A 57,671-nucleotide genomic window follows, 5' to 3' on the forward strand; every position below is an offset into this window, starting at 1 on the left:
TTGTCCGTCCAGCCCAGCTCCGCATCAGCTGCCCCGCGCTTCTTCCAGGCAGCCCGCAGGCGGCGGCGGACGTCCTCCACCAGGGCCGCCCGCATCTCGCGCCGCAGCGCCCAGACATCGGCGTCGCTGACGTTGTAGGCGAGGTCCCACCGGCCGTTCGCCTCAGCTTCGCTGCCAAACTGGTCGCGGGCAAGCTTCGAGATGCGGCTGTCCACCCACGTGGGCACGTGCACGCCGTTCGTTACGGACGTGATGGGCACCTCGGAGTGGTCGAATCCCGGCCACAGGGCGGAAAACATCCCGCGGGAAACTTCCCCGTGCAACTTTGCGACGCCGTTGGCCCGCTGCGCGAGGCGCAGGCCCATGATGGCCATGTTGAACACGGACGGGTTCCCGTCAGCGTAGTTCTCGCGGCCGAGTTCCAGAATCCTGTCCGTGGGAACGGCGGGCGCCAGGCCGGCCTGGAAGAAGTGGTGGATCTGGGCTATCTCGAACCTGTCGATGCCGGCAGGGACCGGGGTGTGCGTGGTGAAAACAGTGGATGCCCGCCCCGCCGCAAGGGCCTCGTCAAACGTCAGCGCCTGGTCCCCGGCCATGAGTTCCTGGATTCGTTCGACGCCAAGGAAACCGGCGTGGCCCTCGTTGGTGTGGAACACCTCCGGGGCCGTGGTGCCGGTGAGCTGCTGGAAGGCGCGCAGGGCCTTGACCCCGCCCATGCCCAGCAGCAGCTCCTGCTGCAGGCGGTGGTCTCCGCCGCCACCGTAGAGGCGGTCGGTGATGCTGCGGGCAGCGTCGTCGTTGCCGGGGACATTGGAGTCCAGGAGGAGCAGGGGAACGCGTCCGACGTCGGCCCGCCAGATGTGTGCCAGCAGGCGCCGGCCGTTGGGCAGGGGAAGCGAGATCTGAAGGGGGCGTCCGATGCCGTCCGACGAAGGCTCGCGAAGCAGCGTGAGCGGCAGGCCGTCCGGGTCCAGTACCGGGTACGTCTCCTGTTGCCAGGCATCCCTGGACAGGGACTGCTTGAAGTAGCCGGCCTGGTAGAGAAGGCCAACACCGATCAGCGGCACTCCAAGGTCCGAGGCGGCCTTCAGGTGGTCGCCGGCCAGGATTCCCAGGCCGCCTGAATACTGGGGGAGCACTTCGGTGATGCCGAATTCGGGTGAGAAGTAGGCGATCGATGCAGGGGCATCCGGGCCAAGGCCCTGGTACCAGCGCGGCTCCTCGAGGTACCGGTCAAGGTCCTCCTCAGCGGCCCGCACACGTTCCACAACCGCGCGGTTCGCGGCAAGTTGCTGGAATTCTTCGCGGCTTACCATCCCAAGGAAACCCACCGGGTCCTGGCCGCTTTCTTCCCAAAGGCGGGGATTGAGCCCCGCGAAAAGTTCCCGCGTGGGGCGGTGCCAGGACCAGCGCAAGTTGCTCGCCAGGCGGGCCAGTGGCCGGATCGGTTCGGGGAGGACGGTACGGACGGTAAATCTGCGGATTGCCTTCACCTGCGTCACACTAACCGACAACATGCGCGGCCGGAACCAGCCCCGGGTTTCTTTTGGGTAAATGACAGTTGGCCGGGAAGAAATGACGGGGGACGCGCAGAAATTGGTGCGCAGGCTTAGCAATCTTGCTCTTTTCTCGCTAACGTCGAGCCTGTGACGACTAACTCAGGAACCAGCGCCGTATCAATGAAAATGTCGACCCGCCCCATCACTGATGGGCTGCGGTTCGGACGATTCCCGATTACCGCCGTGCAGCCCGTCGTGGAGGATGGCAAGTTTCCGGCCAAGGCCCTGCCCGGCGAAGGAATCGTGGTGGGCGCCACGGCTTTCCGCGAAGGGCATGACCAACTGGGTGTCAGTGCAGTGCTCTTCGACCCCGAAGGCAACGAGCGCCAGAGGGTCAGGCTCGCACCGCCGCGCGGGGAGCGCGGCATGGGAACGGACCGCTGGGAAGGCGTGCTCACGCCGTCGGAAGAGGGGAACTGGTCCTTTGCCATCGAGGCCTGGCACGACCGCTACGCCACGTGGCACCACAACGCCGAGGTGAAGGTGGCCGCCGAAATCGACGTGGAGCTGATGCTGGCGGAAGGATCCGCGCTGCTCGGCGAAGCTTCCGAAGACGACTCCCGCAGCGACTGGGACCGGGGCGTGCTCCGTGCCGCCGCCGGCAGGCTCGCCGACACGTCCCTCAGCACGGAAGAACGCCTCGGGGCCGGCTTCGGCCACGACGTAGCGGGGGTTGTGGCGCACCAGCCTATCCGCGAACTGGTGACCGTCTCCGAAAGGTTCCCGCTGAACGTTGAACGTGATCGTGCCGGGCGCGGCGCCTGGTACGAGTTCTTCCCCCGCTCCGAGGGGGCGGTCAAGGACCACACCACAGGCACCTGGACCTCCGGCAACTTCCGCACCGCTGCCAGGCGGCTGGATGCCGTCGCCGCCATGGGCTTCGATGTCCTCTACATGCCGCCCATCCACCCCATCGGCGTGCAGCACCGCAAGGGCCCTAACAACACCTTGATCGCCGGCCCCAACGATCCCGGCTCGCCCTGGGCAATCGGCGCGGCCGAAGGCGGCCACGATGCCATCCATCCGGACCTCGGCACCTTCGAGGACTTCGACGCCTTCGTGGCGCGGGCAAACGAACTGGGCCTGGAAGTTGCCCTGGACCTCGCGCTCCAGGCGGCCCCGGACCATCCCTGGGTACAGTCGCACCCGGAGTGGTTCACCACCCGCGTGGACGGCAGCATTGCGTATGCCGAGAATCCGCCAAAGAAGTACCAGGACATTTATCCGCTCAATTTCGATAATGATCCCGAGGGCCTTTCGAACGAAATTCTGCGGATTGTGCTGCTGTGGGTGAGCCACGGAGTAAAGATTTTCCGCGTGGATAACCCGCACACCAAGCCGGTGTGGTTCTGGGAATGGCTTATTGCGCAGGTAAACAAAGAGGTTCCCGGCGTGGTATTCCTGGCCGAAGCATTCACGCGTCCAGCCATGATGCATGCGCTTGGCCGCGCGGGGTTCCAGCAGTCCTACACCTACTTCACCTGGCGGAACACCAAGAAGGAAATCGAGTCTTACTTCACCGAGGTGAGCCACGAGTCAGCGGCCTTCTTCCGCCCCAACTTCTTCGTCAACACCCCGGACATCCTCACCGAATACCTGCAGTTCGGCGGGCCGGCGGCGTTCAGGATCAGGGCCGCACTGGCCGCGACTGCCAGTCCGTTGTGGGGGGTCTACGCAGGCTACGAGTTGTTTGAGCACGTGGCCAGGCCCGGTGCGGAGGAGTACATCGACAACGAAAAGTTCGAGTACAAAGAACGCGACTGGGACGCTGCGGCGCAGTCCGGACGGACCCTCGCCCCGTACATCACCAGGCTCAACGAGATCAGGCACGCCCACCCCGCGCTGCAGGACCTGCAGAACCTGACGGTCCACCACAGCACGGACGACGCCACGGTGGTCTACTCCAAGCACAAGACCCTTCCGGACGGAACCAAGGACACGCTCATCGTGGTGGTCAACGTAGATCCGCACGGGACCAGGGAATCCACGGTCTCGCTGGACCTGGCGGCCCTCGAACTCGACGCCCGGGACCTGACGCATAACGGAGGCTTCCACGTGGATGACCTCATCTCCGGTGAAAGCTGGGAGTGGGGCGAGTACAACTACGTCCGGCTTGACCCGCACGTGGAGCCCGCGCACATCCTGCGCGTGAGGAGAATGCATCAGTGAATTTCAATCCGCAAAGTTCCGGCCAGCATTTCACTCCCAAGAGCACGTTCGAGCTAAATGCCCCGGGCCTTCAGCATGATCCGCTGTGGTACCGGAAGGCCGTGTTCTACGAAGTACTGGTAAGGGCCTTTGCGGATGCCAACGGTGACGGCTCCGGCGACTTCTCCGGCCTCATTGACAGGCTCGACTACCTGCAGTGGCTGGGCGTGGACTGCCTGTGGCTGCCGCCGTTTTTCCAGTCACCGCTGCGCGACGGCGGCTATGACATCTCCGACTACAACTCGGTCCTGGACGAGTTTGGAACCATCAGTGACTTCAAGCGGCTGGTTGCCGAAGCCCACGCCAGGGGCGTCCGGGTCATCATCGACCTGCCCCTGAACCACACGTCGGACCAGCACCCGTGGTTCCAGGAGTCGCGCAAGGACCCGGACGGCCCCTACGGGGACTTCTACGTCTGGAGCGACACCGACGAGAAGTACCAGGACGCGCGCATCATCTTCGTGGATACCGAGGAGTCCAACTGGACCTTCGATCCCATCCGCCGCCAGTTCTTCTGGCACCGGTTCTTCAGCCACCAGCCCGACCTGAACTTCGAAAACCCGAAGGTCATCGAGGCATTGTTCGATGTGGTCAGGTTCTGGCTCGACCAGGGGATCGACGGTTTCCGGGCTGACGCCATCCCCTACCTGTACGAAGAGGAGGGGACCAACTGCGAGAACCTTCCGGCCACCCACGAGTTCCTCCGGAAGCTCCGCACCATGGTGGATGAGAGCTATCCCGGGCGGGTCATCATCGCCGAGGCCAACCAGCCGCCGAACGAAGTGGTGGAATACTTCGGGACGGAGGAAGAGCCCGAATGCCACATGGCCTTCCACTTCCCGATCATGCCTCGGCTGTATTACGCGCTCAGGGACCAGAGGGCCGCCCCGATCATCGAGACCATGCAGGACACCCCCGAAATACCGGACGGGGCTCAGTGGGGCACCTTCCTGCGGAACCATGACGAACTGACCCTGGAAATGGTCACCGCGGACGAGCGGGCGGCCATGCTGGGCTGGTACGCGCCGGACCCCCGCATGCGTGCCAATATCGGCATCCGCCGCAGGCTCGCGCCCCTGCTGGACAACTCCCGCGCGGAGATCGAGCTGATCAACGCCCTGCTGCTTTCGCTGCCCGGCAGCCCTTTCCTGTATTACGGGGACGAGATCGGCATGGGTGACAACATCTGGCTTGAAGACCGCGACGCCGTGCGCACCCCGATGCAGTGGAACCCGGACCGGAATGCCGGGTTCTCCAACGCGGATCCGGGCAAGCTCTACCTGCCGCCCATCCAGTCCCTGGTCTACAACTACGGCATGGCCAATGTGGAGGCTGAGGCGGCCCATTCCGGTTCGCTGCTGCGCTGGACCCGGCAGATCCTGAGTGTCCGCAAGAACCATCCCGCATTCGGCCTCGGCGGGTTCAAGCACGTCGATGCCGACCACGACGCCGTGCTGGCCTACCTCCGCGAACTGCCGGACGGCAACTCGGCGGGAGCCGTCGCGGAGACCATCCTGTGCACCTTCAACCTCTCGCAGCATCCAGTCGCGGCCCAGTTGAAGATCCCGCAGTTCGCCGGACGGGGGCTGCGCGATGTCTTTGGCGGCCAGCCGTTCCCCGGCATCAACGAGGACGGAAACCTGACCCTGACCCTTGGCAGCCACGACTTCTTCTGGTTGCGGATCCGATCGGCTGCATCCAACCCGTCGTCCCCGTACACGCAGGCAATGCCGATCCTCTCGATTGAGAACTGAGATATGAACCAGCCAATACTCACCCCCGCCCTCACTGCCCTCCTCCAGGAATGGCTGCCACGGCAGCGCTGGTTTCCGGTCAAGACGCCCGACTTTGAGATGTCCCAGGCCGGCAGCCTGGGGCTCGAGGACCCCTCGGGCCACGCCGGGCTGGCCGTGTTCCTCCTGAGCGTCACCACGCAGACGCCCGACGGCGGCAGGCGGACTGCCGTTGTCCAGGTTCCCTTGAGTTTCCGGCAGGCGCCGGCTGCCGGGATGGAGCGTGCCCTTGTGGGGCAGGCAGCAGGAATGGATCCATCCAGGACCTGGGTCTATGACGCCGTCCACGATCCCGACTTCGTGGGCAGTTTGCTTGAGCTCATCCGGAACCGGGAAAAGGCGCCCAACGGAACCGCCGCCGGCTTCCGCGCCGACGGTGAGCGGCGGCTGCCTACCAGCCGCGGCGTAGTGAAGGTGCTGTCAGGCGAGCAGTCCAACAGTTCAGTCATTGTGGACGACGGCGAGTCCGCCGCCATCCTGAAAGTGTTCCGGGTGCTGTCCGACGGCACCAATCCGGAAGTTGAAGTGGGCGCTGCGCTGACCGCCGCCGGCACGTTGGAAGTTCCCGCCACCCTGGGCTGGGTGCGCGGCGAATGGCTCGCCCAGGCGGCAAACGGATCGGCAGCCAACGGCACTGGTCCGCGGTATGTCCAGGGCGAACTGGCCGTGGCGCACGAGTTCCTGGCGGGTGGCCGGGACGCATGGCTGCTGGCCGTTGACGCCGCCAGGTCCGGCACTGACTTCACGGCAGAAGCCCGCGCGCTCGGTGCGGCCACGGCCACCGTCCACCAGCGGCTGGCCGAAGCGCTGGGTCAGTCAGAAGAGCACCAGCCCGGCCAGGTCATCGCTCCCGCTGTAGCCCAGCGCGTCCGCCAGGCATGGGCGGAAGCCGGAAGCGCCGTCGGCCCTTATGACGACGCCCTGACCGCACTCCTCGACCAGCTGGACCACGCCCCGGCCGGCCCGCTGCAGCGGATCCACGGGGACCTCCACCTCGGCCAGATCCTCCAGGTCCCTGGGCCGGCGGGAGGCCCTGCGCGTTGGGCGATCCTCGACTTCGAAGGCGAACCGCTGCGGCCCGTCGCAGAACGCAACGTCCCCGACGTTCCGCTGAGAGACGTCGTCGGCATGCTGCGGTCCTTCGACTACGCGGCCGGAGCAGCCCAGCGCGAACAGGAAGGGGCCCAGGTCCCCGCCAACTGGGTTGACGACTGCGCGGAGGCCTTCCTGGCAGGGTACGCGGCTGTCACGCCCGGGCTTGTGGACAGGGAGTCGCCCCTCTTTGTGGCATTGTGGCTGGACAAGGCACTGTACGAAGTAGTTTATGAATTGCGTAACAGGCCCGACTGGTTGGCGATCCCCGTGAACGCCTCCCGGCGGCTCCTGGGCGGTAACGGCGCCGGCAATCACGCCGGGGCAGCATCGGAAGGTAACGAAATGACAGGCTCAGCACGAACTGACCGGCCGGGGGTGCCGCTGCACGTAGACGAAGGCACCCTGGGCAAGATCGCGAACGGTGAACACCACGCACCCCACTCTGTCCTGGGCGCGCACCTGGACGATTACGGCCACGTCACCATCCGTACGGTGAAGCACCTCGCGGAAGCAGTGACGGTGATAACCCCGGCGGGCGAAGTTCCGATGGAACATGAAGCCCACGGCGTGTGGGTGGCAGTCCTTGAACCGCTGCAGCAGGGGCATGTTCCCGACTACCGCCTGTCGGTCACCTACCCCGGCGCCGAACCGGTCACCATGGACGAGCCCTACCGGTACCTGCCCACTGTGGGTGAAGTGGACCTGCACCTCATCGGTGAGGGCCGGCACGAAAAGCTGTGGGAGGTGCTCGGCGCACACGTCCAGCACTACAAGTCCGCACTGGGGGACGTGGACGGTGTTTCGTTTGCCGTGTGGGCACCCAACGCCCAGGCCGTGCGCGTCAAGGGCGACTTCAACGCCTGGGACGGACGCGAGAACTCCCTGCGTTCGTTGGGCTCCTCAGGGGTATGGGAACTCTTTGTTCCGGGCGTTTTGGCAGGGGCGTGCTACAAGTTCGAAATCAGGACCAAGGCCGGCCACTGGGTGGAGAAGGCAGATCCCCTGGCCTTCGGTACAGAGGTGCCCCCGCTGACCGCTTCCCGGGTGGTTGAGCCTTCGTACGCCTTCAAGGACGACGAATGGATGGAGGCACGCGCCCAGCGGGATCCCCACAACTCGGCGATGAGCGTTTACGAGGTGCACCTCGGTTCCTGGCGGCTGGGACTCGGCTACCGGGAACTCGCCAAGGAACTGGTGGACTACGTTAAATGGCTCGGCTTCACGCACGTGGAGTTCATGCCCGTGGCTGAGCACCCCTTCGGCGGATCCTGGGGCTACCAGGTCACCTCGTACTTCGCGCCCACCTCCCGGTTCGGCCACCCCGACGAGTTCCGCTACCTGGTGGACACCCTTCACCAGGCGGGTATCGGCGTACTGCTGGACTGGGTCCCGGCCCACTTCCCCAAGGACTCCTGGGCACTCGCGCAGTTCGACGGCGAGCCCCTGTACGAGCACGCAGACCCGAACCTGGGGGAGCACCCTGACTGGGGCACCCTGATCTTCGACTTCGGCCGGACCGAAGTCCGGAACTTCCTGGTGGCCAACGCCCTGTACTGGCTGGACGAGTTCCACATCGACGGCCTGCGCGTGGACGCCGTGGCTTCCATGCTCTACCTCGACTACTCGCGGCAGGACGGGCAGTGGCAGCCCAACAGATTCGGCGGCAGGGAAAACCTGGAAGCCATTTCCTTCCTCCAGGAAGTCAACGCCACGGTGTACAAGACGCACCCCGGCGCCGTGATGATCGCCGAAGAGTCCACCGCGTTTCCGGGGGTCACCGCTCCCACCAGCCATGGCGGCCTCGGCTTCGGCCTGAAGTGGAACATGGGATGGATGCACGATTCGCTCAAGTACATTTCCGAGGAGCCGATCAACCGCAAATGGCACCACGGCACGGTCACGTTTTCCATGGTGTACGCCTTTACGGAGAACTTCCTGCTTCCCATCAGCCACGATGAGGTAGTCCACGGCAAGGGCTCCATGCTCCGCAAGATGCCCGGCGACCGCTGGCAGCAGCTCGCAAACCTGCGCGCTTTCCTGGCCTACCAGTGGGCCCACCCGGGCAAGCAGCTGATCTTCATGGGCACGGAGTTTGGCCAGGAAGCAGAATGGTCCGAACAGCATGGGCTCGACTGGTGGCTTGCCGACATCCCCGCACACAACGGCGTGCAACTGCTCACCAAGGACCTCAACGAGGTCTACAGTTCCACGCCGGCGCTGTACACCAGGGACAACGAGCCTGGGGGCTTCCAGTGGATCAACGGGGGAGACGCGGACCGGAACGTCCTGTCCTTCATCCGTTGGGACAAGGAGAACAACCCGCTGGTCTGCGCCATCAACTTCTCCGGAATGCCGCACGTCGGTTACACCCTGGGGGTGCCGGAGGCCGGAGCCTGGACCGAAGTGCTGAATACGGATGCCACCACTTACGGCGGATCCGGTGTCCTCAACTCCGGTGAATTGAAGGCAACGGACCAGGGGCAGGACGGTCAGCCGGCAACGCTGAGCGTCACCCTGCCGCCGCTGGGGGCCGCCTACTTCAAGCCGGGAGCTCCGGCGGGCAGCTAGGACCTGGTCCTCGAATGGCCGGAAGGCCCGGAACCCGCGTGGTTCCGGGCCTTTTCCGGTCTCCAGGGCAGGCCGCGGGAGGCGGCCTGCGGCCCGGTTGGCCATCTGGAAAAAGTGGTGGTAGAGTTTATTTCCGCGCTGCTCCACGGAGTCAGACGGAAAACCGACACTCAAGCCTTTGGCTAAAGAGAGTCGCGGACGCCGGTTTGACAAGTGAGAGGCCAGCGGGTAAGTTTGAAAAGTTGCTCCGGAGCGATCCACGGTGGTTTTTTGCTGGTGGTGGTGCCGGGTGTGTCTGTTGTTTGAGAACTCAATAGTGTGCCAAGTTTGTTGATACCAATTGTTTTAGTGATTGGTTGAATTGACCGGGCTGTCCGCCCCTGTGGGTGGTCTGGTTTTTACAGCTGGTTTCAAATTTTGTGCAGCCTTTTTGTTCCGTTTTCCCGGGGCTTGGGGTTGTGTCTGTTTTACTTCAACGGAGAGTTTGATCCTGGCTCAGGATGAACGCTGGCGGCGTGCTTAACACATGCAAGTCGAACGATGATCCCAGCTTGCTGGGGGATTAGTGGCGAACGGGTGAGTAACACGTGAGTAACCTGCCCTTAACTCTGGGATAAGCCTGGGAAACTGGGTCTAATACCGGATATGACTCCTCATCGCATGGTGGGGGGTGGAAAGCTTTTTGTGGTTTTGGATGGACTCGCGGCCTATCAGCTTGTTGGTGAGGTAATGGCTTACCAAGGCGACGACGGGTAGCCGGCCTGAGAGGGTGACCGGCCACACTGGGACTGAGACACGGCCCAGACTCCTACGGGAGGCAGCAGTGGGGAATATTGCACAATGGGCGCAAGCCTGATGCAGCGACGCCGCGTGAGGGATGACGGCCTTCGGGTTGTAAACCTCTTTCAGTAGGGAAGAAGCGAAAGTGACGGTACCTGCAGAAGAAGCGCCGGCTAACTACGTGCCAGCAGCCGCGGTAATACGTAGGGCGCAAGCGTTATCCGGAATTATTGGGCGTAAAGAGCTCGTAGGCGGTTTGTCGCGTCTGCCGTGAAAGTCCGGGGCTCAACTCCGGATCTGCGGTGGGTACGGGCAGACTAGAGTGATGTAGGGGAGACTGGAATTCCTGGTGTAGCGGTGAAATGCGCAGATATCAGGAGGAACACCGATGGCGAAGGCAGGTCTCTGGGCATTAACTGACGCTGAGGAGCGAAAGCATGGGGAGCGAACAGGATTAGATACCCTGGTAGTCCATGCCGTAAACGTTGGGCACTAGGTGTGGGGGACATTCCACGTTTTCCGCGCCGTAGCTAACGCATTAAGTGCCCCGCCTGGGGAGTACGGCCGCAAGGCTAAAACTCAAAGGAATTGACGGGGGCCCGCACAAGCGGCGGAGCATGCGGATTAATTCGATGCAACGCGAAGAACCTTACCAAGGCTTGACATGAACCGGAAACGCCTGGAGACAGGTGCCCCGCTTGCGGTCGGTTTACAGGTGGTGCATGGTTGTCGTCAGCTCGTGTCGTGAGATGTTGGGTTAAGTCCCGCAACGAGCGCAACCCTCGTTCTATGTTGCCAGCACGTGATGGTGGGGACTCATAGGAGACTGCCGGGGTCAACTCGGAGGAAGGTGGGGACGACGTCAAATCATCATGCCCCTTATGTCTTGGGCTTCACGCATGCTACAATGGCCGGTACAAAGGGTTGCGATACTGTGAGGTGGAGCTAATCCCAAAAAGCCGGTCTCAGTTCGGATTGGGGTCTGCAACTCGACCCCATGAAGTCGGAGTCGCTAGTAATCGCAGATCAGCAACGCTGCGGTGAATACGTTCCCGGGCCTTGTACACACCGCCCGTCAAGTCACGAAAGTTGGTAACACCCGAAGCCGGTGGCCTAACCCCTTGTGGGAGGGAGCTGTCGAAGGTGGGACTGGCGATTGGGACTAAGTCGTAACAAGGTAGCCGTACCGGAAGGTGCGGCTGGATCACCTCCTTTCTAAGGAGCACCTACAGATTGTTCGTGCCGTGTATGCGGTGCGGGGGTTTGTCAGGAGTACAGCCCGTTGCGCAGACGCTAGTTCTGCGGCGGGTGCTCAAGGGTGGAATATCAACGAATAGCGGCTGCCGGTTCTTTCCGGTGCTTAGTACGGTTCCTCTTTGCGGGGGTTCCTGGAAGGGTGCTGGTGGGTGCGGGTGGTTTAGTGTTTGGCACACTGTTGGGTCCTGAGGCAACAGGGCCGTGGTCTTGCCCTTTTTTTGGGGTGGGGTTGCGGGTTTGTGTGTTTCTGGTTTCCTGGCTGCACCGGTCATGCATGTTGTGTGTGTGGGGTGTGTGGTTTGGGGTTGTTGTTTGAGAACTACATAGTGGACGCGAGCATCTTTTATAAGAAGCAATTTCCAAGAATATGAACCTGGATCTGTTGTGCTGTCTTTCGGGATGGTGCAGTGGTTTTCGTGGTTCTCTCGAAAATTAGCGTTTTTGATCTTTTGTGGTCAAGTTTTTAAGAGCACACGGTGGATGCCTTGGCATTAGGAGCCGAAGAAGGACGTAGGAATCTGCGATAAGCCTGGGGGAGTCGATAACCGGACTGTGATCCCAGGGTGTCCGAATGGGGAAACCCCGCCGAGCGCGCGAGTGACTCGGTGACCCGCATCTGAACACATAGGGTGCGTGGAGGGAACGCGGGGAAGTGAAACATCTCAGTACCCGCAGGAAGAGAAAACAATAGTGATTCCGTTAGTAGTGGCGAGCGAACGCGGATCAGGCTAAACCGTTCCATGTGTGATAGCCGGCGGGCGTTGCATGGTCGGGGTTGTGGGACTTTCCATACCAGTTCTGCCGGGCTGGTGGGGTGTGATGTGCAGGCATAGGTGAACGGTTTTGAAAGGCCGGCCAGAGAGGGTGTTAGCCCCGTAACCGTAATGTTGTGTACCGCCTGTGAGAGTATCCCAAGTAGTACGGGGCCCGAGAAATCCCGTGCGAATCTGTCAGGACCACCTGATAAGCCTAAATACTCCCTAATGACCGATAGCGGACCAGTACCGTGAGGGAAAGGTGAAAAGTACCCCGGGAGGGGAGTGAAACAGTACCTGAAACCGTGTGCTTACAATCCGTCGGAGCAGCCTTGTAGCTGTGACGGCGTGCCTTTTGAAGAATGAGCCTGCGAGTTAGTGTTACGTCGCGAGGTTAACCCGTGTGGGGCAGCCGTAGCGAAAGCGAGTCTGAATAGGGCGTTGCAGTGGCGTGATCTAGACCCGAAGCGAAGTGATCTACCCATGGCCAGGTTGAAGCGACGGTAAGACGTCGTGGAGGACCGAACCCACTTCAGTTGAAAATGGAGGGGATGAGCTGTGGGTAGGGGTGAAAGGCCAATCAAACTTCGTGATAGCTGGTTCTCCCCGAAATGCATTTAGGTGCAGCGTTGCGTGTTTCTTGCTGGAGGTAGAGCTACTGGATGGCTAATGGGCCCTACAAGGTTACTGACGTCAGCCAAACTCCGAATGCCGGTAAGTGAGAGCGCAGCAGTGAGACTGTGGGGGATAAGCTTCATAGTCGAGAGGGAAACAGCCCAGACCACCAACTAAGGCCCCTAAGCGTGTGCTAAGTGGGAAAGGATGTGGAGTTGCGAAGACAACCAGGAGGTTGGCTTAGAAGCAGCCATCCTTAAAAGAGTGCGTAATAGCTCACTGGTCAAGTGATTCCGCGCCGACAATGTAGCGGGGCTCAAGTACACCGCCGAAGTTGTGGCATTCAAATATTAGCTAAGCCCTTGTGGTTCAGGCGTTTGGATGGGTAGGGGAGCGTCGTGTGGGCGGTGAAGTCGCGGTGTAAACCAGCGGTGGAGCCTACACGAGTGAGAATGCAGGCATGAGTAGCGAAAGACGGGTGAGAAACCCGTCCGCCGAATGATCAAGGGTTCCAGGGTCAAGCTAATCTGCCCTGGGTAAGTCGGGACCTAAGGCGAGGCCGACAGGCGTAGTCGATGGACAACGGGTTGATATTCCCGTACCGGCGAAAAACCGCCCATGCTGAACAGGGGATACTAACTGCCCGAGACCTGCCTGACACCCCTTGTGGGTGAAGGGTTTTGGTGGAGCGCAGGACCTGATCCTGGGAGGCAAGCGTATTAACAGGTGTGACGCAGGAAGGTAGCCGAGCCGGGCGATGGTTGTCCCGGTCTAAGGATGTAGGGCGAACGGTAGGCAAATCCGCTGTTCATGATGCCTGAGATCTGATGGGACCCCCGTTTGGGGGGATTCGGTGATCCTATGCTGCCGAGAAAAGCATCGACGCGAGGTTTTAGCCGCCCGTACCCCAAACCGACACAGGTGATCAGGTAGAGAATACTAAGGCGATCGAGAGAATTATGGTTAAGGAACTCGGCAAAATGCCCCCGTAACTTCGGGAGAAGGGGGGCCCCAACCTTGAACACCACTTGCTGGTGGGAGGGGATCGGGGCCGCAGAGACCAGGGGGAAGCGACTGTTTACTAAAAACACAGGTCCGTGCGAAGTCGCAAGACGATGTATACGGACTGACTCCTGCCCGGTGCTGGAAGGTTAAGAGGACCGGTTAGCCGCAAGGCGAAGCTGAGAATTTAAGCCCCAGTAAACGGCGGTGGTAACTATAACCATCCTAAGGTAGCGAAATTCCTTGTCGGGTAAGTTCCGACCTGCACGAATGGAGTAACGACTTCCCCGCTGTCTCAACCATAAACTCGGCGAAATTGCAGTACGAGTAAAGATGCTCGTTACGCGCAGCAGGACGGAAAGACCCCGAGACCTTTACTATAGTTTGGTATTGGTGTTCGGAGTGGCTTGTGTAGGATAGGTGGGAGACGTTGAAGCCCGGACGCCAGTTCGGGTGGAGTCATCGTTGAAATACCACTCTGGTCACTTTGGACATCTAACTTCGGCCCGTAATCCGGGTCAGGGACAGTGCCTGATGGGTAGTTTAACTGGGGCGGTTGCCTCCTAAAAAGTAACGGAGGCGCCCAAAGGTTCCCTCAGCCTGGTTGGCAATCAGGTGTCGAGTGTAAGTGCACAAGGGAGCTTGACTGTGAGAGAGACATCTCGAGCAGGGACGAAAGTCGGGACTAGTGATCCGGCGGTACATTGTGGAATGGCCGTCGCTCAACGGATAAAAGGTACCTCGGGGATAACAGGCTGATCTTGCCCAAGAGTCCATATCGACGGCATGGTTTGGCACCTCGATGTCGGCTCGTCGCATCCTGGGGCTGGAGTAGGTCCCAAGGGTTGGGCTGTTCGCCCATTAAAGCGGTACGCGAGCTGGGTTTAGAACGTCGTGAGACAGTTCGGTCCCTATCCGCTGCGCGCGCAGGAAATTTGAGAAGGGCTGTCCTTAGTACGAGAGGACCGGGACGGACGAACCTCTGGTGTGTCAGTTGTACTGCCAAGTGCACCGCTGATTAGCTACGTTCGGATGGGATAACCGCTGAAAGCATCTAAGCGGGAAGCTCGCTTCAAGATGAGATTTCCATACACCTCGTGTGTGAGAGGCCCCCAGCCAGACCACTGGGTTGATAGGCCGGATGTGGAAGCGAGGACTAACGACTCGTGAAGCTGACCGGTACTAATAGGCCGATAACTTACACCACACACCACACCCGTGAAACCGGTTCAAAAGCGGTTCCACACCAGGGTTGGTAAAAAGAAAAATCAAGACTGCTTGCGTCCACTATGTGGTTCCCAAACAACAAACCAAACGTTGTCGGGGAACACCAACTGAATAACAACACCACCCTGCCCCCGAACACGGGCAGGACAGCATGTTGTAACCACAACACTTCCCACCCCCGGGTCACACCCGGGCGGACGGGTAACAAGGTTACGGCGGTCATAGCGTGGGGGAAACGCCCGGTCCCATTCCGAACCCGGAAGCTAAGACCCACAGCGCCGATGGTACTGCACCCGGGAGGGTGTGGGAGAGTAGGTCACCGCCGGACATACATTGAAGCAGGGCCCTGACAACAACGTCAGGGCCCTGCTGCTTTAACCACCGGCTACAACCACCAACACCCCACCCACGCACCGCTGGGCGGCGGCGTGGGAGGCCGGCCAGACGGTAAAGTTGGGCACCATGAACAGCCTCTTCAGCCACGCGCAGGAACCTTCCGGGAACGACGACGAAGCGGCCCCTGAGCCACTGGCCCCCGTGGTGAACACGGTGATAGTTCCGGGAAGCGTTGCCCACGCCTTCGCGGGCTTTACGGACCACACCCACTTGTGGTGGCCCCTGGAATCGCACGGCGTGTACGGTGCGGGCTCCTACGTGGAATTCGAGGAGAACCTCATCCTGGAGACGGCGGACGACGGCCGGACCACCATCTGGGGAACCCTTGATGACTGGCAGCCGCCATTGTCATTCCACGCCACGTGGCATCCCGGCACCACAGCGCTGTGGTCCACCGAACTCCTCGTCGCCTTCCGTGCCGTCGCGGACGGCACCGAGGTCCGGGTGTTCCATGAGGGATGGGAAGGGGCCGAGGACCCGGCCGGCACCAGGGCGAAGTACGCAAGCGACTGGCCCGGGATCCTTGCCCGGTACGCTCGTTTCATGGGTGCTCCAGGCACACCGGCCTCCTAGGACCGGGCACCGCCCTGCACGCCTAGACTGGGGGAACACGTGCGATGACGGATGGAGGCTTCGTGGGAAGCATAGTTGACGAGCTGGAAGCCATCCTTGCGCCCGGTCAGATAGAGGTGGGCGAGACCGCCCTCCGCACGTACGCCGTGGACCAGGCCCCCGTCATCGACTTCCAGCTGCCGTTGGCGGTTGTCTTTCCGGAGACGGTGGCAGATGTCCAGGCCGTCGTTCGCGCCTGCGCCGGCAGCAGCGTCGCCCTCGTGGCCCGCGGCGCAGGGACGGGTGTCTCCGGCGGTGCCCACGCCACGGAAAACTGCATCATTCTTTCCCTTGAGCGCATGGACCGCATCCTTGCCCTTGATCCTGATGACGAAACGGCAGTGGTGGAGCCCGGTGTGGTGAACGCCGTCCTTAACGAGGCTGCTGCCCAGCATGGGCTCATGTATGCGCCGGATCCAGCCAGCTTCCGCAGCTCCACCATCGGCGGGAACGTTGCCACGAATGCCGGCGGGCTGCGGTGTGCAAAGTACGGAGTAACCAGGGACTCGGTTCTCGCGCTGGACGTGGTGCTGGCTGACGGGTCGCTTATCCATACCGGCCACCAGACGTTCAAGGGCGTGGCCGGCTACGACCTCACCAGCCTGTTCGTGGGATCGGAAGGCACGCTCGGAATCGTCGTCGGCATCACGGTCCGCCTGAAGTACCTGCCCCAGGAGGTACACACGGTTGCGGCGTTCTATCCGGACTTCCGGCAGGCTGCCGCTGGCGTACTGGCGGTCGGCAAGGCACGCGTGCAGCCCGCCATCATGGAACTGCTTGACGGCGGCACGCTGGCCCAGCTCGATGACATCCATGGCTCTGACCTCACCGCCCGGGGCCGGTCTCTGCTCCTGATCCAGACGGACGGGTTCGGGGCAGCGGCGGAGGCCCAGGTAGTGCGGGAGGTCCTCTTGGCCGGGGGTGCAGCCGTCACCACCGAGGCCAGCGCGGAGGCGGAGCGGTTGGTGGAGCTTCGCCGGCACAGCAGGGGAGTGGAGGTCGACGACGAATACCGCGTGGGCGAGGACGTCGCCGTTCCCCGTTCCCGGCTGGTGGATTACGTTGCTGCCCTGGAAGCGATGGCCGTGGACCACGCAGTACACCTCAAGGTGGTGGCGCATGCCGGCGACGGAAACCTGCACCCCACCTTCTGGATCGACCGTGCGGGCAACAATCCGGACGCCGGTGCCATGGACAGGCTGCAACGGGTCCTGGACGAGTCCATCACGGCCGCGCTTGCAATGGGCGGAACCATTACGGGCGAGCACGGAGTGGGCCAGTACAAGCTGCGCTGGCTGGGCCAGGAACAGGCCGAGCCGGTCCGGGAACTCCAGCGCCGGATCAAGGACCTGTTCGATCCTGCGGGCATCCTCAACCCCGGGAAGGCTATCTAGGGTTTGGCGTGCGGGTCAGTCGTCCGAGTCCGGGTACTCGTCGATTGACTCGTCTTCGCCGTAGCGCGACTCCTCGGTTTCCACTTCGAGGATCTTCAACAGTTCCGTGTCCGGATTCAGCATGATGGCGGCCTCATCCCGGCGGTGCCGCAGGATTGAGTCGATGTAGGACTGCACAGCCTCCGCCAGCGGGATATGCCGTTCCTGCTTTTCGGACATGTACCAGCGGTGTTCCAGGACTTCGTGCACCACTTCGGCGGGTTCGAGCTTGCCGGAAAGGTCCCGTGGAATGGACCTGACGATCGGCTCGAAGATCTGGCTGACCCAGAGGTGGGCGCTGTATTCCTCGTCCATGTCCGGGTTGTTGTCAGCGCGGAAGGAGTCCATGTCATTGAGGAGCCGGCGGGCCTGGTTCTCCTGGGCGTCGATGCCCGTAAGCCTCAGCAACCGCCGCTGGTGGTGCCCCGCGTCCACCACCTTGGGCTGCAGTTGGATGGTGGTGCCGTTCTGGGTGGTCTTGATGGCGTATTCCTCGACGTCGAAGCCGAGTTCGTTGAGCCTGCGGATCCGGGCGCTGACCCGCCAGCGCTCACCCAGTTCGAAGGACTCCTTTTCGGTAAGCTCCTGCCACAGGCGGCGGTAGCTGTCCATGATCAGCTCGCTGGTTGCCACCGGGTCCACTTTTTCCTCGATCAGCCCGCCGTCGAGAAGGTCCATCAGCTCGCCCGCAATGTTGACCCGGGCGATCTCGAGGTCATATTCGCGCTGGCCCGTGGACAGGTCCGGGTAGAGCTCGCCGGTCTCCGCGTCCACCAGGTAGGCGGCAAATGCCCCGGCGTCGCGCCTGAAGAGCGTATTGGAAAGGGACACGTCGCCCCAGTAGAAGCCGATGAGGTGGAGCCTCACCAGCAGCAGGGCCTGGGCGTCGATAAGGCGCGTCAGCGTGTCCTTGCGGAGCATTTGGGAGAACAGGGCGCGGTACGGCATGGAAAACTTCAGGTGCCGGGTGACCAGCACCGGGTTCAGCGGACGCCCGTCCAGGGTGGTGCGGCCGGTAATCACCGCCACCGGTTCAACGCAGGGGACATCCAGCCGGGCCAGCTTGCGGAGCATGTGGTACTCGTGCCGGGCCACGTGCTCCGACGTTTCCTTGATGGCGATGACGGAGCCGCCAAGATGGGCGAAGCGCACGATGTGGCGGGAGATGCCGCGCGGCAGCGCCGCCAGGTTCTCTGCGGGCCAGTCTTCCAGGGCAATGTGCCACGGCAGGTCCAGGAGCTCGGGGTCCGCGGCCGCCGCCGTGATGTTCAGCGAGCTGGAGACCGAGGCTGCCTTGCCGTCGTCAGCGCTAGCGGCCACAAACCGCGGCAGCTTCCCGATCTGCCCATAGTCGGTGGGTTCATCGTGCCACTGGGCGCTGTATTCCTCGGTCATGGCTCAATTCTTCCGTACATCGGGGCGGCCCGCTAAATTCTCCCGGGCCTCAGTTAAAAGGCCGACGGCGGCCCGCACCATTGCGTAAAGGTGCGGGCCGCCGTCGGTTTGGCTTTTGCTGGGAATCAGTCGCCGAGGCGCAGGCCGGTCTTGGTGTCGAACAGGTGCACGTGGCCCGACTGCGGACGGACGTAGATGACCTCGCCCTTCATCGGGGGGCGGCGGCCGTCGACACGTGCCACGATGTCGTGGTCCTTGCCGTCAAGCGTGGTGTGGCCGTAAACGTAGGCGTCGGCGCCGAGTTCTTCGACGACGTCCACCTCAACCTTCAGGCCTTCACCCTGCGGCGCGGTTTCCAGGTCTTCCGGCCGGCTTCCAAGGGTAACGGTGGAGCCGTGCGCTTCCTCGAGGACGTCGCGCGGCACGGGGTAGACGGTGCCGCCGAACTGCACGCCGCCATCGACCACGGGCAGTTCCAGCAGGTTCATGGCAGGGGAGCCGATGAAGCCGGCAACGAAGACGTTCTTGGGACGGTCGTACAGGTTGCGCGGGGTGTCAACCTGCTGCAGCAGGCCATCCTTCAGCACGGCAACGCGGTCGCCCATGGTCATGGCCTCGACCTGGTCGTGCGTCACGTAGACGGTGGTGACGCCGAGGCGGCGGGTCAGGGATGCGATCTGCGTACGGGTCTGCACGCGGAGCTTGGCGTCGAGGTTGGACAGCGGCTCATCCATGAGGAAGACCTGGGGGTTACGCACAATGGCTCGGCCCATGGCGACGCGCTGGCGCTGACCGCCGGAGAGGGCCTTCGGCTTGCGGTCCAGGTACTGCTCAAGGTCAAGGAGCTTGGCGGCTTCGCGGACACGCTCGGCACGCTCTTCCTTGGAAACGCCTGCGATCTTCAGGGCGAAGCCCATGTTGTCGGCCACAGTCATGTGCGGGTACAGCGCGTAGTTCTGGAAAACCATCGCGATGTCGCGGTCCTTCGGGGGAACGTCGGTGACGTCGCGGTCACCGATCAGGATCCGGCCGGCGTTGACGTCCTCAAGGCCTGCGAGCATGCGCAGGGAGGTGGACTTGCCGCAACCGGAGGGTCCAACGAGGACCAGGAATTCGCCATCGGCGATGTCGATGTTGAGCTTATCGACCGCGGGCTTATCTGTGCCCGGGTACAGACGCGTAGCGTTATCAAAAGTAACTGTAGCCACAGTTATCAATCCCTTCACCGGCAGGTACGTGCCGGACGATCCGTTGTGAATGGTTCATGTTTGTTCAGTTTTGTGCTGCTGACGCTCCCAGGCCGAGGCCGAGGAGCGCCGAGTGACGCCGCACGGTTCTTGTGCGCCACATCACATGCAAGAGTATGTCAGATGTTTCGACAATGGTTGCAAATGTTACGGAAGTCACACGTGAGCTTGCGCATGCCCTGGGGCACCTACCCCTGCGCAGCTGCGGGATCCTCCTCTGCTACGGCGATGCTCCGCTCTTGGAGGAGCACCTCCAGCAGTTCGGCAATATGCACCGGAGCCTCTACGCGGTATTCGGCCTGGGTGAAGTCAAGGCCCACCTTGACGCCCACGTCCCCCGGTGCCAGGCGCGCCAGGGCGTCTTCGTCCGTGGTGTCGTCGCCGGCGAACAGGACACCGGTAGCGCCGGTGACCTGCCGCAGGAAGGTGACGCCCTCGCCCTTGGATGCGTTGACCACTGAGGTCTCAAGGACCCGCTTACCGTCCTTGAGGAACACCCCTTTCCGGTCCTGCAGCAGTGAGCGGGCAGCGGCCACGGCGTCCTCGGCGACGTCATCGGCGGCGAGGCGGGTGTGGAGGACCACCCCTGCCGGCTTGTCCTCGAGCGTGGTGCCCGGAGCTTCCCTGGCGATGTCTTCCAGGACGGTGCGCACCTCGGCGAGGAGGGCCTTTTGCCCTTCATCGAGCGTGAGCCCGGTGGATCCCGGACCCAGCCATGCCTCGGCGCCGTGGCTGCCGATGAGGAGCGTGTCCACCGGAGGGGAGGCGACGGCGCGCAGGCTGGCGAGGGCGCGGCCGGAGATGAGTGCCGTCGTCGTCCGTGGAAGCACGGCGAGCCCGGCGAAGGCGGCCGCCGAGCGGGGCAGCGGCCGGGCGTCGTCGGCGCGGCCGACGATGGGCGCCATTGTGCCGTCGAAGTCCATGGCCACGAGCAGGTGCTCGGTCCCGGCGATCCGACGGATGGCTTCCCGGAGCTCAGGGGACAGCGAAAGCCGGTCCTTGGCGTGGCGGGCATCATGAGTCATCGCGGACCACCTTTTCGTTGAGCGCGCGCAGGAAGTCGGCGGACCAGTGGTCCACGTCATGCTCGAGGATCTGCTTGCGCATGGCCCGCATCCGCCGCGACGCGTCCCGCGGCTCCAAGTCCACGGCACGCATGATGGCGCCTTTGAGGCCGTCAATGTCATGTGGATTAATCAGCAGTGCCTGCTTGAGCTGGTCGGCTGCGCCGGCGAACTCGCTGAGGACCAGGGCGCCGTCGTTGTTGGTGCGCGCCGTCACGTATTCCTTGGCCACAAGGTTCATGCCGTCGCGGAGGGCCGTCACCAGCATGACGTCGGCGGCGAGGTACAGCGCCACCATCTCCTCCACCGGATAGCTGTGGTGCAGGTAGCGTACGGCCGTGTTCTCGATGGTGTCGTACGTGCCGTTGATATGGCCCACGGTGCCCTCCACCTCCTCGCGCAGGAGGCGGTACTGCTCAACGCGTTCGCGGCTGGGACTGGCCACCTGGATCAGGGTGGCGTCGCCAACGGAAAGCTTGCCGTCAGCCAGGAGCTCCTCAAAGGCCTTCAGCCGGTGCCGGATGCCTTTGGTGTAGTCCAGGCGGTCGACGCCCAGCAGGATGGTCTTGGGGTTCCCGAGGTCCTGCCGGATCTGGCGGGCCCGTTCAATGATGTCCGGGTTGGAGGCCAGCTCGGTGATCTGCCGGACGTCGATGGAGATGGGAAACGCCTGTGCCCGGGCAATGTGCGTCACGTCGCCGTCCTGGCCCTTTACATGGACCTGCTGCTGCTTAACGCTGGCGCCGAGGAAGCGGCGTGCGGAGCGCATGAAGTTTCCGGCATCGCTGGGCCGCTGGAAGCCCACCAGGTCGGCGCCGAGGAGCCCGTCAATGATGGCCTGGCGCCACGGCAGCTGGGCAAAGATCTCCGGCGGCGGGAACGGGATGTGGTTGAAGAACCCGATCCGGAGGTCCGGCCGCGCTTCACGCAGCAGGCGCGGCACCAGCTGGAGCTGGTAGTCCTGCACCCACACGGTGGCGCCGTGATCCGCATGGCGCACCACGGCGTCGGCGAATCTTCTGTTGACCTTGCGGTAGGCGTCCCACCACGTGCGGTGGAACTCCGGCGGGGCGATGACATCGTGGTACAGCGGCCAGAGGGTGGCGTTCGAAAACCCCTCGTAATACAGCTCCACCTCGTCGGTGCTGAGCTGGACCGGGACCAGGTCCATGCCGCCGTGGCTAAAGGGTTTGACCGTCTCGTCGGGGGCGCCGTGCCACCCTACCCAGGCGCCGTCGGTCTTGGTCATCATGGGGGCCAGTGCTGTCACCAGCCCGCCCGGGGACCGGCGCCAGCCGGAGCCGTCGTCCCCGCTTTCACCGGGTGCGCAACGGTCCACTGGCAGCCTGTTCGACACCACCATGAAGTCGTATTTCGTCGCTCCGCCGTGGCCGGATCCGGCAGCGCCGGACGTAGATGTTGCGGAAGGTTTTTCCTGGACGGGTGTTTGCATTGCGGCCCCCTGGGGTTGCTTGTGCCTCTCAGCCCACCCTAACGGGACGGAATCTTCCGTGCTATTCGTCCGTTGGTCAACCCGGCGATTAGTTGAAAGCGCAAGCTCCCAGCTTTCTCCCCTAAAATGTAGGAGTTGCCACGAAGTGGTCCCCCCACGTCAACCGACCCAAGGAACACATGAGCCCCGCAAACGAAGTACGTAAGTCCAAGGCTGAGCGAACCGCGGAGGCGCGGGAAAAGGCCCGCCAGATCCGTGAAGCGCAGCTGAAGAAGGACAAGCGCAACAAGCTGCTCATAGGCTGGGGCATCGTGGCCGCCGTCGTCGCCATCCTGGCTGTCGTTGCGCTGGTGGTGACCACCAGCATCAGGCAGAACACGCCCATCGCCGACCAAGGGCCCGTACCGGCCCATGCCAACGTCAACGGCGGCGTGACCCTGCTGGCCAACTCCGAAGTGAAGAAGGCGGACCCGGCCACGGTGGACATGGCTAATCTTCCGGCCAAGCCTGAAACGCAGCCCAACCCCGTGGTGGCGCCGGGGGCAGAGGCCGAAGCGGGACAGCCCGTCAAGGTTATTGCGTACATCGACTTCATCTGCCCGGCCTGCCTGCGGTTCGAACAAACCTACAACGAGGCCCTGACCAGCCTCCGCAATGAAGGCAAGATCAGCATGGAGTACCGGCCGCTGGGCTTCCTGGACCGCCAGTCCAGCACCAACTACTCCTCACGTTCGGCTAACGCCGCCGCGTGCGTTGCAGACAAGGCCCCCGAGAAGTACGCGGACTATGTCAACATCCTCTTCGACAACCAGCCCGCCGAAGGCGGAGCAGGCCTGTCAGATGACAAGCTGAAGTCCCTGGCCAGCGACGTAGGCGCCGACATTAACAGCTGCGTGGACGACAAGACTTTCCGTCCTTACGTCAAATACTCCACCGAACTTGCCGCAAACACCGGCATCACGGGTACGCCCACCATCTTCATCGACGGCAAGAAGTGGGACGGCGCTTCGGACCTGAACGCCGAGATCCAGGCGGCAATCGACGCCAAGGCCTAAAAGCCCCACGGCAACGTCGGCGGCCCGTTCCGGATTCTTCCCGGAACGGGCCGCCATACTTTAAGGCCGGTTCGTGCCTAGGCGCCGGCGTTTTTACCACCGGCGCCACTTGGGCTAACCTTATCTAGCGCCGTTCAGGCGCGAGCCCGCAGGGGCGCGCCTCCTTAGCTCAGTTGGCCAGAGCACCGCTCTTGTAAAGCGGGGGTCGTCGGTTCGAATCCGACAGGGGGCTCTAAGAACCCCTCTATTCCGGCGATTTTGCCCGTTATAGAGGGGTTTTTCATGCCTGAAGACGACGCACAACACGCTTACAACACGCTTTCAATAAAATTGGTCATCGCCCGTCGGGCCTTGGGGCGCATAGAAGACCCCATGACAACGAGAATGAAGGCCTTGGGACCGGTCACGGACCAAGGCAACGCAGAGCAGCTCATGACCACCGGGGAGGTGGCCGTCTGGCTACAGGTGGCTCCCAAAACCCTCCGCAACTGGCGATCCGCTGGCATCGGGCCGGTGGCCCTGAAGCTTCACGGCGCTGTTCGCTACCAGCGTGCCGCAGTTGAGGCATGGGTTGCCGATACCTCGAAAGCAGCAGGCTGATGGGGCGGTCAAGCCTCCCGCTGGGGGCATGGGGGACAATCAGTGCGAAGAAGGACGCAGCGTCTGGGAAGTGGCGGGCAAGTTGCAGGTTCCGCGGATATGACGGTGTGACAAGGGCCTACAGCAAATTCGGTTCCACAAAGGACAAGGCCAAAAACGCACTGCTGACGTCTATGATTCAACGCCAGCAGGAGAAATGGCGCTTGGCTGAAAATCCTTCGCTGAAGGACGTGGCAGAAAAGTGGCTCTTGAGCATCGAAGTTCCGGAAGTAGTAGTCGACGAGAACGGGAACATGGTCTCGGTCGAGAACACCGAGGCAATTCGCCGACAGACATGGGACCAGTACGAGAGCATCGTCCACAACCTGATCGCACCGGATCTCGGTGCGCTGAAGGTCAAGGAAATCACTACGTCGACGTGCGACCGCTTCCTCCGGTCACTGGTGAAGAATGGAAAAGGGCATACGAATGCCCGGCTGGCGAAAACGGTGCTCAAGCAGATCATGTCCTACGCAGTCCGGCACGACCTTTATGTCTGGGGCAACCCAGTGGTTGAAGTAGATCGCCTCAGGAAGCCACGCAAGAAGCCCGTAGGGCTCAGTGAGTCGACCGTCATGGAAGTCCGTGAAGCTGTGCGGAATTGGGGGTTGGAACCCGGGCGCTTCGGTCCGCGGCCAAGTAGCGTTCTTGCAGATGTCGTGGATGTGCTGCTTGGCACGGGGGCCCGCATCGGCGAAGTACTTGCGATCCGGTTCGAAGACATCGATCTGTCAGGCGACGTGGGAAAAATCGCCATAACTGGCACGTTGGTGGAACCGCGGCGCGGCCCTAAGTACCGGCAAGACCTCCTGAAGAACCCCGGCAGCGAACGAATCATTCCGGTGCCTGGGTTCGTCGTTGACGTGCTCGTACGTAGAATCGCGGAATCTCCGGCCAAAAATGCAGCTGGTGCGCTGTTCTGGTCAAGGCGCGGAACCTACATGCAGGCCTCCAGCGTGAGGAGGCAACTGCGCGCCGCCCTGGATGCTGCTGGGATCGAGAATGCCCAGCTGATTACGCCGCACGCGTTCAGGCGTACAGTGGCGACCCTCCTCGCCAGGGAAGTGGAGGACAAAGCCGCGGCCTCTATGCTGGGTCACGCGGACTTGACGATGACGCATGCTGCGTACATTGAGCGGCTCAAAGAGGTTGATGATTACACGGCGGTCCTCGGTGGTCTCGCACCGAAGCCCCGTTCTTAGCGGCACCGGTACTGTCTCTCCAACCCCCGTGAATAAGACTTGCGAGGGCTAACCCCGGATTGAGTCACCCGGTCTGGCGGCTCATTCTGGGGTCTTTCGGCGGCTGTTGGGAGCGCGACTTCGCGGAGCGGTGACGGCGCGCCCGGGGGACAAGCACATTCAAGTTCCGCAAGGTACCGGCATCGAGCCTAGGGTGCAGGCAGGACGCGGATCTCAGTGATGCTGCTCGCAGCCCATTCCGGGGGCGCCGTGCCGTCACTGCGCCGCCGGACGCGCACCGCCCGAGCAAATTGGCCAGGCCTGGCGTCATCGGGAAGCTGGCTGCCGACTATGCCGGTGAGCCAATGTCCGTCGATAGACACTGCGACTAGGCCCGAGCTGGAGCGTTCAATGCTGACGATCGTCCCCTCAATTGCGTCCGGGGGATCCCAGGCGGCCACGGCTTTCCAATGTGGTTCGCAAGTCATCCGCTTCGTGCAGAACCGGCATACGTCTGGCTGCGGTCGCGCCAGGGCTCGCCCCATAGACTGCGCCGTGAGGATGTCCCCTAGGAGATTGGTGATCGCAGAGGGGCTGACCTCGATCTCTGCGGGGCCCTGCTGCAGGTTGAAGACGATCACGTGCTTCGGAGGCACACCGAAGGTGACTTGGAAGAGATGAGCGTAGAACGTCATCTGGTGCTTGATCGCCGGGGAGGGCTCCGCGGAGGCGTCGCGACCGGTCTTGAGGTCAATGATGAGTCCCTCGGCACCGCCAGCTGCGACGTCGAGGATGCCGAATAGATGGTTGCCTTCGTCAGTCAGCAGCAATTCAGTGCGAATACCAGGCTCTGCTTCCGCGAGGATGGCGCTGAGCTCCCTCCCCCGTGACTTCAGCCGTGCCCGCGTGATGACGGCCTGCGGCATGCGGGAAATGTCGATCCCGTGACTTGCAACAATCTCATCGAAGCGCCCCTGCAGCCGCATGCCCGGATCCTCACGCGTCCATTCTCCGTTCTCAATCCATTGCTGAAGTGCCAGGTGAGCAACGGAGCCAGCATTGCCAAGAACCTGCGCCGACGGTCTAGCGGGCTCGTTGGCGGGCACCGCCGAGAGAGGGCAGCTCAACAGACGCCAGGCGGCTGTGGATGACCACCATTGCGGCAACTCGTCTGCCCCTTTCACGTGCCTACTAGGTCGGAGTCAGAGATGAGCTTGAGTACCCGGCGGGGGTCCCGGTCGAGCGTGAAGGAGTCGACGAAGACAACTCCGTCCAGACCCTCTTCGGATGCTTCGATCTCAGCCATCGCCTCGGCAAGGCGGGGAGCGATGAGGGTTTCCTCGGACGCTTCGAATGGATGACGGGCGACCACAGCGAACGATCCTTCACTGGGGCTGTCGAAGCGTGCAGCGGAGACGGTGCTGCTGATGGGCGCCGCATTGTAGGCCCGCGCCCAGCTCTCGATAGCAGCAGCCTCCGCCGCAGTATCGATGCTCAAGGGCTTGCCTTGAAGAAGCCCAAACAGGTCTCTGGCAAGCCGCCAGTCGAGCAGTGCGTGATATGCCATGTTGCCGTAGTCACGCAAGCAGCGGTAGCAGGAGGAGCTGCAGGCAGCTGCGTGGGATGGATCCTCCAATTCCGTGAGGTAGTCGGCGGTCGAGTCGAGGAACTCGGGCAGGAAACCCGATGAGCCGAGGTGGGTGCTGAACCCGGCTCCGTTCTCGAGGGTGTCGGCCAGGAAGGCAAAGGTGGCCGGAGCCCCGCTCGTCGTGCCGGAGTAGATGCCTGCGGCGAGTTCAAGGGGCTGGATGTCGAGCGCCGCAGAAGCGACGGTGCGCAGCAGGAAGGCGAATGAGTACCACCCGGCGCGGCGGCTGTCAGAGACTTCCTGAGCGCCGTATGGCTGGCGGACGCCTGAGACGAGATTGAGACGGAGTCCCGAACTGGGAATCGTGGGAGCGGCGGCCCCGGCGAAGAGGAAGTCGGTGTGCTGTACGGCGCCGAGGGCAACGCTGATCGGGTCTCCGGCGGCGGAGGAGGGATGGAGTAGCCCAGCTTCGATGGCGCGCGTGGAGACATAGCCGCCCCACTCCGGGGCTCCAGGAGCTGCCCCGCGGAGGCTGAAGCACTGGCCGCCGTTGTCGTTGATGACATAGCGGGAGCCGGGGCCGGCGAGGAAGATGGCTTGGCCGGGAGTCTGTGGGGTGAGGGCATCCATGTCGGTCATGGCTCTTGCGGCCATGGCGCGGGGGCTCCAGGAGAAGTTGCCATCGAAATCAGTTCCACGCGCGCTGCGGAACCCGAGCGGTTCGCGCATCGGGACAGTGGTGTAGAAGCTGGGCCCGGCCCCGCATCTGGGACAGGTATTCGTTGGTTGCCCTCCGGCCTCCTGCTCGCCGAGATACGAGCAGGCACGGCAGATCGACAGCGGTGACTCCGGCCCAAGTGGATCGGGTAGCGGCTGAGGACGAGTGCCCACGGGCTTGAATGCGGTGATCCCGACGACCGGGTAGACGATGCCATCGCGGACCACTTCGCTCATCGGGGCGAATTGGCTTACGGCCATGCTCAAGTCGCGGTCGATGACTCCGGTCGGCGGCCACGGATAGGAACGCCTCGGTCGGCTGAGGTGGAGATAGCGCACTGAGGTGGGAAACCCGAACATGGGGAGGAGGCCGCATTCGGCGAGCAACTGGCTGAGGTCCTCGTGTTTCTGGGTAGCCGCTGCCGCGTCGATCTCGGCCACGAATGTTGAGGCACATCTTGACGCTTCATCGTCGGCGGTGTCGTGGAAAACCGTGCTCCGCGTAAGGGAGCGAGCCGCATCCCGGATTCTGTCTGGGTGTTCCTGGAGCCACTGTTCGAAACGGGGCCGGAGCACCGTCAGCCAGTCCGCGGTCTTCCCGAACGCGCCATGCACGTTGACACTGGGGTCTTCCCCGTCGGTGACGGAAATGATGTCAACGGATGCCTGGCGCAGGATTTCGCTGCGCAGCGAGCGAGCCAAGATTTCTGGCCGGTTCAAGGCAAGATACGGCTTGGGGGTGGGTTCGTTGGTGATGCGATCAGGTCGTTCGAAATAGTACTCGTCGTGGCTGCGGCCGCGGCATACAGTTAGGGCGATCGCAACGGGCGAGTTGCGGCGCCCGGCGCGGCCCACGCGCTGCTGGTAGTTGAACCGAGTAGGGGGCATGTTACCTAGGACGACGGCGGAGAGGGCACCGATGTCCACTCCGGCTTCCATCGTCGTCGTGACGGAGAGAAGGTCGACGGCGTCAGTTAGCTCGTTTTCACCGGAGCCGAGGAATACATTCTGAAACCGTGCTTGACGGGACTGCGCATCGATTCGGTCGGTCTGCCCGGTTAGCTCTGCGGTGTTGATCCGGAACATGCCGTCGCCCCGGGTGGCCTTCCAAGCGTAGTAGTCCTGATCAGCGTCGATCGGGACGGCGGTATCGGGCAAAGGGGCTGAACATTTCGTGCAGTAGCCATTGCCGGTGGTCAAGTGACGGCGGCTGCATTTGGCGCAGGCCCAAGCGCGTCCCTCACCCGTCCGCAGCACTACCGCAGAGGGATCGATCAGATAATCCACGAGAGCCGTGCCCGCCCTCGTGCGCACCTCGTCGTGGACGCTATCGGGACTGACTCCCTCCGCGGCAGCCACGGCCGTCCAGAACTTACGAAGTGTGGGCGTCGGGTTTGGGCGCGGTGTGCGGAGGCGGAAGAATCGGCGCTGGTCGGCGAGGATGCGCAGTGCCGCACGTGCCTGCCCAGTGGCGTGATCGGTCGGCCCGTCAGCGGGGGCAGTGTCGGAGGCTAGAGTCAGCCAACCGAGTCCGAGGGACTCGAAGTCGCGGCCTCCTCCTGAGAACAGCCCTTGCAGCAGTTCCTCTTCGAGAGAGCTGCTGATGTCGTTAAGCAATGCTGTCTGAGGATCAGTAAGGCCGGCCTTGGGCGACGGTGGGCTGACTTGCCAGTTGTAGAGCTGTGACCATGGAATTGCGGGATCTTCGGAAGTCTCCCGGAGGCGGGCATGGGGCCCGCCCGGGTTCATCCCAAGCTTGAGAAGATCGGAAGACACTTCGGCGGCAAGTTCTCGCAACGATGGAGGCGCTGCGAGCCTCCCTTTCAGGCGTTCGGCGTCGGCTGGGCCGGTTCCGGGCTTGCCGTCCCACACCTCGCGGAGCTCGGCGAGTGCGGCGGCATCGCGCTGCTTCAGTCTGTCGAGAGCGGCGAAGGATTCCGGGGATTTCTCATTCTGGAGCACGTGGGCTTCGGCCAATTTGACGTCCTGAGCGGTGCCGCCTGAGGCCGAGAGCCGAGCGTAGAGCAGCTGGCGAAGCAGATCCTGGTAGTGCCGGAGGCCGAGGCCTGCCGAGAGCTTCGCGGCGTCTTGGCGGCTGTCGGTAAAGACTATGAGCTTGCGCTCTGCTTCTCCGAGGTCGTTGGCGAGCTCGGTGGTGAGTACCTGGTTGATCTTTTCGAAACCGGTGCGCATCTGCCGGATCGGTGAACGTTGTGTGGCCGGATCGGTTGGCTTGAGGCGCCCGTTGCGGCCAAACTGGATCTCCCAGTCGTCGCCACAGTTGGGGCACTGCGTCGGGAAGGGGCTGACGGTATCGACCGGACGCTGCAGTTCGCCGGTGGTCTTGTTCCGGGCGATACGGGCGTGGAAGCTCCATCCGGTGAACCCTTCAGCAACGTTGCTGAGTTCGCCGGAGGCGGGGTTAAGCTTGCTCTGCCGGAAGGCGTAAGCGACGGCGTTGCTGTCGCGGTTCCAGAATGGTGAGTCGAGGTTCGTCAGCTTGGATTCAGGGCGAGGCCAGTAGACAAGGTAGTTGTCGGCGGTGCGTTGAAGACTGACTTGGTCAGGCAGCTTTGCGAGCTCCGGGACGTCGGCAAGCAGCATGGTCCTCACCGCGGGCTTCTGGAGTTCGCCTTCGGGAGCAAAGCCACCGAGCATGACGTCACCGCAGTTCTGGCAGTACAGCAGCTCGAGTACGCGCCCACCACATTCGCACCGGGTTGCGGGCTCGGCATACAGCTTTCCAATGGTCCGGTCTGGCTGCGGGTCGGAGACCGCAGGGCAGCCGGGGTCGCAGCACGCCCACATGCCGACGACGTTGCGGAAGAATAGGTGGGCGCGGAACTTTGGGTCGCCGGGCAGCGGGTCTTTGGCGAGGCCGGCGAGGACTTTTGAGATCGCCCGTTCCGAGACGTCTTCCGTCGTGCCCGGAAAGACATCTTGGGCGATCTGGTTGAGCGTCTTAGCCGCGCCGGTTCCATCGCCGTGAAGGACCCCTCGGAGAGCGTCGACGACACCACCCGTTCGACCATGGTCAGCTGCGGTTGTCGCATCTGCGGCAGCCAGGGCTACCGGGTCGACCGGGGGCGGGGTCTGGTAGGTGGATGGCGTGATGCTGGAGCCCCCGATGAACGTGAACGTTCCCGGATTGACGTCGAAGAACTGGTGCAGATAGTCACTGTCGCGTCCGGGGTCGAGTGAGGCGGATGCGGCGAGGACGCGGAACTGCTCGGGGCGTGCATCCAAGCCCAGACGGTGCTTGAGGGTACGCAAGAGGTAGGCCACTTCCGTGCCGGCGGTTCCGCGATATGTGTGAAGTTCGTCGACCACGAGAGTGAACACGTTGGCTGGGTCTTCGAGCCATTGGCGGGTGGAATCGAAGAAGTGCCCGTCCCGCTCGCGCAGGAGCATCACGTTGAGCATGGAGTAGTTCGTGATTAGGATGTCCGGCGGGTAGTCGAGCATGTCCCATCGTGAGCGCATCTCCGCGCCATCCAGGCGCGGCACGAAGTAGCGGAGGTCGTCGTCGGCCTTCTGCGCTGCGATTTCCCGCGCCCGGGCCCCGCGCCGACTGGTCTCGCGCAGGTAGCGGCGTAGTTCTCCGAGCGCAAGGTTGTTGCCTCGGGTTCCGGTGACCGGTGTGGCGCCCGTGTAGCGGCCAAAATAGAAGCGGTGCCCGTTGCGGTTCTCATCAAGCCATGCACGGATACTGTCGTTGTCGAGGGCGCGGCGCAGGCGGATGAGCTGATCGTCGACGAGCGCGTTCATTGGGTAAAGGACGAGGGCTCGGACGGCGGCTTTGCGCCCCGTTTCGGCGTCCCGTTGGGCAACGAATGGGTTGCTGTCGCCGGCCCACCAGTCACCCGGGACGGCGCCCTGTCCCGTCCAAGAACGAGATTCGTTGAGCAGCGACGAGAGGACGGGCAGGAGGAACGATTCGGTCTTGCCTGACCCGGTACCGGCGGTGATGACCATATGCCCTCCCTGCTGCACACCCGCGGCGAGGGCTTCCTCTTGATGCCGGTACAACGAGGGGACACCCTGGAGCAGGCCGATACCGGCGAACTCGGCGAGATCGGGGTCCGCTCCTGCTGCTGCGACAGATGCGGCGAGGGTGTGGCCGGCGCTTTCGTATTCGGGCCGAAGTTCGATCAACGGTTCGCGGTAGACGCCGCCGTCGCGGTTGAGCAGGGCTCGACGTTCCTCCTGGAGGCGCGCGTCCGCGAGACCGAAGGGCGTGTCGTAGTAGCGGAAGTAGGCGTCGCGCAGGTGCTCGAACGTCTGAATTGCGTCAAGGTGCGTGCTTGCGTTTCTCATTGTGCCGTTCTTCCTGTTCAGTTGCTGATCTGGAGGGTCTGTCCCAGGGAAGATGCGACGCGCTCGGCGATCTCGCGGGGGACGTTGTCGTAGAGTGCGGCTTCGGCCGAGCTGTCGAATCGCGGTATGAAGCCGCTGCAGAGGACGAGCACCCTCGAGTGAAGTGCAGGGAGGGGGACACCCTGATCGAGGACGAGGGTTCCCGCTCTGCTGCAGTCGGGGTAGTCCGGCTGCCAATGGATGACCGTGCGGCCTCGTCGAGCAAGCTCGGCGAAGATGCCGTGCGAGAGCTCGGCGGCGTACCAGGAGCCCTCACGGCGTAGCGTGTACCGCCAGCGGCCGTGGACCTGCTCGCGATAGAGGCCGTCGGGCAGTGCGAGGTCCTTGGGGGACGCTGGTGACCAACGCTGGGGACTGAAGCTGACGAGCTGCTCAAACAGAGAATCGTAGGCCGGCGGTGCGCTGGGGCCTATGGGAAGGGACTGCTGCAGCTTCCCGGCTATGCCGGCCGCCGCGCAGCCGACATAGCTGACACCGATGTCGTCAGCGGCGTCTTCGAGGTCCTGGGCCTGCTTGTAGGGGATCATTATCGTTGCCGGCGGCGGGATTGTTCGACCACGGTTGGGCCGTCGTGCCCGCTCGACATAAAGTCCCGCATTTTCGATAGCACGCACCAGCCGCGGCCTACGTGCACCTACAAGGACAGCAATGCCGTCGGCAAGCGGAAGTCTAGTGAGCACTGGCGGAGCAACGGACCATTTGCCTTGCCTCCAGTCCACTTCGCAGTGCCCCAAAGATGCGATGTCTCGCAGCCATTTCCCGCCGACATTGTCAGACACAGTGAGGTCTTCGGTACGGGCGAGCCAAAGTGCGCGTGTGCTGAAGTCAGCGATCGTGCCGCTGCCGGTTTCGCTGATCCAGGATAGGAGGAGGTCGCCTATCATGCCGCATCCCCTGCAATCTGCAGCCGCATCTTCCAGAGCCGGGCCCCGTTCGCGTCAGCGCACGCCCGCTTCCAGGCGTCCAAAAGGTCGATCTCGACTTCGTAATGTTTCGGGCTTGCGGGGCCAATCTCCGTCAGGCGCCAGAGACGGCCACGGCGCTGGGCGAGCCACCGAGCGGTTGAGGCTGCGCCAATTTCAAAGACTGGCGAGTAGAACTCGATGTCAATGCTGGAGAGGAAGCGGGGCGGTGGAGGTTCCGCCACCTTCTCTCCGTGCCCGTCCTCGTGCAGGAGCCAGGACTCGTCCCTACCGCGGAGCCCGAGCACTGTGCCCGTGGCAGTAATCCCGGGGACAAGTGCGCCCATCACTGCGGCGTCAGCCTGGTTCGATTCGCTCATCTGTCCGCTGCTGGTCCAGCCGAGAACCCCGGTACCAGCAGGCGGAGCGGGATCAGGGCCCTCGCTGACTGTGGTGAACACAAGCTCCTGCCCGTCGGCTTGCACAACATGACGGCCCGTTTCGTCGACGAAGCGACGAATCGGCAGTGGAAAACCGTTGGCAGGGACTCTATCCCTCCTCCCGTCGAGACTGACAGTTGCGATGCGATGTTCCCTGCCGAACGGCAGGAGGAGGTCCGGCGCGCCGCCGGAGAGGTAGTGGTGGGCCGAGATCGACGAGGCGACAGGCAAGCCATGGACTAGCTTGGCACGCGGAACCACTTCGGAGACGGCACCTATGGTGCGGAGGCCGGGCAAGCGTGAGAGCACATCCCTGAGCGCCTGCCCATCAAAGAAGCGCACTCTTTGGAAAAGCTCGTAGCCTTCGATAAGGAAGGATCGCCGCTGCGGGACCCGGCGCCAGCCCTCCGCGGCAGCTTCTTCCAGCAGACGCCGGAAATCAACGGCATGCTGAGAGATGACAGCGATGACATGCTCCTCGTAGGGCACCATGCCGGGAACCGATGACCAGGCGCCGGTCTGGGGGTCGGGAGAGAAGAATACGACCCCTGAGGGCGGGAACACGGCCGCGAATTCCCCGCCCCGAAGCTGGAACCCGGAGTGGACGCGGGAAAAGGTCACGGCGGGAGCGCTATGATCCGCGTAGTACTCACGGCCCTCGACCGCGCTGAGGCTAACCCCTTGGGACTCCCCCTGCCCCGCAAGGACAAGCGTCCTGGGTCCTCCCTTCGGCACAGGGAATAGCCAACGAGTCTGCCACGTGTCTAAATCGATGCCGAGTTTGACCGCGATACTCTGCTTCCCCTCGCTTGTCACCACGCTGCCGTCCCAGGCCCGGGCGTGGGCAGCGACGACCGACCCCAACAAGGAACGCATCTGGGAGTCTGCCAGAGCGCCCATGAACGCTTCGCTAAGCCGGTTCCGCCCGTCCTCTGCCCAGATGTCCAGCGCACGCAGCAGGGTCTCCGGGGCGGGCGAGTCGCCTGGAGAAACATCGAGCGCTTGAAAAAGGCGCGTCAACGATGCGCGATCACTCAGACGGACAAGAGCTTGCGAGAGGGGGTAACCGATTCGTGATGGGTGGGGAACTTCCGGGATCGTTGAGGTGCCGACGGCGCCTTGCTGCCCCTCGATCCAGTGATGTAGGCCAACCCACATATCGACGACTTGGAGGAAGGCCCCGCGTTCTTCGAGGTCTCTCCGCAGCGCTTCAAGTTCGGAATCCGTGCCATCCGGGAGGATGGTCTGGGCGAGGCGAAGGTAGTAGTTCGTCGACCTCGCCGCCTTGTCTGAGCGCATCCTCGTGGCTGCCAAGACGGAGATAACAATCACCGGAAGCACAGGCGGCGGCTCGACCTTTGGCCCACGTTGCCATCGCCGGTACGCGATGAGCAGAGGGTTAAACATCGATCGGCCAGCCGTCAGGCGGAGGCGGCTTCGGACGGCCGCGGAGAGGTTGCGGGCGCTGTCCTCGCCGGGGTTCAAGCGTCCAAGTTCGCTGTCGTCTACGAAAAATACCGTCGGGCCGAGATGCTGATGCAGGAACACGTCTGCGAGCAATTTCTGCCACTGCTCGTACGTTTCCGTGCTCGAGGCGACGGGACGGGCGGTAGCGCCTTCCACCTGCAGGTCAGAAGCACCAGGACCAGGCGATTCGTCGGTCGTGACCCCCATGGTCCAGCCCCCCATACTCGACAGTCCGATCACATCACACTGCATTTGCGAACAGCCCCAAGGAACATGCAGCCAGCTAGCAGTGTCATCCGTCCGAGAGGAGAAAATAACTTCTCTTGCTGAAGGTGACAGATGTCTGAAGAATACTGCCTGCTTTGGCGTAGGCCCAGCAGAAGAGGCACACGCGCGACACGAAGGAGACCAGCCAGGACGGCATACCGGAACCAGAACGAAGGATGTTTCGCATCAGAATGGCCGTCCCGCCGCTCTCGTCGCTTTACACTGGAGCCGACGTCCGGTTCGACTGCCTCTGCCTCCGCCGTTTCCTCGCGGATCTGCCGTTGGTATCAACGAGCGCTGCTTCCTGGACTGTGGACCGAGGAATCTCAATACTTCGGTTCAGCGACCCATATCGGCTTGGCCGGAGTCATTGCACACGCCGTAGCCCCGTCATAAGTGGCGACGAGCAACATCGGATCGACGCACGGGTTCCCGCTTCCGTGCTCTGCTACGGAGGAGGATTGTAAGTCCGGGCTTCAAAAGCGGGTTGCCCGTTGCACCGCGTACTGTGTTTCGAGTGAGCCTATTCGACCTGCCCTCTAGCGTCGCTGATCCTGCTGTTGTTGCGGTCGTGACTGAGCTTAGGCGACTCGACCCAGACGGATCGAGGATGGCGAAGGTGTTCCGATCAACCTTCGATCAGCTTTATGACGGCCAGCACACTGGCCGCTACAGCGTCGAGCAGCTATTCAAGACCGAGAAGACGCACTTCGGAACGCTCATCGAGATCAATTTGCAGCGCGAGTTCAAAATCCCAGATGGGTGCGTGTTGGACTTCACGATCGCCGGGTTTGAAGTTGACTGCAAGTACTCCCATACCGGGGCATGGATGCTCCCGATCGAGAGCTTCGAGCAAATAGTCCTGGTCACACAGGCCGATGACCGGAAGTCCGTGTGGAGCGCGGGGGTCGTGCGGGCAACTCAGGAAAACCGGCGAACCAGCGAAAACCGTGACAAGAAAACGGGGTTGAACGTGCTGGGCCGCTCTCAAATCACGTGGGTGTTCAAGGACGCGCAAATGCAGCCGAACGCCTTACTCCAGCTCCCGCCATCGGCGGTGTCCGAAATTATGGCCGGACGAAGTGGGCAGGTTCGCGTGAACGAGCTCTTCCGACAGGCTACGAATAGACGTCTGTCCCGCAACATCATCGCCACCGTCGCCCAACAAGACGACTACATGAAGCGAGTGCGCTACAACGGCGGTTCCCGCAGTGCCCTTCGCCCAGAGGGATACCTGATTCTGGGGGGCGATTACTTCATCCAGCGCAACATAGCGGCTGCACTCGGCGCAGTTGTTCCCGAACCCGGGGAACTCGTCAGCGTACGTGTCACGCCAGCGGCCCCGGAGGAAGGTGTCGGCATCGACGGCGAATGGTGGCGTCTCGCGGCCCAGGACGAGGAAATCGACCTTCCTGCCCCGGTACTGCCTAGGTAATCGAAACTGACCTGGGCACGGCGGGTTGCAGCGCAACTTCCGGCTCGCACTCGGTGCCAACCAGAGCCGACGAGCCGCGCGTCCCAAAATCGTCGGTGGCTCCTGTCAGAATATAGGGGTGAACGAAGCGAAAACGAGTGATTCTGATTTAACCGCAGTAGAGATTTGCGCCGGAGCTGGTGGCCAGAGTCTCGGACTGCACCTCGCAGGCTTTCGGCATACATTGGCTGTCGAGCTCGATCGCGACGCAGCCGCTACACTTGAGCGCAATCTATCCCGACTTGCGACTGCAGACGGCCAACCTCAGCCGCTCATTGCCATCGGCGACGTCGCGGACGAGTCGGTCTGGAAGCCCGAAGACCACCGAGGCGTTTCGCTGCTCGCAGGCGGCGTTCCTTGCCCACCGTTCTCCCTCGCCGGCAAGCAGCTGGGGTCGTCCGACGAGCGTGATCTCTTCGCGTGGGCCGTTGAGGCAGCCGGCCGCATGCAGCCCGACGCTGTGCTGCTCGAGAACGTGCGCGGGCTGTCGATGCCGCGCTTCGCGGGCTACCGTCAGGCAGTACTGGATCGCTTCACCGAGCTCGGCTACCGCGCCGACTGGCGGCTGCTAGAGGCCAAGGACTTCGGTGTCCCTCAGCTTCGCCCGCGATTCATCCTCGTGGCCCTGCGCGATGAGTTCGCGCCGTACTTCGCTTGGCCCGAACCGACGCCCGCCGTACAGACGGTTGGCTCCGCCGTCTATGACCTTATGGCTGCCAACGGATGGCCCGGTGCCGAAGCTTGGGCACGAAACGCGCACCGCGTGGCTCCCACCATCGTCGGTGGCTCCAAGAAGCACGGCGGACCCGACCTAGGCCCGACGCGTGCGAAGCGGGAATGGCTTTCCCTGGGCGTCGACGGCCTGGGCATCGCGGATGCTGCGCCGGGCCCTGATGTGCCCGTCAACTTCATGCCGAAGCTGACGAACGAGATGGTCGCGCGCATCCAAGGCTGGTCTGGACCCGGGTACGAATGGGACTTCCGTGACGGCAAGGGCCGGAAGACAGCTACCTACCGACAGATCGGCAATGCATTTCCGCCGCCAGTGGCCCGCGCTATCGGACTCGCGATCGCCTCCGCGCTCCGCAAGGATGGTCAGCCACTTGGAAACCATGGCGCTGGTAGTCAGTACCGCGACGAGGTGTACCGGGCGCTTCGCGACCAGACCGGGTTCATCTCACTCGCAGGACTGCGCAAGACCCTTGGAGGGACTTTCACCGAGGACGAGATCGAGCGCAGGATTGCATTCATCCGTCGGGACTTCGAGATCGAAGAGCGACGTCGCGGTGAGACCATGACATTCCGACTGGGTCAGTGGCGGGCCTTTCGGGGGCAGGTGGATCACGCGCGCCACGCTGCATTTGCCACCGAGCGACTTCGCTCGAAGATCAGTTAGCGCCTAGGTCCATGGCGAAAAACTTCAAACTCCCTACGGGCTGGTACTTCTCGACGATTACCGACCTTGTCGATAACGTGCTGCCCCCGCTGCTTGGCAAATTGACAGTGGACAACGCCTGGGCATACGTCTATGCCATCACTATGTGGTCTGAGAATGTGGACGGAACGGAGTACTTCCACATCATCGAGTCTGACAAGCTCAATACAAAAAATGGCCGGATGCTCGCTGCGCGGGCGGCAGATTATCTGGCAACCCACCTTGTACCAGGAGAGACCCGAGACCCCCTTACCATCGTCGACCAAATTGGCAAGGCTCGTGCCGAAGTGAGAGCGAATCAGGGCTTCGGACCTCCAAAAACGAAGCGAGACCCAAACGTCACCGGTGCCGCCTTCGAAACTGCGCTCCAGGTGTTGGTAGAAAAGCTTTGCGGTGTCATCCCGTCTCGCACGCCGCCTTTGCGCACTCTTCAGGGCTTCGAACTGGCCCCGGAGGGATACCACTCGCGCCCGGATCTCGTACTCTTTGGGCCTCGTGACTTCAGACTCCTAATTTCCACCAAGTGGACGCTCCGCAAGGAGCGGGTCGGCACGTACCTGCATGAGTCTTATTTCTACAGAAAGCGTCGCCCAGACCTGCAGATTGCATTCGTAGTCAATGAGTTCCAGCCAAACATCCTGCGGCACCTCAGCACTGACCCGCTGGTTGACCGGGTTTACCACGTAAACAAGCGAATGCTCTTGGACTTACGCTCGCCATTCGCGCAACTTCCGCCGGGCACTAGCATCCCCGTTGAAACGCTCACCGGCAGCAATCCGGACGCAAAGGCGTACCGACAATGGATCAGCATGGAGGATCGGATTTTTGACCTGACGGACATGTTTGCCGACATTAGGATGCTAAGGAACAAACCCGATCTGGTGATCGACCCTGAGCAGTTGGACGGCGGAGTTGGGGAAGATGACGACGAGGTCGGCATCTGACCTTAGCTGTTCCGCTGAGCCCGGGAGCGGCGCAACCCGCAGCTAGATGTTGGGCGGCTTCAGCCGCCCCTATTGAATGTCCGCAGCGACAGAGTCGAAGGAAATAGTTCATGGGCGAGCAGGAACAACCGCTCGGGTGGTTTTACGCCGTCGAGACGCGGGACGCCGTGGCACAAACCCGAGATGGATGGCCCTACTTTGAGGCGCACCCAAGAGGCGCTGACCTGAAGGGAACGCAATTATTCGAGATCCGTTTCGGAGACGGCGAATGGATGCTGGCTGTTGAAGCTGACCTATTGCCGCGTGGTTTAGCGGACGCCTAGTTGCTAGAGTCCCGACAAAGGAGTTTTTCCGCGGGCGTTTTGGTGCCAAGATCTGAGGCGCGGTGTGGTGACTTCTTCGCCAGATTGAGTGTTTCACCACGTAGTGTAAATCTCTGGCTTCCAGCAGGCGGCGGAGCCGCGTGTGCTGTCCACAGACAGCGTCCCGATGGCCTAGCGGCCGGTGATCCGGCCTCCAGGGGCGGTCGATCATGTCCGCGGCTAGCACTAATCGTTGGCATCACCAGCTCCACCGGAGCTTCAAAGGAACCCAGCCGGTGGTGTGTGCAGTACAGGCGCAGCCCAGAACGCACGGCTACGATGCGCACTTCAGCCTAGAAGAGAGACTACCTATGCCAGCGCCGACGGCGACAGGGTTTGCGGGATTCTCCGACCGCTGCGGTTGCTTTGAGGGTTGGCGCTGCGGGACGTTCTCTCGTGCTCTGTCCATGGGAGATCCGATCAGAGCGGTGTGGTCCCCGGTACGAAGCCAGTGCGGGGACGCACTAAGCAGCGGTGCGTTGTTAATGACCGCCGTGGCCTCGAAGGTCCGCCATGCGGTGAACGGGTAGTCTCCCAGCAGGTCCCGCCGTGCCCATCGATCGAACCCGGAGGATCCGTTCACGGCGTAAGAGGCGGTCAAGTTGAGAAATTCCTCAGACAGGAGATGCTGCCCCGGGAACCAGTCCTCCCAGTGAGCGAGCCCGATTCTCGCGGCGGGGGAGTCCTGCCCGGTGCCGGGGAATTCCTGGAGTACGCGCTTGAGGCGTCGTTTGATCTCGTGGACGGGGTCGGCGGCGGTGTGCCGTGGACGGTCTGGGTGCGGGGCGGCGATCAGAAGCACCGTTAGGCCCGAGGTCTCGAGGGGGCGTTGGATGATGAGTTGGGCCCAGCGGCGTACCTTTTGTTCGAAGCTGTCCGATGCGGTGGTGACGAGTTCGTAGGCAATGCGGAGGCCGTCTTTGCGGATGAGCGTTCCATCCGCGGGCCGTCTGTCTCCTGGTATGGCTGCCTTGCCCAGTCCTGTGCCCGCAAGCAGGTCCGGGGTGGAGAACTTTTCTCCAAGGACCGCTCCGATCGGGAGGTGCTCTGCGGCGCGTAGGCCAAGCTCGGCGGCGAGGATGTTGTGCCGACCGGGGCGGCCGGCCGAGGACCAGGGCAGGCCGCCGGTGACTGTGGCCCATTCCGGCCATGTGAGTGTCGGGGCGATGTGCTGTTCGAAGACGTTAGTGTTGGAGGGCCTGTAGACGGTGAGGCGGTTGAGGTTGAAACCGGTGATCGGGTGCGAGTAGGTGCCTTGGTCGATGAGCCCTAGAGCGAATGATGCTGCACTGGTGGAGTAGTTCGGGTCGAGGAAGTGCGTGGAGCCAGTGAATGCCGCGAGTTGCTGGGCGCTGACCGTTCGCCAGGAGTCGATGACTCCCCACGCGGCGAGACGGTGGGCCCGGCCTCGGTTGCTGCGAAGGAGCCGCAAAGCGTTGTCCTTCTCGGTAAGCAGTCGGCGGTTGATTCTTACGGCTCTCGTGGCGGACACTTCTCGGGCAATCGCTTCAGTGAACCATACAGGTGCTGAGCCGGGTGCCCACAGCCTGTCCCAATAGGGATCATGCCGGTCGTGGGTGGCAAGCCCGTCGCTGGCCCGGGACGCGGCTTCGGATGCGTGCAGTACATGGGCCGTGGTATTTGCGCGGCCACGCTTTCGTCGCGCCTGCACGGCTTTCCCGGGGGAGCTGATCGTGGCATGTTTGTGTGCGGTCATACGAGAGAACATGCGCAGATTTTTGATTCACGGCCGTCACCACAGCGTTCTAATTCGGGGAATCCGGGAACGTGCGATCGGCTCCTAGAATCGGCATTTCCCCGGATGCGGTGTTCCGCTTACCTGGGGCATCATCTCTTCATCTGAGGCCACATGTTGCAAAGGCAAGATGGTTAGACGCACTGTGACCGGTTTGTGCGCTAGCTGGTGTGTTCTAGCGGGGCTTATAAAGGTAGTGCTGGCGGCGTTCGTAGAGTGCGCGGGCTGAAGACGACTCAGTCACCTGACCCATGGGGTCTTGCGCCAAGGGGGTACCCGCGATGCGGGTCGACAATACGCTGACCTTCAGAACTGCTGAGCCGCCGGGCGCCGTGCTCTTACTCGTCTGGCAGGTCTATTCCGCCCGAGTCCCAGCCGCACCCGGCGCCGTCGTCGCCGTTGCGTCGCCCGGCACCAAACGGGTACGACCTTGCAGCTGTATCTTCATTTCCGCCTTGAGGGCTGCACCGCTGTCGCATCTCTACACATCGCGAGTGGTCGATCTGTAGGCGGTTCGGCAAGGGGGGAGGGCGAAGCCCGACCTCCTTTTATACCTCGCTGTCCTAGGAGATCGCAGAAGACCCGCCACCAAATGGCGACGATGTGGATGCGCTATCGCGCTGCGGCCGGTATTGCCCGCTGTCTATAGGCGCCTGAGCACCATTGAATTAGTTCGGTCTTCGTCGCCCTTACAGAAGGTGCCGTCCTGCCGGTGAGGGAATCTGACCGCCGTCAGGACCCGGGCCGCATAGAAAAGCCTGTTCGGTCCTCGCTTGGGTGGGGCCGGAGAGGGTTCGTCGGCAGTGGCGTCCCAAAGATTACCTACAGTCAGGACATTTTGTGAACGCATTATTAACCACAGAGGCCGTGGAGCCGGTAGACGCCGGTCCCGGCGTCATGGAGCGAATGAGGGTGGCAGTCGGCGTCTCCTGCCCTCCTGGTATTTCCCCGGTTACGCCAACAAACGTCAGCACCTTTTCACCCTCGGTGAAGTGGACGGAAGCGGACTACGCCACGTTCATCACGGGCTCACAGGCCCGCAGACTGGCAGCGGCCGGCGTTGCACCACTGGTCGCACAGGCACGCGGGTACCTCGTCATCGACGACTCCAACCACCGGGAGCTGTACCGGCAGATGGGTCTACAGGGACGAAGCAGGCTCGGCCTTCAGCTGACTTCCGCCATCGCCCAAAGGGGCGGTGAAGGATTGATGATTCCTCGGTTCACACCGTCGGCCATCCAGTGGGCGAATCGGGACGGTGCAACTCCGGCTCCTTCGTACCACGAGGTCCTCCCATCACTCCCGTGGCCGGATGCGAGCGGTAAGCGCATTGCGTCAGTGACTATTCCGAATTTTTCCGGACAGCTGGACCTCCACCCTGCCATCCCCACAGACTGGATCGACTCCGACGGGACCATCCTGATCTGCAACGACGCGGCCGAAGCCGACGCGGTCCTGAGCGCCTACCTGCTCCACGCGGGCACCGCCCGGGCCGAGCTCACCGCCGTGGAGCCGCTCGTGGAGGGTGGTCCGACGGATCCAACCGCGGACCTTCACGCCCTCCTTGCGCGCATTTCGGAAAAGGATCGAATTCTGGTGCTCGCTGCATCTGGGTTCGGCCAAATGCCGTGGAGCGTTACGGACCTGAACGAGATCAGGATCAAGCGCCGGGACATCTTGCTCGCAGTGCCAACGGAGACTGAATCCTCCGAATTCGTGCACCGCAACATCGAAAAGTTCGCCGAGGCGCTGAAGAATAAAAAAGCAGCCTCTGTGCTGTACCTCGCGCCGAAGAGGCAGAACGATGCCGACGACGAAGCCGAACGAATCAGCGTGGCAGACCTCCTGGCTGCCAAGGCGTGGCCCGCACTTATCGACGCTTTGCAGAACACACTGCCTGCAGGCTCGGTAGTGGACGCTGCGGTATTCAAGGGTGCCGTTCGCGTGTCCCCCGACGGGCATACCATCGAGGAATGCATCGCCGTAAACGGCGGCCCCAGCGGGACCAACAGCTCCTTGCAGTGGGCCACGGTCGTGCGCCTGGGTGGACGAATCAAGACGATGGAAACGCGTCGCCAACCCACTGATAAGGAACTGCGCACAGGCACTTTCGATGCTACTGCGAGGAGCCATGACGGCGCGGACTCGATGGTAGAAATCGAGGTTTCTTGGAAGCGTGACGGGAAAGAGGGCAGCGGCGTCATCACCGGACCTAGCACGATCCTTCACCACCAGCCGCAGGACTGGATCATGGCGAACGCCAAGATACCTAACAACGTACTGCTCCACCCCAACTGGCCTCCGCGCAAGAAGCAAGGAGAACAGTTTCTTGAGGCCATCAAGACGAACCGGCCGGAGGAAACCAAGAAGCGGACGCGTTGGCAGCAGATGGGCTGGGTTCCGGTAGACGGATCCGCTCCTGTGTTCATCGTCGGCGACCAGGTCATCGGGGAAACCGTCGAAGGGACGACAGCGGCAGGTGTGGACAGTCAGGACATCCCGGTCGCTGACTTGTTTGGCGTGGGCGTCAGTCCGCTAGGTGACGACTTGAAGGACGAGGCGGTGCGGGAATCGGCCCGCCAGGACCTTCGCGACATCATGAGCACCTACATCACTGCCGGCGCCTGGAAGGACCGCTCCACCGCGGCGCTGGTCCTCGCCGGCGCCCTGCGGCCGACGATCCCCTTGCGGCCCCGTGCAACCATCTTCCTGTGGGGTCCCAAGGGCAGAGGAAAGACCTGGACTGCCAAGGCGATGATGTATTTCTGGGCGAAGGGCCGGTCCACCTGGCTGGACCAGCTCCCAGGCTCGGCCAAGGACACGATCGCGTACATCGAAACCTGCGTCTCCCGCACCCCGATCTGGGTTGTCGATGACCTGGCCCCATCACCGGTCAAGAGGCAGGCGGAGGCGGAAGACGGTAAGCTCGCGGACCTGACACGCTCGATCTTCAACAACTCGACGAAGGGCCGCATGAACGCGGACATGAGCACGCGCAAGGTCAACAAGCCGGTCGCCCAGCTGATCATCACAGCGGAGAACGAGCTGACCACCCCCTCCGCGAAAGAACGCCTTATCCCCGCCTACCTTGGTTACGGCAGCTTGGCCGGTTCAAGGGTCCCCACCGACGCGATCAACGAACTCGCCAAACGCGGCGTACCGGCACGCTTTACCGGACACTTCATCCGTTTCATCCGCCAGACCGCCATCACCACTCCGGGCGGCTGGGAGGCGTTCTTCGAGGGGCTTGAAGACAGGCGTGCAGACGTCCAGAAGTCCATCGAAGCCATCATGAAGTCGACGGGCAAAGTCACGGGGTCCCTGGAACGTACCTCCTCGCTTGCCGCGGACGTGCTCCTGACGTTCGAGGTCCTGCAGCTTTTCGCAGAGGAGCTGGACATGGGTAAGGAGTTGCGAGACCTCTTCGACTTGGAGACCGGCATGGGCCGGGACATCATCACCGTCGTCGCATCAGCCCAGGCGGAAAACACGAAGGCTTCCCCAGGAGCCGCTCTGGTGCGCGCGCTGTCCGCCCTGCTCGCTTCCGGAGGCGCCCATGTGATCAACGCGCAGAATCCCTCGGCGCCCCCCCTCGAGGGCACCGAAGATTCCGACGCGCTGGCAAACCACCGGCTTGGCTGGTCAGCCGGACCGGGCGCGGACGGGAAACTCAGCCCCAACGGACCCTCCATCGGGACGGTCGTGACCAAGGACGGCCAGAAGATCATCGTCTTTGAGGTCGAGACGGCCTTCGCAAAAGCCCAAGCAGCCTACCCCGCCCTGATCCAACACGGCCAGGGCACTGGCTCGGCGTGGGCCTCTATCTGGGACGAAAAGCTGAGCCCGGCGTCCATCACCCGACCGACGAACAGCCGTGGCGCCGTATCCAACACCGTACGCCTGACGTCCGGTTCCGGTAGCAGCCGCGTGCGGCCGTCGGGAGTTCCCATCACCGTCGATACCATCCTCGTCGGCGGCAACGACGGGGAGTGAAGCTCCCTTGGTTCTAGAAGCCCCGCTGCACCTCGTGCGGCGGGGCTTCCTTTTGCCCTGACTCCCGTTCATGCATGCTTCTGCATGTACTGATGATGAGCATCTGTACTTACGCGAGTAAGGCCAGAAACTGTGAAGGCGATGACCACGTCCGCCCGTGCTGTGTCCAAGCGAGGGTGGACACAAAAAAGCCCTAGAACAAGCGGAAGCAAGGCCCGTCCTCGATTCTGACCGACCTGACCGACCAGACGAGTACCCCTATAGGGAAGAGATACAACTATGCATGCTCTGTGGCTCGGGGCGTAGGAAAAGAACAAGAACAGGGAGACCCTATAGAGAGAGATTAATGGTTGGTTTGGTCGGTTATGTCTATATAAGGGGCCTACTTCCCAGCAGTGGCGCGGATTTTGATGACCATCCCCGGTTGGCCATGATTTGGCCATGTCTGGTCATTTTGACCGAAGGCCACAATATGTCGGCAGGTTGCTTGCCAAAGTCCTTGTTGGTGAGAGGACGCTTGTCGGCCTCACACATCAGTGCCATGAACACGCCACCGACGTCTCATAGCATCCGCAGAGAGTCCCTGCCAGGACAACCCAAGCCGCTCCCGAAACGGTCCCTAGCCGAGGGACGGCTTACCTGCAGGCTGCCGGAGTACAGATAATGGACTTGCAACCTGAGTATTCGATCGACGAGATCGCGGAAGCTTCGGAGGCCGTGAAGCACGCTCCCGGCGGCGTTAACGAGGATCTACTAGTCGATGGACTCTACCTGGGCGCCTTTGCTGCGGGGTTGGAAGCCAGGCTCCTGCCTGAAGCCATGCAGTGGACTGCGGAACAACAAAATGCGATTCTCATGTTTCGGTCAACCGGCCGTTCGTTCCGGGAAGTCATGGGATTGGCCGCTGGGAAGATGCTTCGGGCCCGCTGGCTGGACCGTTACTTTCATGGTGTGTGCCCTCTTGATGCTGACCCCCGCAACGCCAACATCGCGCTCATAGGCCCTCTCGAAGAACTGGCCATGAGCGCCGTCATCGACGTCCGTTTCGTGGTGCAGGTCATCCGGGAGACGATACCAAGCGGACGGCACGATTTGCTGGAAAAACTAGCTGCGACGAGTCGAGACGAACAGCTCCGGACACGATTGGAAGACTAAATGCAAGATGTGACGAGTGTGAAAGACCTTGCCGTAGTCGTTCCGGCGAAATCGAAAGTTATTGGCCAAGCGACTGCCGGTAGTCCCAGGGGCGCTTCGCAGTCCGGCGAAAACACCCGGCGGAACCTAGCCGAGTCGACCCGGGTTTTTGCCGGTTCGCTCCTCGGCTATTGCCGGGTGTCCCGCACGGATCAGGATCTTCGCCGACAAATCGACGTACTGGAAGAAGCGGGCTGCGAGCGGATTTTTAGGGATCACGGGGTCTCGGGAAGTTTGACAGCTCGTCCCGGTCTCGATGAGCTGCTCGCTTATGCTCGACCCGGTGACACGATAGTAGTCCAGGCGCTGGACCGCCTCGGGAGGAATACACGGCATTTGCTCACACTCGTGGACCACCTCCACGAACGCCAGGTATCGCTTCGTATCCTCACGTTGGGTGTGGATACGGCGACGCCGGCCGGACAGCTCGTCATGACCGTGATGTCAGGACTGGCGGCTATGGAAAAAGCTGTTCTAGTAGAAAGAGTGCAGTCGGGGCTCGAATCGGCGCGGAAGCGAGGCCGCGTAGGAGGCCGCCCTCCCGCGTTGTCTGACGAACGAAAGCACGAGGTCGTCCGAATGAGAGCCAGCGGCCGAACTGTCGCCGAGATTGCGAGGCTAATGGTCACAAGCGAACGGACCGTTCGTCGCGTCCTCGGTGGGGCGACGGCTGAAAGCGACCGATGACGGAAAGTTGGCATGAGGACCTCCGACGATTTCGGCTGCGACGTCTGACGACGACCGGAAATTGACTGGAGCTTCACAAGCCTTTATTCAAAGAGGCCACACTTCGAGTCGGCGCACAGATCGCCGAGGAGCAGCACGGTCAGCACCATTGGCCCTAGGTCCCCGGGCTACGCGCAGTCGTCGCAGACGCCCGTAGCCGGCAGCTGGATCCCGTGCACGGCACATACTGGCTTCGGCCTGGGCGCCGTTTGCTTCGGCGGGTTCACGCGGACCTCGTACTTGGGTGTCAAACGCGGTTCGGCGTCGGCTGGCACGTCGGCGCCACACCTCCTGTAGCATTCCAAGCGTTCGGCCGCGGCAATCCGTTCGCGTTCCAGCGCAGTCTCCGGCACTTCGCGCCCTGAGGCCCGTAGCACTGCGTCGAATCCGGAGCCGACCGTACCGTCAGTTGCGCTGACCACCAAGGATGACAATGCCGGTAGCTCCTTCTCCAGACAAGTGTGGATGACTCGGTTCAGCAGCCTTGAGCTGAAGTTCGGAACGAGCATTCGCGTGCTGGTCCCCGTCTCGTCAAAAACCCTGGTGGCGAGCTCTTTGTACGAGATGAAGTTCCCATACGTGCCGGCTACTTCCTGCAGCACTCGCACTGCCGCCTGAGCCCATTTTTCGATGTCCTGCTGGAACGGGGTCTCCCCGAGGTCAGCCATGGTGCCGGTCAAAAGTTGTTCCCCTCATCGACGTCCTGCAGTGTCGTTGCAAAACCTAACTGTTCGGTCTCAAATCTCGCTGAGACCTAAATCCGCGAACTTGTGCCTATTTGCACCACCAGTCACAGCGGTAGGACCGACACACAAGGAATGTGTCCTGTCCGCCGTTTTGCGACCGCTTACTTCGAGTCGGCACCGGTAGTGCCGGGGATGACAAGCTGCCGTCGCCCGTGAGGTATTAGTTTGTCAGCTCCACTCGTGAGCGTATCTCCCCGACTGTGAAATGTCGCGCTACAAGCCTGATAGTTCCGGGATGTCCGGAAGTGCCTTCTGCTCTTCCTCAGAGAGCATTCTCACGAGCACCTTCCCGTCATCGACGCTCCACACGTCGTACAGACCGTCCGGCCCCTCGTCGGCTCGCTTATAGAACGAGCCGGAGAACGCGTGGGCAAGGTAGCCCAGATCGACCAGCCCCTCCTGCAAGGTGATCCTCCAAGGCATGAGCATCACAGTCGTCTCTGCGTCGTCCGAAACCTGGGGATCATGCTCGGTCGCAACATATCCCGTGCTAAGGGTCAGTGTCTGCCCTTTGAGCAGGGCTCCCGTACGAAGAATCTGTTCGATGAGGCCTTCCTCGATGTCTGTAAGGTTCGGAAAGTGGAGCCGATGTGGAGTGTGCTCCTGGATGAGGCTGAGCGCCTCGGCCACGTCGTACCACACGTCCGCACTAGTGCCACCCCTTTCCAACAGCGAATTTCGAACGTCCGGAATGGGACCGAAGCGGGGCGCGGCGGCCAAAGTATTTGGAGCTTTCATCTTGTTATAGAAGCGCAGCGGTGGAAGGACGTCGACGGCAAGCTTGCCATCCGGAGCGTGGACCGTTGTGGCCATCTTCGAGGTCTGCTCATCCACATCGAGCCTCAGAATGACATCTAGAACGCCATGGACATCAGTCAAACGCGACTCCATGCCCCGTGGACCCTGGTCTGTCGGAATACCTGTTGTGGTGTATTGCCGGTGGATTACCAGTGAATCAATCTGTTGGTCTTCCGCGTCGAACAGCACCAGGCGCAGTTCACGTTCCCCTTCCGAGATGTTGGAGTTCGGAAACACCGCTACGGCTGCGTTCTCAAATTCTCCCCCAAGTCCTCCGGGCAACGCAGATGAACCACTAACGCTCCCGGCGGACAGCTCTATCGGGCTGCCGAACTTCATGAAGTCCTGAATGGCGGTGGCTTCGTCGGACCCAGGCTTTGCAGTTGTGACGAAGTTGATCTTCAGCGGATTCAGTTCAAACGCCACTTGGTTCTTGACGTAGACGTCCACCTGCACGCTCAGGCGGCCATCGCCCATTAGGGTCGACAACACTACCCCGGGCCTGATGTTCTTCAGCGCCTCGCGTACGTCCTCCCTGTCGGGAGTTTTGAGCTGGGGCTCCACATGGATTCCATAGAAGTAGAACGGGTCTTCGCGGTTGAGGACCTCCACCGTTTCCTTGAGCTCGTCCGTAAAACCAGAGACGTCCCTACCTTGAACGTCCTCTTCCCGAATGTTCTTCAGGCGCAATCCCTGAACGATGGACAACGCCATCTCCCGAATGCGCTCAGCGTTCCCGCCCAGGTAGTAGTCAACGATGTTGGAGTGCTGGCTTGCCCAGAGATCACACCGCGTCAGGCCATCCCAGATTGGTTCCGGCAGACCCTTTGCAGTGACGTAGTCCGTCAGCCACTTCTTCGCTTCCAAGGTCGCGTCCCATGGCATCACCAGGTGCCACTCGTCCACCTTCAGGTCTTTGACGCGCGGGTCGGTGACCAACCTGTCGACGGACTTCTCCACCTGCTTCTTCTGGTTGTCCGTGAGCGGCCGCGTGAACTTCTTCACCTGATAGACGCGTGTCCTATCGGTTTTGACCAGCACGTCAATGCCACCGTCGCCGATCGACGGAGTGATTCGCTCCGCTTCCGGATACTCCGCACTGATGAACATGGCAACCACAGATTCAATGTCCTCGCCGCTATATCGCGTCCACTCAACTCGTGACATCTAGATTCCTTTTGTCAATCGTTCTTAGCAGTTCCAGATCATGTAGGCGGTGACGCGCCACCCTGCCTCTAGTTCTATTCGGGCCAGGGCTCCGGCTCGTAGTCCTCGTCCACGTAGTCGATCTCGGTGGGGAGACCTGCCGCCATCACTTCCAGTTCATCGGTGAGTTCGAGGTCGCAAACGCTGCACTCAAAATGCGTGACACCCATCCGGCTGTAGTACGTGACGCCACCGTCGTAATGATCCGCGTCGATCCCGTACTCAAGGATCACTCCGATGGCTTTTCCGGTGTATCCGCAGGCCGGGCACTTCTGATCTTCGTCGTGCTCGATGAACGTGCGCGAACGCCCGGACATCGCTTTCAGGATCGTCTCCGCTGAGGAAGCCGGCAGACTTTCCCGAAGTTCCCTCAGGCGCAGCTTCGCCGCGGCGATCTTGGCGTGGACGATCTCCTCCGACTGCTCGACTTCAGCACGGGCGATGCCGTGCGCCAGCTCATCCAGTTCTGCACCCCACCATCGGTCGGCCGGCCGGCCGTAGTGACGCCGCACGAACTCAGCGAAGCGAACCATGGGACGCACCGCCGACCGCAGCGTGTTCTGGTCCACCACTCCCATGTGGGCTGACCCGTTGCGGACCCAAAAGACTGCGTTGTCGGCGGGGAGCCAGGGCGGCGCCATCTTAAGCTGCTTCAATCGCTCGATGCTCTTGCCGGCGTCCAAGGACTTCACCGTAACCGCGTCCGGCCGGTTAAATCCGGGAGCTGTTGCTCCAGAGAACTTCAGGATCGACCCGACGTCGGGAGTGGCGGACAACAGCAACGTGGGTGAGACGGAAGCGAGAAGTGACTTGGCGAGAAGCTCAACGGCCGACCCCACGCTGAAGGCTGCGTCCAACATCTCGAACTCATCCATTGACGTGTACAGCTTCAGCGCGCGCCGGGCGTGCCGCCGGCCAACTTGGTGGAGATGTGCCGCCAGGTCGCCGTGGCTCCGAAAGCTGTCGCCGAATGGCCACTCGGCATTCTCGGACCCTTCTGCGTAGCCACGGCTGGGAGTATCCATCCGACCAGCCTATGTGCTGCCGATCCGGCTCCCTCGAAGGCGCGTCCGCCGACCCAGAAAGACAGTCCTACATGCCGGTGTCAGCGCCCGTCCGCATAAGCTGAAGCACGAGAACATCAACTGCGAGCTGGGTAATCACAAGGGGAATGATTTGAGCGATTACGGCGAGGATTATCTACGACGCTTACTCGACGCGGTTCGACGCTTTGAAACGGCCTTCGGCGCATGGATGGAAACGCAACAAGAATCTGACCACCTTTCTTCTCGTGGTCTTCTTCCAACCGTATGGGCCAAAGACGGACAAGACCCTGATCTCGTACGCCGCCTTGAACTCGATGTGGCAGAGGCCGCAGGGTTGGCCGCACGCGCAGTCGCAGTCACTGGGGCGTTCATTTCTGTTGGAGGGCTTGGTGTCATCGACCCAATTTCCAACTGGTCATTCATGTCATCACCTAAGGCTCCGCTAGCACCACGCGATATTCGAATGACGATGGCGAACGTCAAAGGCCGACTCGAGGCATTGCTAACCGACGCGCAAGCCACCGCGGACTCGAGTCTGCCCAGCTTTTCACCCGCTCAGCTTCACCCCGTCATCTGGGCGGGGGCAGCTGCACACTGGACAACTCACCAGTACCGAGTGGCTGTACGCGAAGCCGCTGAAGGGCTGACCGTTTATTGGAAGCAGAAGCTCAAACGCAACGATGTAGACGACACTGTGTTCTGGCAACAGACCCTGTCAGCAGGCGAGGCGGTTGAGGGCAAACCCAAACTCGCTTGGCCCGGCCCCGCCGACGACAAGACGGCCAAGAGTATGCGGGGTGGGCTTGAACCCCTTGCAAAATCATTGAACGCTCTGGCCACCGGCCTGAACCTGACCGTCCGGAATGTTACTACCCACACTCGAGACGAGCTCACCGAGCAGCAAGCAATGGAGCGCCTTGCCGCCTACAGCTTTCTTGCCCATCTGCTCGACCAGTGCCAGATAGACCGCTTCGAGAATGATCCCGTCCAGTGAAGCATGGCTCCTGGGGAATTTATCGCGCCCGCCCGGCAGCAGCGCATGCAGGTCCTGGAGTGCCGGAAGGCTGGGAATCCGCTTGCATGACGTACTCGTCTGGCACCACGACAAATTGAAGGCGACAAATGGCTAGGAAAAGATTCGATGTCGAAGTTCCCGACGGACAGCATCTCGGGTTTTCAAGAGACACTGATGGTGCGTACCGCGCGCATCTCTTTGACAATGAAACGAACGATCTCGTTGGTCATGCGGAGCTATTCGAGCCCGACGAGGACGACGCCGGTTCGCCGAACATTCAGTACGTGTATGTTTCGGACCCGGGAGCAGCAGAAGGCCGCGAGCTTACAGACGAGGAACTCGCCGAGGCGCTTGAGGCCCTGCTTCGCCTTGGAATCATCGTTGCGACGCTGGCGGCTGCAGCTACGCCGCACGTCAAGAGATGGTTGCATGACGTAGCGATTCCGGCCATGAAGTCAACGAGCGATACTGCGCTCCTGACTATGAAGTCGACGTGGAACAGATTCATCGGAACTCGGAATGTCGAGCGCGGGGCCGCCCCTGCTGAAATGGTTCCCGCGACTGAACCTGTGCGTGCAGATTCCTCGACAGAACTGGAAGTTGCGTTCCAAGACTATCGAGCCCGCATGGGCAGCGCAGAGGCACGGGAACGCTTTGTTGGGGCTCTACTGGCCAGGGCATTTAGTGAAGAGCAAATGAGAATGCTGCTCAATGCCAAAATCGAGGACGGTGCTCCAGCCGGCTTGACAGCCGCAATGGGGGCACTTACGGCGCAGCAGGTCGGGGAGACCATCACCTTGATGCTTGAGAAGAACCCGTCGCTGCTCGACTGTGAGCCCTTGGCTGAGCTCGGGACGATTCTCAGGGGAAGTCGAGCCGATGGCGAGTATGTGCCGCTGAGAGTCGAAAGGACGAAAGAGGTACCGCGCTTAAGGGGTGGACAGGTGGGATCTTAATTGGGAGAAGCCCTCACGCCCGAAATGCATTACAGAACGCACTGGCGCACCCTTGCCGTGGTCCAGGCAAAGGGGCCCGCGAAAAAGATCTCAACGGTGGCAAGGGGCCAGTGCAACGGGGCAGCGCCATGGACGACACGTTTACGACACGCTATGAACGGGAAGTGCAGGGAACACGCGGGTACGATTTCGACATCAACAGTTGCAAAATCGCTGGTCACGGGCCGGTTCAGGGCACCGCCGGGAACACCCCGGATACTCCTCCTTGTAAAGCGGGGGTCGTCGGTTCGAATCCGACAGGGGGCTCCACTACCTTCTCCTCCCGGCACGGCTAAGCTGGTCTTATCCGGATCGTCAGCCTGCTGATAAAAGGAGTGTGGGTGCCATGCCCAAGACCGGAAAGAACGGCCACGCCCGCAAGGACGAGCTTCCCTCGACACTGCAGCGCTCCGGGCGGAAGGCCCAGGACACGTTCGCCAAAACCTACGATTCAGCCCTCGAGAGCTACGACCACGACGAGCAGCGGGCCGCCCGGGCGGCCTACGCCTCGCTGAAGCACAGCTACGAGAAGGTGGGCGACCACTGGGAGCCGAAGGAAAAACGCGGCCCCTCGGACAAACGGGCCGAAGGGGGCGTGCGGTCCTCCGAGCCCAGCGCGGGCGGCGTGAACGCGAACGCCTCGAAGGAACATCTCTACAAGCTCGCGCGGGAGTTGCACATCGACGGCCGTTCCAAGATGGATAAGGACCAACTGGTCAAAGCCATCCAGAAGGCCAATGATACGGCTACCAGGAAGGCCCGCGGCTCGTAATTTCCCTTCTGCCTGCCCTTGCCGTACAGCCCCTGCAGGGTGTCGAATCAGAGGACACGTTCAGCCCGGTTGGATGGCGAAGGCGCCAGGAGGTTCCCATGTCGGTCAGAGGCACCAAGGACTCAGCCAGGACAGCGGCCGGAAGGAACGGACCCGAGTCCCGACGCGCGGATGCCTCCGCCGGAATCGCAGCCGAGGAGCCCGCCAAAATCCGGAACGTGGCGCTCGTAGGCCATTCAGGTGCCGGAAAGACCATGCTGATCGAGGCGCTGCTCGCTGCCAACGGCATGATCACCCGCAAAGGATCCATTCCGGACGGGACCACCGTCAGTGATTCGGACCCCGCTGCGGTGCACCAGCAGCGCTCAGTGACCCTGTCTCTGGTGCCGCTGCTGGTTGACGGCATCAAAGTGAACCTCCTGGACACCCCGGGCTACCCGGATTTCATCGGCGAACTCCGCGCAGGACTCCGCGCCGCGGACGCCGCCCTGTTCGTGGTGTCCGCTGTAGACGGGATCGACGCCACCACCACGGCGCTGTGGGATGAATGCGAGCACATGCGCCTGCCCCGCGCTGTCGCCATCACCCGCATGGACCACCCGCGGGCAGATTACGACGGCGTCCTGGCCGCCTGCCGGAAGTCCTTCGGCGAGGGCGTCCTTCCGCTTTACGTTCCGGTGCGGGCGGGCGCTGAGGTCACCGGCCTGCTGGGCCTGCTGTCCGGGACGGTCAGCGATTACTCGTCCGGAGAGCCGTCCGCAACGACGCGAACAGCGAATGCGGACGAACTGGCGGCCCACGGTGCCGCCAGGGGGGACCTCATCGAGGGGATCATCGGCGAGAGCGAAGACGAGACCCTGATGGACCGCTACCTGGAAGGCGAAGACATCGAAACCGACGTCCTCGTCGCCGACCTGGAAACCGCTGTCGAGCGCGGGTCCTTCTTCCCCGTCCTGTCCACGTCGGCCGTCACCGGACTGGGGACCGCGGAACTGGTGGAGGTCCTGGTCCGGGCCTTCCCGCCTCCGTCGGACGGCCGGGTGCCTGAGGTGACGGATCTGGCGGGCGCGCCTGCCGGCCCCCTGTCCTGCGACCCCGGGGGCCAGTTGGCGGCAGAGGTGGTCCGCACCTCCATCGACCCGTTTCTGGGGCGGATCTGCCTGGTCCGGGTTTTCTCCGGCACGCTCCGGGAGGACGCCCCGGTGCACGTCACCGGCCAGGGCCTGGCCGACCGCGGGCACCAGGACCACGACACGGACGAGCGCGTTACGCACCTCTACTCACCGCTGGGTGCCTCGCTGCGGCCTGTCCCGCATTGCGTGGCGGGGGACATCTGCGCGGTGGCGAAACTGGGAAGCGCCGAAACCGGAGACACCATTTCCGGCCGGGACCAGCCGCTGCTGCTGGCCACCTGGGAGATGCCCGAGCCGCTGCTGCCCGTGGCCGTGGAGGCTGATTCGCGAAGTGACGAGGACGCCCTGGCGCGCAGCCTCGGGAAGATCGCCGCCGGCGATCCCACCTTGCGGGTGGAACGGAACCAGGAAACGCATCAGCTTGTCCTTTGGTGCATGGGGGAGGCCCACGCCGAGGTGGTGCTGGACAGGTTGCGGGACCAGGGCGTGAAGCTGCATACGGTGGAAGTGGTGACGCCCTTGCGTGAAACATTTGCGGCCGCCGCCGCCGGCCATGGCCGGCACGTCAAGCAGTCCGGCGGCCACGGGCAATATGCCGTCTGCGACATCGACGTGGAACCCCTGCCCCGCGGCGGTGGCTTCGAATTCGTGGACAAGACGGTGGGCGGCGTGATCCCGGGGACGTTCATCCCGTCCGTGGAGAAGGGCGTCCGCGCCCAGATGGAAAAGGGTGTCAGCGCGGGCTTCCCCGTGGTGGACCTGCGGGTGACGCTCACGGGAGGCAAAGCGCACAGCGTTGATTCTTCCGATGCCGCATTCCAGGCGGCCGGGGCGCTGGCGTTGCGCGAGGCGGCCGCAGCAGGGCGGATCCAACTCCTGGAGCCGGTGTCATCGGTGGTCATCACTGTGACGGACGAGCACGTGGGATCCGTGATGAGCGATCTGTCCGCCCGCCGCGGCAGGCTCACCGGAACCACCTCCTCAGGTGACGGCCTGACTGAAATCAGCGCTGAGGTCCCGGACCAGGAACTGCTGCGGTACGCCGTGGATTTGCGGGCCCTCACCGCGGGATCCGGGCGGTTCCGCCGCCGGTACCTCCGGCATGATCCGGTACCCGCCAGCTTCAGCACCCCGTAGCCGCACCTGCCATGAACGACGCAGCCAGGAAGATCCAGCGCGTCTATCTGACGCTTACCCTGGGAAACACTTTGGCGGCCTCGTTCATCTGGGGCATCAACACGCTCTTTTTGCTGGATGCGGGGCTGAGCAACCTGGAGGCCTTTGCCGCGAATGCCTTCTTCACCGCCGGCATGGTGCTGTTCGAGGTGCCCACCGGAGTGGTGGCGGACAGCTGGGGCCGCCGGGTTTCGTTCCTGCTGGGCACCCTCACGCTGGCCGGGTCCACCTTCCTGTACTTCCTCCTGTGGCAGTTTTCGGCCCCGTTCTGGTGGTGGGCCGTCGTCTCGGTCCTGCTGGGCCTGGGCTTCACTTTCTTCTCCGGCGCAGTGGAGGCCTGGCTGGTGGACGCCCTGCGTTTCTCCGGCTACGAAGGCGGGCTGGAAACGGTGCTTGGCCGGGGGCAGATGGTCTCCGGCGTTGCCATGCTGGCGGGCTCCGTGGCAGGCGGGGTCATTGCGCAGGCCACCAACCTCGGGGTTCCGTTCCTCGTCCGGGTGGGTGTGCTCGGTGCCATGTTTGCCGTGGCCTTCCTGCTCATGCATGACGTCGGCTTCACACCTGAGCGTTCGGCCCACCCGCTGCGGGCCACCCGGGCAGTCTTGCGTGCCTCGGTGGACAACGGGCTGAAGAACCCGCCCGTCCGCTTCATCATGCTGGCCGCACCCTTCACCGAAGGAGTGGGCATCTACGTTTTCTATGCCCTGCAGCCCTACCTGCTTCAGCTCTTCGGAGACCCGCGCGCCTACGCCATAGCAGGCCTGGCTGCGGCCCTCGTGGCAGGAGCCGACGTCGTCGGCGGATGGATGGCGCCCCGCATCCGGAGGCTGGTCAAGCGGCGGACCAGCGTGCTGATCGCCACCAACGTGGCCAGTGCACTCATCCTGGTGGTGCTCATGTTCACCAGCGCCTTCTGGCTGGCGTTGGTGCTCCTGGCACTCTGGGCCGTGGTGTCCTCGGCCGGCACCCCCGTTAGGCAGGCGTACCTGAACGACATGATTGCCTCGAAGCAGCGCGCCACAGTGCTGAGCTTCGATTCCCTGATGGGCTCGGCCGGGGGAGTGGTGGTGCAGCCGATGCTGGGCCGGGCCGCGGACCTCTACGGCTACCCGGCTTCACTGGCCGTGGGCGGGGCAGTGCAACTGATTGCCGCCCCCTTTATCCTGCTCAGCCGCCGGCAGCGCTCGCAGGCGGACACGGCCTCGGACACAACGCGGGCAGCGCCCTAGCAGCGCCCCGGTACGGTGGAAAATTTCCTCAGTCCGAGTCCATCAGTTCGAGCAGCTTTTTCGCCGCGTCCCTAATGTCCTCATGCCCGTGCTGCGCCGCCCTGCTTTCCAGCGAGATGACAGCGCAGCGGTGGACTTTGTTGAAGTCCCCGAACGGGAAGCTCACGCTGCCTTTGGTCCCCTCCGACTTGTCATCATCCCGGCCAAGGTGCCAGTCTGCGAAGGTCCCGAAACCGTGCTTGTCGATGAACGAGTTCTCCTGCTCTGTGGAGGGCGCGTGTTCACTCCAGTCATCCCGGACATCGCGCTGGACCTTTCCTGCCTCAATGAGCTTGCGGGCGTGTGAGAGTGCCTTCCGGTTCAGCCTTACTGCCATCCTGCGTCCTTCCAGAGCGGGGCTCCGGCCGCAGCCGGCCGGAGGGTTTCCAGCGTAGAACGGTGCCAACGGAATCCGCTACGGATTAACGCCAGCGAGACCGCGGTGAAACACGGGCACAACAATCCCTGCGTAGGTTTCAGGCATGCTCGCAGACATCCTCCTCCGGCTCCGCACCTGGCTCATTAGCACGTTTGCCTACG

Annotated in this window: 35 protein-coding genes, 2 tRNA genes and 3 rRNA genes (2 of these 40 cut by a window edge); 26 read left to right on the plus strand and 14 right to left on the minus strand. The window is 62.5% G+C overall.

Features of this window, described 5'->3' with window-relative positions; all coding sequences use genetic code 11:
• Nucleotides 1-1,493 carry the 5' portion of an alpha-glucan family phosphorylase gene (gene glgP / locus C3B78_RS03485; protein ID WP_199775323.1) on the minus strand. The gene continues 1,126 nt to the left of window position 1, outside the view, so 1,493 of the gene's 2,619 nt are visible here — the first part of the coding sequence; its start codon is at nt 1,491-1,493; its stop codon lies beyond the left edge, outside the window.
• Between the two features lie 192 nt (nt 1,494-1,685).
• Here glgP and C3B78_RS03490 point away from each other — a divergent pair, with 192 nt between their 5' ends.
• The 8 genes from C3B78_RS03490 (at nt 1,686) to C3B78_RS03525 (ending at nt 17,261) form a co-directional block, all read left to right on the plus strand.
• Nucleotides 1,686-3,728 carry an alpha-1,4-glucan--maltose-1-phosphate maltosyltransferase gene (locus C3B78_RS03490; RefSeq protein ID WP_104999614.1) on the plus strand — a complete coding sequence of 681 codons (2,043 nt, stop codon included), beginning with the start codon at nt 1,686-1,688 and terminating at the stop codon, nt 3,726-3,728.
• Complete coding sequence (gene treS / locus C3B78_RS03495; protein ID WP_104996835.1) at nt 3,725-5,521, plus strand: maltose alpha-D-glucosyltransferase; 1,797 nt, start codon at nt 3,725-3,727, stop codon at nt 5,519-5,521. The genes C3B78_RS03490 and treS overlap by 4 nt, the downstream gene beginning before the upstream one ends.
• Before the next feature lie 3 nt (nt 5,522-5,524).
• A complete protein-coding gene (locus tag C3B78_RS03500; protein WP_104996836.1) occupies nt 5,525-9,223 on the plus strand; it encodes a 1,4-alpha-glucan branching enzyme in 3,699 nt (1,232 codons plus the stop codon).
• A gap of 472 nt (nt 9,224-9,695) precedes the next feature.
• Nucleotides 9,696-11,218 (plus strand): 16S ribosomal RNA (locus C3B78_RS03505).
• Nucleotides 11,219-11,713: 495 nt separating this feature from the next.
• Nucleotides 11,714-14,839 (plus strand): 23S ribosomal RNA (locus tag C3B78_RS03510).
• Between the two features lie 231 nt (nt 14,840-15,070).
• A 5S ribosomal RNA gene (gene rrf, locus C3B78_RS03515) occupies nt 15,071-15,187 on the plus strand.
• Together the 16S, 23S and 5S rRNA genes form the textbook arrangement of a ribosomal RNA operon.
• A gap of 134 nt (nt 15,188-15,321) precedes the next feature.
• Entirely contained in the window at nt 15,322-15,828 is a 507-nt protein-coding gene (locus C3B78_RS03520) for a hypothetical protein (RefSeq protein WP_104999615.1), read from the plus strand.
• 62 nt (nt 15,829-15,890) lie between these two features.
• Nucleotides 15,891-17,261, plus strand: a complete 1,371-nt coding sequence (locus tag C3B78_RS03525; RefSeq protein WP_104999616.1) for an FAD-binding oxidoreductase — start codon at nt 15,891-15,893, stop codon at nt 17,259-17,261.
• 15 nt (nt 17,262-17,276) lie between these two features.
• On the opposite strand, the gene C3B78_RS03530 is transcribed toward C3B78_RS03525, so the two are convergent.
• From C3B78_RS03530 to C3B78_RS03545, 4 genes are all read right to left on the minus strand, one after another.
• Entirely contained in the window at nt 17,277-18,695 is a 1,419-nt protein-coding gene (locus C3B78_RS03530) for a DUF4032 domain-containing protein (RefSeq protein WP_104996837.1), read from the minus strand.
• Nucleotides 18,696-18,820: 125 nt separating this feature from the next.
• Nucleotides 18,821-19,903 (minus strand): ABC transporter ATP-binding protein, encoded by a 1,083-nt coding sequence (locus C3B78_RS03535; RefSeq protein ID WP_018762103.1) that lies wholly within the window; start codon nt 19,901-19,903, stop codon nt 18,821-18,823.
• Between the two features lie 227 nt (nt 19,904-20,130).
• The gene (otsB, locus tag C3B78_RS03540; protein WP_104996838.1) at nt 20,131-20,967 is read right to left on the minus strand and encodes a trehalose-phosphatase; all 837 of its coding nucleotides are present in this window, start codon (nt 20,965-20,967) and stop codon (nt 20,131-20,133) included.
• Nucleotides 20,957-22,459, minus strand: a complete 1,503-nt coding sequence (locus C3B78_RS03545; RefSeq protein WP_104996839.1) for an alpha,alpha-trehalose-phosphate synthase (UDP-forming) — start codon at nt 22,457-22,459, stop codon at nt 20,957-20,959. The genes otsB and C3B78_RS03545 overlap by 11 nt, the downstream gene beginning before the upstream one ends.
• Nucleotides 22,460-22,638: 179 nt before the next feature.
• Here C3B78_RS03545 and C3B78_RS03550 point away from each other — a divergent pair, with 179 nt between their 5' ends.
• The 4 genes from C3B78_RS03550 (at nt 22,639) to C3B78_RS03565 (ending at nt 25,355) form a co-directional block, all read left to right on the plus strand.
• Nucleotides 22,639-23,514 (plus strand): DsbA family protein, encoded by an 876-nt coding sequence (locus C3B78_RS03550; RefSeq protein WP_104996840.1) that lies wholly within the window; start codon nt 22,639-22,641, stop codon nt 23,512-23,514.
• Nucleotides 23,515-23,672: 158 nt separating this feature from the next.
• Nucleotides 23,673-23,746, plus strand: a tRNA-Thr gene (locus C3B78_RS03555).
• Between the two features lie 140 nt (nt 23,747-23,886).
• On the plus strand, nt 23,887-24,114 hold the full coding sequence (locus C3B78_RS03560; RefSeq protein ID WP_104996841.1) for a helix-turn-helix transcriptional regulator: 228 nt from the start codon (nt 23,887-23,889) through the stop codon (nt 24,112-24,114).
• A gap of 203 nt (nt 24,115-24,317) precedes the next feature.
• Complete coding sequence (locus tag C3B78_RS03565) at nt 24,318-25,355, plus strand: tyrosine-type recombinase/integrase (RefSeq protein ID WP_234005504.1); 1,038 nt, start codon at nt 24,318-24,320, stop codon at nt 25,353-25,355.
• 188 nt (nt 25,356-25,543) lie between these two features.
• On the opposite strand, the gene C3B78_RS03570 is transcribed toward C3B78_RS03565, so the two are convergent.
• The 4 genes from C3B78_RS03570 to C3B78_RS03585 form a co-directional block, all read right to left on the minus strand.
• A complete protein-coding gene (locus C3B78_RS03570) occupies nt 25,544-26,518 on the minus strand; it encodes a PD-(D/E)XK nuclease family protein (RefSeq protein WP_104996843.1) in 975 nt (324 codons plus the stop codon).
• Nucleotides 26,515-31,956, minus strand: a complete 5,442-nt coding sequence (locus C3B78_RS03575) for a DEAD/DEAH box helicase (protein ID WP_104996844.1) — start codon at nt 31,954-31,956, stop codon at nt 26,515-26,517. The genes C3B78_RS03570 and C3B78_RS03575 overlap by 4 nt, the downstream gene beginning before the upstream one ends.
• A 17-nt stretch (nt 31,957-31,973) precedes the next feature.
• Complete coding sequence (locus C3B78_RS03580) at nt 31,974-32,543, minus strand: hypothetical protein (protein WP_104996845.1); 570 nt, start codon at nt 32,541-32,543, stop codon at nt 31,974-31,976.
• A 353-nt stretch (nt 32,544-32,896) separates the two neighbouring features.
• On the minus strand, nt 32,897-35,032 hold the full coding sequence (locus C3B78_RS03585) for a hypothetical protein (RefSeq protein WP_158677171.1): 2,136 nt from the start codon (nt 35,030-35,032) through the stop codon (nt 32,897-32,899).
• A 631-nt stretch (nt 35,033-35,663) separates the two neighbouring features.
• On the opposite strand from C3B78_RS03585, the gene C3B78_RS03590 reads away from it, so the two are divergent.
• The 4 genes from C3B78_RS03590 to C3B78_RS03605 all read left to right on the plus strand — a co-directional run bounded on the left by C3B78_RS03590 (nt 35,664) and on the right by C3B78_RS03605 (nt 39,268).
• Nucleotides 35,664-36,527 carry a NaeI family type II restriction endonuclease gene (locus tag C3B78_RS03590; RefSeq protein WP_267895225.1) on the plus strand — a complete coding sequence of 288 codons (864 nt, stop codon included), beginning with the start codon at nt 35,664-35,666 and terminating at the stop codon, nt 36,525-36,527.
• A 118-nt stretch (nt 36,528-36,645) separates the two neighbouring features.
• Nucleotides 36,646-37,962, plus strand: a complete 1,317-nt coding sequence (locus C3B78_RS03595) for a DNA cytosine methyltransferase (RefSeq protein WP_104996847.1) — start codon at nt 36,646-36,648, stop codon at nt 37,960-37,962.
• Nucleotides 37,963-37,973: 11 nt separating this feature from the next.
• Nucleotides 37,974-38,945 (plus strand): hypothetical protein, encoded by a 972-nt coding sequence (locus tag C3B78_RS03600; RefSeq protein ID WP_104996848.1) that lies wholly within the window; start codon nt 37,974-37,976, stop codon nt 38,943-38,945.
• A 110-nt stretch (nt 38,946-39,055) separates the two neighbouring features.
• Nucleotides 39,056-39,268 (plus strand): hypothetical protein, encoded by a 213-nt coding sequence (locus C3B78_RS03605; protein WP_104996849.1) that lies wholly within the window; start codon nt 39,056-39,058, stop codon nt 39,266-39,268.
• Between the two features lie 313 nt (nt 39,269-39,581).
• Here the strand turns inward: C3B78_RS03605 and C3B78_RS03610 are convergent, their stop codons facing one another.
• Entirely contained in the window at nt 39,582-41,024 is a 1,443-nt protein-coding gene (locus C3B78_RS03610) for a hypothetical protein (protein ID WP_158677172.1), read from the minus strand.
• An 879-nt stretch (nt 41,025-41,903) separates the two neighbouring features.
• Between C3B78_RS03610 and C3B78_RS03615 the strand changes: the two genes are divergently transcribed.
• The 3 genes from C3B78_RS03615 to C3B78_RS20335 all read left to right on the plus strand — a co-directional run bounded on the left by C3B78_RS03615 (nt 41,904) and on the right by C3B78_RS20335 (nt 46,937).
• Nucleotides 41,904-45,056 carry a hypothetical protein gene (locus tag C3B78_RS03615; RefSeq protein ID WP_158677173.1) on the plus strand — a complete coding sequence of 1,051 codons (3,153 nt, stop codon included), beginning with the start codon at nt 41,904-41,906 and terminating at the stop codon, nt 45,054-45,056.
• Between the two features lie 663 nt (nt 45,057-45,719).
• Entirely contained in the window at nt 45,720-46,211 is a 492-nt protein-coding gene (locus C3B78_RS03620) for a hypothetical protein (protein WP_104996852.1), read from the plus strand.
• Entirely contained in the window at nt 46,212-46,937 is a 726-nt protein-coding gene (locus C3B78_RS20335) for a recombinase family protein (protein WP_104996853.1), read from the plus strand.
• 167 nt (nt 46,938-47,104) lie between these two features.
• Here the strand turns inward: C3B78_RS20335 and C3B78_RS03630 are convergent, their stop codons facing one another.
• The 3 genes from C3B78_RS03630 to C3B78_RS03640 form a co-directional block, all read right to left on the minus strand.
• Nucleotides 47,105-47,656, minus strand: a complete 552-nt coding sequence (locus C3B78_RS03630) for a hypothetical protein (protein ID WP_158677174.1) — start codon at nt 47,654-47,656, stop codon at nt 47,105-47,107.
• Nucleotides 47,657-47,935: 279 nt separating this feature from the next.
• Nucleotides 47,936-49,687: a hypothetical protein gene (locus tag C3B78_RS03635; protein ID WP_104996855.1), complete on the minus strand. Its 1,752-nt coding sequence runs from the start codon at nt 49,685-49,687 to the stop codon at nt 47,936-47,938.
• Between the two features lie 74 nt (nt 49,688-49,761).
• The gene (locus C3B78_RS03640; RefSeq protein ID WP_104996856.1) at nt 49,762-50,751 is read right to left on the minus strand and encodes a hypothetical protein; all 990 of its coding nucleotides are present in this window, start codon (nt 50,749-50,751) and stop codon (nt 49,762-49,764) included.
• Between the two features lie 151 nt (nt 50,752-50,902).
• Here C3B78_RS03640 and C3B78_RS03645 point away from each other — a divergent pair, with 151 nt between their 5' ends.
• The 6 genes from C3B78_RS03645 to C3B78_RS03665 all read left to right on the plus strand — a co-directional run bounded on the left by C3B78_RS03645 (nt 50,903) and on the right by C3B78_RS03665 (nt 57,092).
• Nucleotides 50,903-51,766 (plus strand): TIGR02391 family protein, encoded by an 864-nt coding sequence (locus C3B78_RS03645; RefSeq protein ID WP_104996857.1) that lies wholly within the window; start codon nt 50,903-50,905, stop codon nt 51,764-51,766.
• Nucleotides 51,767-51,894: 128 nt separating this feature from the next.
• Nucleotides 51,895-52,743, plus strand: a complete 849-nt coding sequence (locus C3B78_RS03650) for a hypothetical protein (RefSeq protein WP_104996858.1) — start codon at nt 51,895-51,897, stop codon at nt 52,741-52,743.
• Between the two features lie 223 nt (nt 52,744-52,966).
• Nucleotides 52,967-53,052 (plus strand) — tRNA-Tyr (locus tag C3B78_RS19605).
• A 76-nt stretch (nt 53,053-53,128) separates the two neighbouring features.
• A complete protein-coding gene (locus C3B78_RS03655) occupies nt 53,129-53,554 on the plus strand; it encodes a ChaB family protein (protein WP_104996859.1) in 426 nt (141 codons plus the stop codon).
• Between the two features lie 98 nt (nt 53,555-53,652).
• On the plus strand, nt 53,653-55,824 hold the full coding sequence (locus tag C3B78_RS03660) for an elongation factor G-like protein EF-G2 (RefSeq protein WP_104996860.1): 2,172 nt from the start codon (nt 53,653-53,655) through the stop codon (nt 55,822-55,824).
• 11 nt (nt 55,825-55,835) lie between these two features.
• Complete coding sequence (locus tag C3B78_RS03665) at nt 55,836-57,092, plus strand: MFS transporter (protein WP_104996861.1); 1,257 nt, start codon at nt 55,836-55,838, stop codon at nt 57,090-57,092.
• A 28-nt stretch (nt 57,093-57,120) separates the two neighbouring features.
• On the opposite strand, the gene C3B78_RS03670 is transcribed toward C3B78_RS03665, so the two are convergent.
• Nucleotides 57,121-57,468 carry a hypothetical protein gene (locus C3B78_RS03670; protein ID WP_104996862.1) on the minus strand — a complete coding sequence of 116 codons (348 nt, stop codon included), beginning with the start codon at nt 57,466-57,468 and terminating at the stop codon, nt 57,121-57,123.
• Nucleotides 57,469-57,613: 145 nt separating this feature from the next.
• Here C3B78_RS03670 and C3B78_RS03675 point away from each other — a divergent pair, with 145 nt between their 5' ends.
• On the plus strand, nt 57,614-57,671 hold the beginning of the coding sequence (locus tag C3B78_RS03675; protein ID WP_104996863.1) for a hypothetical protein. 146 nt of this gene lie beyond the right edge of the window; 58 of the gene's 204 nt are visible here — the first part of the coding sequence; it begins with the start codon at nt 57,614-57,616; its stop codon lies off the right edge, out of view.

It is taken from the genome of Arthrobacter sp. PGP41 (genome assembly GCF_002953935.1).
Classification (GTDB): Bacteria; Actinomycetota; Actinomycetes; order Actinomycetales; family Micrococcaceae; genus Arthrobacter.

What these genes read in the sequence shown, in the direction of transcription:
- C3B78_RS03620 (WP_104996852.1), top strand. Translation starts at nt 45,720, where the DNA reads ATGGACTTGCAACCTGAGTATTCGATCGACGAGATCGCGGAAGCTTCG.
- C3B78_RS03605 (WP_104996849.1), top strand. Translation starts at nt 39,056, where the DNA reads ATGGGCGAGCAGGAACAACCGCTCGGGTGGTTTTACGCCGTCGAGACG.
- otsB (WP_104996838.1), bottom strand. Translation starts at nt 20,967, where the DNA reads ATGACTCATGATGCCCGCCACGCCAAGGACCGGCTTTCGCTGTCCCCT.
- C3B78_RS03520 (WP_104999615.1), top strand. Translation starts at nt 15,322, where the DNA reads ATGAACAGCCTCTTCAGCCACGCGCAGGAACCTTCCGGGAACGACGAC.
- C3B78_RS03550 (WP_104996840.1), top strand. Translation starts at nt 22,639, where the DNA reads ATGAGCCCCGCAAACGAAGTACGTAAGTCCAAGGCTGAGCGAACCGCG.
- C3B78_RS03600 (WP_104996848.1), top strand. Translation starts at nt 37,974, where the DNA reads ATGGCGAAAAACTTCAAACTCCCTACGGGCTGGTACTTCTCGACGATT.
- C3B78_RS03530 (WP_104996837.1), bottom strand. Translation starts at nt 18,695, where the DNA reads ATGACCGAGGAATACAGCGCCCAGTGGCACGATGAACCCACCGACTAT.
- C3B78_RS03585 (WP_158677171.1), bottom strand. Translation starts at nt 35,032, where the DNA reads ATGGGGGTCACGACCGACGAATCGCCTGGTCCTGGTGCTTCTGACCTG.
- C3B78_RS03575 (WP_104996844.1), bottom strand. Translation starts at nt 31,956, where the DNA reads ATGAGAAACGCAAGCACGCACCTTGACGCAATTCAGACGTTCGAGCAC.
- C3B78_RS03670 (WP_104996862.1), bottom strand. Translation starts at nt 57,468, where the DNA reads ATGGCAGTAAGGCTGAACCGGAAGGCACTCTCACACGCCCGCAAGCTC.
- C3B78_RS03490 (WP_104999614.1), top strand. Translation starts at nt 1,686, where the DNA reads ATGTCGACCCGCCCCATCACTGATGGGCTGCGGTTCGGACGATTCCCG.
- C3B78_RS03580 (WP_104996845.1), bottom strand. Translation starts at nt 32,543, where the DNA reads ATGATCCCCTACAAGCAGGCCCAGGACCTCGAAGACGCCGCTGACGAC.
- C3B78_RS03650 (WP_104996858.1), top strand. Translation starts at nt 51,895, where the DNA reads ATGGCTAGGAAAAGATTCGATGTCGAAGTTCCCGACGGACAGCATCTC.
- C3B78_RS03640 (WP_104996856.1), bottom strand. Translation starts at nt 50,751, where the DNA reads ATGGATACTCCCAGCCGTGGCTACGCAGAAGGGTCCGAGAATGCCGAG.
- C3B78_RS03500 (WP_104996836.1), top strand. Translation starts at nt 5,525, where the DNA reads ATGAACCAGCCAATACTCACCCCCGCCCTCACTGCCCTCCTCCAGGAA.
- C3B78_RS03665 (WP_104996861.1), top strand. Translation starts at nt 55,836, where the DNA reads ATGAACGACGCAGCCAGGAAGATCCAGCGCGTCTATCTGACGCTTACC.
- C3B78_RS20335 (WP_104996853.1), top strand. Translation starts at nt 46,212, where the DNA reads ATGCAAGATGTGACGAGTGTGAAAGACCTTGCCGTAGTCGTTCCGGCG.
- C3B78_RS03610 (WP_158677172.1), bottom strand. Translation starts at nt 41,024, where the DNA reads ATGACCGCACACAAACATGCCACGATCAGCTCCCCCGGGAAAGCCGTG.
- C3B78_RS03635 (WP_104996855.1), bottom strand. Translation starts at nt 49,687, where the DNA reads ATGTCACGAGTTGAGTGGACGCGATATAGCGGCGAGGACATTGAATCT.
- C3B78_RS03560 (WP_104996841.1), top strand. Translation starts at nt 23,887, where the DNA reads ATGACAACGAGAATGAAGGCCTTGGGACCGGTCACGGACCAAGGCAAC.
- C3B78_RS03545 (WP_104996839.1), bottom strand. Translation starts at nt 22,459, where the DNA reads ATGCAAACACCCGTCCAGGAAAAACCTTCCGCAACATCTACGTCCGGC.
- C3B78_RS03655 (WP_104996859.1), top strand. Translation starts at nt 53,129, where the DNA reads ATGCCCAAGACCGGAAAGAACGGCCACGCCCGCAAGGACGAGCTTCCC.
- C3B78_RS03660 (WP_104996860.1), top strand. Translation starts at nt 53,653, where the DNA reads ATGTCGGTCAGAGGCACCAAGGACTCAGCCAGGACAGCGGCCGGAAGG.